The sequence below is a fragment of the Paraburkholderia sp. J69-1 genome (assembly GCF_905220255.1).
GTDB lineage: Bacteria > Pseudomonadota > Gammaproteobacteria > Burkholderiales > Burkholderiaceae > Paraburkholderia.
The window spans coordinates 1-56692 of record NZ_CAJMZG010000019.1; the positions used below are offsets into that span (position 1 = coordinate 1).

Here is a 56692-nt window from a genome sequence, read left to right on the forward strand (position 1 = left end):
ACCCTGAAGAGACATTCGTAACTCTCGAAAGCAGCCGTTCGAAACGCTAGGATTCCGTTGACAATTAGAACGTGGGGCGGTGATGAAAATCTATAACGGGATAGTTTGGTCGCGAGAATATGATGCTGTCGGTATCCGAGTGACAATAGTTGCGGAGTCTTTAGCGGAAGCAAGTGAAAAGCTGAAAGTGGACTACCGACCGGAAGTTACTTTCAATTATTGAACGATGACGATGCCTCGAAATCGCGTTAGTTCACGGGCGCACTTACCATTTGCAACGATTAAGGTAATCGTATAGAAGGACTCAAAGTGGCCGGACCCAGGCCGACGGCGAGCAACACAGTGGAACCCTGTCGGTCACTCGGAGTTTTCTACAATGGAAGTTGTCGAGAGGCTATGGCCGGCCTACGTGACGACGACAGCTTTGGAACCATCCGCAGACTCATAGGCCATGGCGAGTTCGATCTGATCGCGACGGAATTCCTTGCCGATTTGGGTCATGAACATGGGATCGTCAATCACGCCCTCAAGCGTTTTCAGCGCGGCAACGAGCTTCGCCTGTTCCTTCACCGTCCGGCTTTCGAAATTGCTGAATCGCTTCATGCGCAGATTCTTCATCATGACCAGTACGGACTGAATGGACACCGGCGCAGCGCCTCCCAAAAAACCATAGCAATAGATCGTCGAATTCATCGGCAAGCTAGGGGCTATGCTTGTCAACAAGTCGCCGCCGACCCCATCGAATACCGCCGTTGCCCCCAACTCGGTGGACAGCACTCCGAGGGCGTCAGTAAAGCCCTCGGTAGCGACGATGACATGCTCGACACCCCAACGGGACAGCGCGTCCCTCGCGGCCGCGGTCCGCACCAGGAAAATCGCCGGTATGTTTCTGCTGCGCGCAAGCGAAGCAAGCGCGTGGCCGGTCGCCGAATTCCCGGCCGTGACGATGACCCCGTTGTGGCCCGCGTTAGAGATTTCTTCGAGAAAGGCGTACGCCGTCATCACGTTGACGAGCGAGCCGCAATAGTCGCGCGTATGGACATGGTCCGGCAAGATCAGACAGGTCGTGTAAGGTACGTGTGCCCGTTCGCACCAAAGTCCGACACTTTCCGGGCTTCTGTCGAGCGACCGGTATACCGCCACCTGCTTGCCGGTATATCCCACTGGAACGCCCGCGCCCACCGCGACAACGCGCCCTGCACCCGACGCACCCCATACGTCGTATTGACCCAGTGAGAGTGCGTTACCTGCTACCGTGGGCATCCTCAGGAAAGCCTTGTCACCGTGGTTGATCGCGCAGGCATCCATATCGATCAGCACATGACCCGGCGCAGGCGTGTTCGGAGTTGGTATGTCACGAACCGCAAGCTCGCGGTCAGGCGTTACACAAATCGCTTTCATCGTTCATCTCCTCTTGTTTAGGTGTCGGTGATTGCACGACCCGTACGATAAGCAACTTCATTCATTGCCGAAACGCTGTCTCATGGCATACCATCCATTCTAGGTTGGAATTGATGCGGATAGCCCATATGGACCGAGTGAACGCGATTCGCCTGTTTGTACGCCTCGTCGAATGCGGCAGCTTTTCCGCCGTGGGGCGTGAGGAAGGGATTGGGCAGCCCGCGGTCAGCAAGCAGATCGGTGCGCTGGAACGGCATCTTGGTGCCCAACTGGTTTTGCGAACCTCGCGCCAGGTTGTGGTCACGGACGCAGGACAAACTTTCTACGAGTCGGCAAGGCAACTCGTGGATGACTTCGACGCGCTCGAGTCGTCCGTAGGCGATCGCCAGCAGTCGCCACGTGGCTTGGTCAGGGTCAATACTGCACCGGCGCATGGCCGGCTTTGCATCACGCCGCTGCTACCGGAGTTCTTCCGGCAGTATCCGGACGTCTCGATCGAATTGTCGGTATCGGAGCAGTATGTTGACCTCGTCGGCGACGGCGTTGATCTGGCGATTCGCCATGGAAGACTGGTGGACTCGTCCCTCACCGCACGGAAGCTGTCCGAGACAGACTTCGTGCTTGCGGCGAGCCGTGGCTATCTTGCGGCTCACGGCATTCCGACGCGGCTTGCGGACCTCGATCAGCACGCCTGCATCGTCTTTGCGAATGGCCGAGAGCGCTACCCGTGGTCGCTCATGGTTGGGAACGAGCGTGTCTCCTATGTGCCGCAGGGCTCGCTACTGACCGGCGATGCGGAGCACGTTCGCGCGGCCGTGCTGTGCGGCCTTGGCATTGCTCAGGCGCCGTTCTGGCTTGTGGAGAAAGAGATCCAATCCGGTGAGATTCGAGTGTTGCTGCCAGATTTGCAACCCGAGTGCGTGCCAATTCACCTTGTTTATCCAGCGGGTCGCCGTGTACCGATGAGGGTTCGCGTGTTAATCGAATATCTTGTTTCGGCATTTGCGCGCTCAGAAGTTTGAAACGCTGTTCCGACATCGGTGGCTGCAAGCGGGCCGACGCCGACACGCAGAATTGTCCGCAATCTAGGAGTGGGGTTCGAATGTCCCAAAGTGGCCGAACTCGGAAATCGACGTTGGTTGACGGATGCCCTGACGCACGCCAGCCTCGAACTTTGGTAACCGACCCGTTGCCGACTTTCGATCGCTACAGTGAACGACCGCCAGCCGATTATGGCCATTCGCGTTGAGCGTGCAGGATCGGATTCGTTCTTGGTGAACCAGGGGCACTAGCGAACGCGGCTGGACCGCCTCGAATGCCGCCCAAAGTCAGCCAGCTCTTTGTCAGCGAGCACATAGTCGCCGCAGTCATGAAGGCGGGAGAGAGCGAGGTCCAGGAACGCTCGTACACGCTTGGGCTGAGCAGCTCGGCTTCCGTAGTACACGTGCAAACCGATGTGCGAGCTCATATGCTGCAGGAGAACTGGCTCCAGTTGTCCTGCGCGAATGTAGGGTGCCGCCGAGAAGCTCGCGAGTTGGCCAATGACCTGCCCCGCAAGCACGGCTTGCAGTTCCAGTTCCGCGTCGTTCGTCGCAAACGCGGGGGTCATCTGCCGATGTTCGAGCTTGCCATCCACGGTCAAGTACCAGGGTGCCACCTTGCCAGTGGCCGAATGGCGGAACACGCTGCAGCGATGCGCTGCCAACTCATCGAGTGTCGACGGTCTCCCGTACGCCTTTAGGTAAGAGGGCGCCGCACACACAATCATCTGGATCGGGAAGAGTTGTCGACCGATTACGCCTTCGCTGGGCGACGACCCGATCCGAAAGCCGACATCGACGCGATCCAGCACCCAGTTGCCGATACCATCGTCGAGCTGGACGTCTGGCTGGATACCGGGGTGCTTTGTGCAGAATTCGTCAAGTAACGGCATAACGATGGCGGCGAACGACGATTTCGGCCCAACGATCCGCAGTGGCCCCGCAATCTCATCCTTGGACTCACGCGCCAAAGTTAGCGCTCTGTCCAGCATCGCCAACGCGGGCTGTGTGTTCTCGAGGAACCGTTGGCCTTCCTCGGTGAGAGCAAGACTCCGCGTCGTCCGGTGTAACAGGCGTACTCCAAGATGCTGTTCCAACTGCGCAATGGCCTGACTGGCAGCCTGTGGCGTGACGCCTTGGGCCAGCGCAGCCTTTCGGATGCTGCCGAGTTCCACTGCTCTGGCGAACGTCGCGATGGCCTTGAAGTCATTGGTGGGCATGGAGAACTCTTTTGCTTGAGCATGGCCGGAACGGTTGCACAGAGCATCCAGTATCAATCCAAAATTGATACTGATGCAAGATGAATTCGACTATTCACTTGAAACTGAAGTGCATACAGTTACGGACATCGGGCAATTGCCCTTGTCATCGACGCGGCGTATCTTCAGCAGACCTCATGCCGCCGTCGAACCTCACCGCCAAGGATTGACCATGCAAGACGTGACCCTGAACAATGGAATGAAGATGCCGATCGTCGGGTACGGCGTCTTCCAGATCGCCGACGAGGCGGAATGCGAACGTTGCGTCGTGGATGCGGTGCAGGCTGGCTATCGCCTGATTGACACGGCTGCGTCGTACAAGAATGAGGAGGCCGTCGGACGAGGCCTCAAACGTTGCGGAGTGCCGCGTGACCAGCTCTTCGTCACCAGCAAGCTCTGGGTTGAGGATGCTGGTTATGAACGCGCTCGTGTAGCCATCGACAAGTCGCTGAAGCGACTCGATCTGGATTATCTCGACCTGTTCCTGATTCATCAGCCCTTCTCGGACGTTCATGGGGCGTGGCGGGCGATGGAGGAGGCGCATCGCGCTGGCAAGCTGCGTGCAATTGGAGTGAGCAACTTCCAGCCGGATCGCCTCATGGACATCACGGCGTTCAACGAAGTGAAGCCAGCCGTCAACCAGATCGAAGTCAATCCCTTCCATCAGCAGGCTGAGAGCGTCGACTTCATGCGTGAGCTTGGCGTGCAGCCGGAGGCTTGGGCGCCCTTTGCCGAAGGACGGAACAACCTCTTTCAGAACGAGCACCTGCTGGCCATTGCTCAGCGCTATAGCAAAACCGTTGGACAGGTCGTGCTTCGATGGCTCGTTCAACGCGGTATCGTCGCGCTCGCGAAATCCGTGCGCAAGGAACGCATGCTGGAAAACCTGGCTGTCTTCGACTTCGAACTGTCCGAGGCAGACATGCAGGCCGTTGCAATGCTGGAAACTGGTAAAAGCAGTTTCTTCTCGCATCGCGATCCGGCGATCGTGAAGTGGATGAGCGAACGCAAACTCGGCCTTTGAGGCGCGAGCAATCAGGCTCGTTATCAACGCGAAAGATAACCCGGCCGAAACCGCCTGACCATCAAGAGTCCTTTCTGTGAGCGGCTACCAGGGGCCCGGTGGCGGTCCTGCCGATCGTTCATCCGGTCCGCCCACCGCAGCAGAGCCGTCGTTTGTCTGCGCAGCGAATGCTTTCCGAATGCCATTTCTGCTTTAGCGCAACGGTGTGACGGAGGCCACCCATAGGCTGGACATCGAAACGGGTGTCGATCTCGCCGACGGTATCTGGGTTTCAGAGTCGGCGCACAGGCTCGCGAGCAGCATCGCGTAGGCCTCGGTGAATCGGCACCTCGCCATGCAGATGCCCTCCCGCTCCCGTCATCGGCACGGCGAAGACAGCGGCGCCTCACTCAACACCCGAAGCACATCGACGACGATCCGCTCAAGCGACGTATCCGGTCCAAAAATCTGCGCCACGCCGCACGCCAGCAGCGCCTCGCGATGCGCTTCGGGCACGATCCCACCAAGCACGAGCGGCACGCTGCAGTGGTGCGCCCGCAGCGCGTCGGCGAGTTTCGGCACCAGCTTGCCATGCGCGCCCGCCAGCGTCGACACGCCGATGACATCGGGCTCGCACGCGCACGCCCAAGTAGCGGCCTCTTGCGGCGTCGCGAACAGCGGCCCCATGCGGACGTCGAAGCCTGCGTCCGTAAGCCCGGCGGCCACCACACGCACGCCGCGGTCGTGTCCGTCCTGTCCGAGCTTCGCGAGCGCCAATCGCGGCGGCCGCCCCTGCGTCGCGGTCCAGTTCGCCACCGCGTACCGTGCCGCGTTCCATGCGGCGTCACCCCCACGTGAGGTCGAGTAGACCTGTGCGCCGGATTCTAGCGCCATATGCCAGCGCGGCCAGACACGCTCCAGCGCCGCCGTGCATTCGCCCACGGTCGCGCGGGCGCGCATCGCCTCGATCGTCATGGCCAGCAGATTACCCGTGCCCGAGCGCGCACAGTGCGTGAGCGCGTGTAGCGCCGCGCGCGTGCGTGCGGCGTTGCGGTTCGCGCGCAACTGGCGCAGCCGATCGACCTGAACGGCGCGCACCATGCGTGCGTCCACATCGAGCCAATCGCTCTCCGTGGGCGCCGCTGCGTGATTGCGGCTCACGCCCACGATCACCTGCTCGCCCGCATCGATGCGCGCCTGAATTCGCGTCGCCGCTAGATGCAGTTGCGATTGCGCCCAGCCGGACCGGATCGCGCCGATCACCCCGCCCTGCACGTCGATTTCGCCGAGCATGGCCGTCACGGCTTCGACCGTGCGCGCGGTCAGCGCTTCGACCATATACGCGCCACCGAGCGGATCGACCGCATCGCACAGACCCATTTCATGCTGGAGAATCCGTTGCGTGTCCCGCGCCACGGTCGCGGCGGCCTCGCCCGGCAGCGAAAGCGCTTCGTCCCACGCGTTCGTATGCAGCGACTGCGTGCCACCCAGCACTGCGGCGAGCGCTTCCAGCGTCGTGCGCACGATGTTGTTGTGCGCATGCTGCGCGTGCAGGCTCGATCCGGCCGTCTGACAATGCATGCGCAACTGCATCGCCCGCGTCGAACGCGCACCGAGCGAGCGCGCCAGATCGGCCCATAACACCCGCGCCGCGCGCAGCTTCGCGATCTCGCCAAAGAAGTCGCGGCCCACCGCAAAGAAGAAGCTCATTTGCGCGCACACGCGATCAACGTCCGCGCCTGCATCGACGAGTCTGCACACATACTCGCGCGCGTTCGCCAGCGTGATCGCCAGTTCCAGCACACCGTCGGCACCGGCTTCCTGAAGGTGATAGCCCGACACCGAGATCGCATTGAAAAGCGGCAGATGAGCAAGCACGTGCTGCACGACGTCGGTCGCGATGCGCATCGACGGTTCCGGCGCGAAAATCCACGTATTGCGCGCCATGAACTCCTTGAGGATATCGTTCTGGATCGTTCCACGCAGGCGCGCGGCGTCGACGCCCGACTCCTCCGCCGCGACAATGAAGGCCGCGAGCACGGGCAATACCGCGCCGCTCATCGTCATCGATACGGAGACCTCGTCGAGCGCGATGCCTTCGAACAACCGTTTCATGTCTTCGACCGAATCGATCGCGACGCCCGTCACGCCCACGTCGTCGGCGATTAATTCGTCATCGGAATCATATCCGCGATGCGTAGGCAAATCGAATGCGATGGACAAGCCGCGCGCGCCCTGCTCGATCGCACGTCGATAAGCGAGATTCGTCGCGGATGCGTCGGCATGGCCCGCATATTGACGGATGGTCCACGGCCGCTGCGTGTACATGGTTTCGTGGATGCCGCGCACGAACGGGAACTCGCCGGGGCGCGCATCGAGCCACGGCACATCGGGCAAGTCGGCACGCGTGTAGAGCGGCTTGCGCGGCACGGAAAAGGCGTCATTCATGCGGTGTCACTCATGCGACCAGCGTTTATGAGTTACGACGTCGGCGATGCGCATGCCGTCCGCAGCGCGGGAAATCGCACACCAATGCGAAAGCCCCGCGTGATCGGCGTGACGTGCACCGAACGCGAGCACGAGCTTGTCGCCGACGTTCGCGTTACCGTAGAAGGCCATCTCGCGCTCGACGAGCGAAGGCGGTGCCGAATGCTGCGTCGAGCGCCAATGCCACTCGGCGCGATCAACCATCGACTGAAAACTCGCGAAGTACAGCAAATGCGCGCCGTTGAAATCGAGTGTCGGACACGGCAGATAATCGACCACGTGTTCGACGGCGTGCACCGCCCGATCGAGTCGTCCGTGCTGCGTCCATGCACCCGCACGCAAGCGCTTCGTCTGCTCGATCATGGCTTGCGCCGCATCAGGCGTTTGCGCCGTCATGAGAGGCAAGCGGTCGAACGAAGCCTTGCAGACCGAGCGGTTATCGCCGCGCGTCTCGCGCCGCACGAAAGTCGACAGCATCTCAACCTTCGCAATCGCATTCTCGGTCGTGAACACGCGAAACTCGCCGAAGTGACGCGCGCCCGCAATGCGGCGAACGTCGGCCTCTATCGCAAAACGCTGGTTCTCGCTCACGTCTTCCAGCCGCGCTTCGCGCACGTGAATCGCCGTGAACGCCGCGTAGGACTTACGGCCCTCGTCGTCGTAGAAGTCGGGCGACGCGAGGCGCGCCTGATCGGCAATCGCACTCCAGTGCAATTGTCCGCAGGTCCGCAACAGCCATTGCTCGGAAAGCCCCGCAAAAGCCAGCTCGGGCATGCCCGCCAGATAGTGCGAACGGGCGGGCACGGGCGCCCTCGCGGGCGTGGTGTCACGCCGCGCGCGCATCGGGCCTCGCCTGCGCAACGATACGATCGGCCAGATACGCGGCATCGCGCGCAATGCCGGAGAAGCGACCCGAGCCCCACGTATGCAGCCACGGCAGGCCGAGGAAATACAGGCCCTCCTGGGCGGTGACGCCGCGCGCGTGCCCCGGATAGCCGCGCCCGCTGAAGATCGGCAGATCGACCCAACTGAAGTCCGGACGAAAGCCGATACACCAGACGATGCTGCCGATGCCGCTCGACGCGAGATCGAGCGTCGTGCGTTCTTGCGCAGGCTCCCACACCGCGCGATAGTGCTCGCCGGGCGGCGCATCGATGCCCTTCTGCGCGATGAACCTGTCGATCGACGCGTTGATGCGGTTATAGGTTTCGTCGGCGCTATCGAGATTCGCGCGCAGATTCGGTTTGAAACGCAGCGCGCCATCGACGTAATCGTCGAGTACGCCATAAAGCTCCATGCCCTCGCTCGCGAATTTACGCAGGTCGATATCGCGGCCGCCGTCGCGGCCCGTCACATAGTGATTGGTGTTGTCGCGCACACCTTCGCGCAACGGATGGTCCTCCACCGGCATGTCGTAGTACTTCATGTCGGCGAGCCAGTCGACCACATCGCGGCCCCGATAAAAACGCGCGCAACGCGGCGCTTCGCCGACCGCGAGCACGACCTTGCGTCCGCCCAGATGCAGATCCTCGGCGATCTGCGCACCGGACTGCCCCGAGCCGACCACCAGCACCGCGCCTTCGGGCAGCGCGTCGGCGTTGCGATATTCCGACGACTGTATCTGCATGATCGACGACGGAAGGCGCTCGGCCATGCGCGGCACAATGGGCGTGTGATAACCACCCGCAGCCACCACGACCTGATCGGCGCTCAGCGTGCCCGCACTCGTCTGTACGACGAAGCCGCCCTGCGCCCCCCGCGTCACGCGCGTGACAGCCACGCCTTCGCGCACGGGTGCCTCGACATGCTGCACAAAACCGTCGAGCCACCTAATGATCTCGTCCTTCTTCATGAAGCCGTGCGGATCATCGCCGCGATACGGATAGTCGGGCAGTGCGCATTGCCAGTTTGGCGTGACCAGACAGAACGCGTCCCAACGCTGCTCGCGCCAGGTATGCGTGACCGTGTGCTTTTCGAGCACGACATGGTCGATGCCGTACTGCTTGAGGCAATAGCTCATCGACAGACCGGCCTGGCCGCCGCCGACGATAACGACGCTGACGTGTTCGTCGCGAATGGGCGGCGACGTAGGCGCGGTTGTGGCCGCATGCGTCTGGGTGGACATGCGTTTCTCCTTATCAAGTGTCAATCAATACGCACAACAGTGACGACCTGCGCGTCCTGCGCGCGAAAGGGTTCGGCGCGGCGTTCGATCGCCGCCCATTGATCCATCGCCGACGAGCACGCGTAGCCGAACTTCTCGCGCACGCGTTCCGAGGCCGCCGCGAGCCCGTCGCGCGCATACGCCAGAAAGACGTCGAGCGGATAGTCACCGGGGCGCAGGTAATCGCGCACGATGGTCGAGGGCGAATAGCAGCGTTCTTCCTCGCCGTCGGGCCAGCGCACGACGAAATGCGTTACAGGCATGGGGTTCTCCTGTTTTTCAAACACGCGTTTAAACGCGCGGCGTATCCCACCCGCGGGTCGCGCAGCGGTCGGCTGGAATGATGAATTCGCCTTCGTCGAGCCGCCACGCGGTGCGCGTCTTGCCGCGCCATTGCAGGTCGATCGTGGGTTCGGCGTGCACCTCGCCAATGGCTTCACAGGCGATGCCACGCGCGTCGAAACACGCGCGTACCGCATCGACGTTATGCGGCGCGACGCTCAGCAAGTAACCGAAGCTCGGGAACACCTGCATCCAGCGTGAAAGGGCGACGCCTGCTGGACGCGGCACCGCGTCGAGATCGATTCGGACGCCCACTTGCGAGCACTCTGCGAGCATCATCGCCGTGCCTGCGATGCCGGCCATGCTGATGTCCTTGGCCGCCTCACACAGACCAGCCTCAGCGATCTGCGCCAGTACCGCGAGATCGCCGCGAATGCGTTCGGCGGGCGCTTCGGTGGCCGCATTCCAGTACGGATACGGCTCCACGAACGCGCCGCGCAGATCGACCGCCATCATCAGCCGGTCGCCCGCACGCGCCGCGAAGCTGGAAAGCAGACGCTTCGCTTTACCCACGATCGCGACAGCAAGCTGCGTGCGTTCGCTGCGCGCGTTGCTATGGCCGCCGACGATCGGCACGCCGAGTTGCAGTGCCGCCGCCGCCATGCCTTCGAGCACCGGCGTCGCGCTCGCGAGGCCGTCGCTCCAGATCACGTCGACGACCGCGAGCGGACGGCCGCCCATCGCGCACACATCGCTCACGTTGACGAGTACCGAGCAATAGCCGGCGAACCACGGCATCGCGTCGATCAGATCGCTCACCATGCCTTCTGCCGCGAACAGCAGATAGCCTTCGCCATCGGGCAGCGCGGCGCAGTCGTCGCCCGCGCCCATCAAGGCGGACTCGTCTGCGCCAGCGAACGCCGCTAGCACGGGCGCGATATCGGTCTTGTGCGCGACACCCCGGCTCGCGCGCACGCTCGCGATCAGGTCGTCGAGCGTCGTTATGTCGAGCGTCATGTTATCGGCCATCACGCCGCCCTCCGCTGATCGACCACGAAGCCGAGATACGGCGTCGCGCACGGCGGATACTCCGCGAGGTCGGCCTGCATGCGGTGATGCTCGCGCCCGAACAGCATCGCCACGTCGAGCGTGCGCCAATGCAGGCGGCGAAACAGCGGCGCGTTCTGCGCCTGCACATGCGCGAGAAACGCCTCGCAGCCGAGCGCATGCGCGCTACTGACCGCAAGCCGGATCAACGTCGCGCCGATGCGGCCGTGGCGGCGAAACGCTTCGCTTACGGCGAGCCGCGAGCCAAACCATGTCGTGCCGCAATCGGCCTCGTCGCGCCGATGAATACGCACGGTGCCGACCACGCGCGCGTCGCAAACGGCCACCAGCAATTGCGCATGGTCGTCGACGGCATCCAGATCGTCATGCTCGAAAAGGCCTTGCTCGGTGCAAAATACCTCGCGCCGCAGCGCGTAAGCGCCTTCGATCTCCCAGCGTTCTCGCGCCCAGCGCACCACGATTTCCGAATACGAATCGATGTCGCTCATGCCGCCACCTTTTCGAACGACGACAACGACGAGCACGCGCCGCACTTGCCGCAGCCCGCCTTGATCTCGTCGGCGCGCAAACCGGCCTCACGCACCATCGCGCCGAGCGGCGCAAGAATCGCGCGCATGAATTCGGGCGTGGGCGGCGCGAAGTCTTCGAGCGGCGTGCCCGAGATCGGCACGAACGGCACCACGAACGGATAGACGCCAAGCGCGACGAGACGATGCGCCGTGTCGAGAATCAACTCCGGCGTGTCGCCGAGGCCCGCGAGAATATAGGTGCTCACCTGGCCGCGCCCGAATACCTTTACCGCCGCCTCGAATGCCCTCATGTAGCGGCTCACGGGCACCGTCGCTTTACCCGGCATGATGCGTTCGCGCAGCGCGTCGCCCAGCACTTCGAGATGCATGCCGAGCGTGTCGATACCCGCCTCGCGCATGCGCGCGAACCACGCGTCGTCGTCGGGCGGCTCGCACTGCGCCTGGATCGGCAGATCGACCGCGCGCCGGATCGCGCGCGCGCTGTCGCACAGCACGACAGCGCCGCGATCGGGCGTGGGCGGCGTGCCGGTCGTCAGCACCATATGCTTGACCTTGTCGAGCAGCACGGCCGCGCGCGCGACTTCGGCCAACTGCTCGGGCGTCTTGTGCGCGACCGTGCGGCCCGCCGCCAGCGACTGCCCGATCGCGCAAAACTTGCACGCCTTCTTGCGGCTCTCGTAGCGAATGCAGGTTTGCAGCACCGTGGTCGCGAGCACGTCGGTGCCGTGCAGCGTCGCGATGTGCGAGTACGGCACGCCATCGAGCGTTTGCAGCTTGTAGAAGCGCGGCGTCTTAGCGAACGCGATCTGCGCGACCGGAATGGTGCCGCGCGCGAGCACGCTGACGCCATTCGCATCGGGCGCTTCGGCCACGAACGCCGACTGATGCGCGCCATGCGTATGCACCGGCACCATCAGCGTGACGCCATCGATAACCACGGCTTTGTGATCGGACGGCCCCGCGCCACCGCGACGCGACAGCCCGGCGGCGTCCGGCGTAGCGAGCCGCAGGCCGCTCGACTGCAACTCAGTCAACAGTTGCAGTTTCGATTCCGGCAGATTGACGCTGGCATTCATGCTGAACACTCCATGAAGGGGCGGCGCCCGCTTCGTCGAAAGAAACCACGGGCGCGGCGGGCCGCTCGTTGATCGCGAGGCTGAGGAGTTCGGGGCGCGCGTAGTGGCCCACCGAATCCATCATGCGTTTGCGTTTGGTGATGAGCGCCATGTCGAGATCGGCGATCACCATGCCTTCGCCTTCACGCAGCGGCGCGGCGAGATGCTGCCCTTCGGGCGAAACAATCGCCGCATTGCAGCCGCCGCGCAGCGCTTTTTGCAGCTTGGGATCGGGTGTGATCGATGCGATCTGCGCGTCGGTCAGCCAACCCGTTGCGTTCACAACGAAGCAGCCCGATTCGAGCGCGTGATGGCGAATCGTCACTTCGATCTGCTCGGCGAAAATCGGGCCGACCAGTGAGCCGGGAAACTGGCTGCAATGAATCTCTTCATGCTGCGTCATAAGCGCGTAACGCGCGAGCGGGTTGTAGTGCTCCCAGCACGCGAGCGCGCCCACGCGGCCCACCGCCGTGTGGGCGACCTTGAGACCGGCTGCGTCGCCCTGCCCCCAGATCATGCGTTCATGAAACGTCGGCGTGATCTTGCGGCGCTTCACTTTCAATTGGCCGTCGGCGTCGAAGATCAGCTGCGTGTTGTAGAGACTGCCGTGATCGCGCTCGTTCACGCCAAGCACAATCACCATGCCGTGCTCGCGCGCCAGCGCTGACACGGCATCGGTCACGGGACCGGGTATCGTCACCGCTTCTTCGTAGAGACGCAGATGTTCCGCGCCCGATTGCACCGGCGGCAGCACGAACGAGAAGTACGGGTAGTACGGCAGAAAGGTTTCGGGAAACACCGAGAGCTGCACGCCCTGACGCGCGGCCTCGACAATGGCGTCGCACACGCGCGCGAGCGTGCCGGCGCCCGAGGTGAGATCCGGCGCGATCTGCACCGCGGCGGCGCGCACGATGCGCTTCGAAGATGGACTCGACATGGCGATACCCGTACGTGCTCAAACAGTCCAGGTATCGATCACGAGCGCGTTCGACTTGCGATGCAGCAGCTTCAGATCGAGCACGTCGAGCGGATTGATCGGGCGCACGCCTTCGATCAGCGCCTTCTCGGTCTGACCGTAGAGCGCCTGCAACGCGAAACGGCAAGCGTAGACCTTGCCGCCTTCGGCCATGAATTTCATCAACTGGTTATTGAAGTTCAGATGGCCCGGAAATGCTTCGGCGCCAAGCGTCGGAAAGCCGCGCTGGACGCCGAGCATCACGCCGGGGCCGTACAGCAGGATCGACGTTTCGAAGCCCTTACGTTGCAAACGCGTGGCCTGCAGCATATTCACGAAGCCGATCGAACCTTCGAAGGCAACGGTATGGAACGTGACGAGCGCCTTCTCGCCAGGTTCGGCTTTGACGTCCTCGAACACTTTCTCTTCGTAATCGACGAGAAAGTCGCCGGTCTTGTGGGCGGGCGTGTTGATGGCGGGCATTGCGTGACTCCGTTCAATGATTGAGGACTGGTCCGACCGGTGGCCGGCGTCTCTCATTTCGCAACGGCTATGCCATCAAACATCACGTGTCATGCGATCAATTTCCAATCATTGCCGCCTGTCGCGAATGATCCAGGCGAATTTTTTTGCGCGCCCGGCGCGCGAAGGCGAGCATGGAATCGGCAGGACGATCACGTCATGCGATGCCCGCCCGCGCATGGGGCAGAGAATCATCGAATCGGTGCCTGCATGCATCAAATCGGATCATTTCATGCGATCACGCACGATCAATTGATTTATTTTTCGGCGTGCATCGTCACTAGAATGAAGAGACTCATTCTTCATGCATCTCTTTACGCGATTGCTCGCGCACGTCCATGTCGAACGTTACCGCACACTGGCTCAAACGGCTCGCCGAAAGCGACAAGCCGGTTTATCAGACGATTCCCGATCTCATCGAGGAGGATGTCGCGAGCGGACGCCTGCGCCCGCGTGATCGTCTACCCGCGTTACGCGATCTCTCCGACGCACTGAAGATCAACTACACAACGCTTGCGCGCGGCTATGCAGAAGCGCGCAAGCGCGGCCTGATCGATTCGCGCGCGGGCAGCGGATCGTATGTGCGCGGACGCCCGCCTGCCGTGCCACTGCGTGCGGGCACAGCGCTGGAAATGACGATGAATATGCCGCCCGAGCCGCCCGACATGACAGCCCTGCTCGCGGAATCGGCGGCACAGATTATCGGTGCCGCCGACACGTGGTCCATGCTGCGCTATCAGGATTTTGGCGGCACGCAATTCGAGCGCGGCGTGGCGAGCCAATGGCTGCGCCATACTGTGCCTTCGCATCGCGCTGATGCTGTGCTCGTTTGCCCCGGCATTCATAACGCGCTGGTGGCGTTGCTGTTGCGGCTCGTGAAGGCCGGCGAAACGATCTGCGTCGATTGTGTGGCGTATCCGGGCCTGAAGGTCATCGCCACTCAGTTGGGCATGACGCTCGCGCCGCTGCCACGCGACGACGAAGGGCTCGACGCCAACGCATTCGAAACGCTCTGCAAGATCCGCAAGCCGGGCGTGCTCTATTGCAATCCCACGCTGCAGAACCCCACGACGCGCACGCTCTCGCAGAACCGCCGCGAGCATATCGCCGATATCGCCTTGCGCTACAACGTGCCGATCATCGAGGACGACGCCTACGGCATGCTCTGCGAGACGCCGCCCGTAGCGCTTGCGACGCTCGCGCCCGAACTCACTTACTACGTGACCGGGATGTCGAAGTGTTTCGGCGCGGGTTTGCGCATCGCATACGTGGTCGCGCCCAGTTCACGCCATGCCGAACGGCTCTCGGGCGCGCTGCGTGCGACCACCGTGATGGCGAGCCCTTATATGTCGCATCTCGCGGCGCGATGGATCGAGAACGGCATCGCCGGGCAAATGCTCACGGCCATTCGCGACGAGTGTGCGGTCCGCCAGCACATTGCCGCGCAGGTGTTCGCTTCGCGCGAGATCGAGACCTCGAAGCATTGTTTTCATCTCTGGCTCACCGTGCCGCGCGAAACGGGATGGAGCGCCTCGGAGCTCGCCTCGCATCTACGCACGAAGCAGATTGGCGTGGTGTCGGGCGCGGCCTTCAGCACCGACGGCAATCCGCCCAATGCCGTGCGTATCTGTCTGGGCGGTCCCGGCGATGCGCTCGCGATGGAAGAGTCGCTGCATCTCGTGGCCGATATGCTCGATCATCCCGATCATCTGCATTCGCCGATGCTGTGAGCGAAGGATCCGCGCGCGACAATGTCAAACGTCGCGTTGTTCGCGCACGACCGATTGAAACGGCGCATCGCGCGTGACGTCGCCTTGATAAAAGCCGGCGAATCGCATCAGTTGTGAGCGCGACTCGTCGAGCGAAGTGCCGTCTTGCAGCACGGCGCTCGAAAATCCCGTGCGCGCACTTTTATGGATTTTTTGATTTTAAAGAATGATTTGAAAAACACCGAGCGCTTAAGCTTTCATTTCGCCAGTTCGTAACCAGGGGCATTCTTGGCCTTGCAACAGACGCCACATCGGTGGCGCCTGAGGCAACCTCAGAGTCTGTAAAGTCAGCGGCCGCGTCGGCATGCAACCGCGCATCTGACGAGCGCGGCGAAAGACACCCTCCACCAGCATGATGTCCTTCTCAGCTCTCGTCCTGAGCCACATACTCACAGCACGCACCAAGCATGACTGGCCGACGAAACTGGCGTCTTTTCAACTATGCTCGACGCAACAGCGGGGGGACAGTCGGCATCACACCGGAATGGTCAAGCTGTTCCCGGGTAAGCTTGAATTCCGAGTTGTACTTCGCAGGGTCAGTGATAAAGTCCGGCTCGCTGCTGCGCCACGCGAAGAAGCACTCTTCGCAGTGGTAGACCTCCCACACACCGGGCACCGGCGAGCGCGTCAGTACGTCCGTCTTTTCAGATTCGCAGCGCGGGCAAATATGTTTCGTCGTCATTTTCAGGAACTCCGTTAGGCAGAAGGAAGCATCGCGCGCAGCTTTGCGACCCACTCTTCCGTGTTGATAGGGTCATTCAGCTCTTGCGAGTAATGGCCGTGAGTTTCCGGAGCGACGGGCGTCGTGGCATCAATCACCAGCTTATGTGTCATGCCCGCCGGGTCCGAGCCCGGGTCAAGCGGCAGGACCGAAAGTCCCGGCACAGTCACGAGGTCGAATTGTGGGTTGAACTTCGTCGAGATTGCCCACATCACCTGCGGGAGGTTGAACGGGTCGATGGTTTCGTCGACGACAATGACAACCTTTGCATAACCCAGACCGTGCGGCGTCGTCAAAACACGCATGCCGACGCCCTTCGCGAAGCCACCGAAGCGGCATTTCGTCGAGATAATCACGACGAGACCGTGGGTGTACAGCGCATTGACTGCCTGAACTTCCGGGTACGCTTCCTTCAGTTGAACGTGCAGTGGCGCGCAGGTGTTCACCCCCATCAGGTAGTCGATTTCCGTCCAAGGCATGCCAAGGTAGAGATGCTCGAACAGCGGATTACGACGATGCGACACCTTCGTGATTTCGACCACGGGCATCTGGCGTGCGCCCGAGTAGTGCCCGGTGAACTCGCCGAACGGACCTTCACCTTCACGCACACGCGAGAGAATCTTTCCTTCCAGGACGATTTCCGAACCCCACGGCACCTGGAGCCCGGTGTGCTGAGCCTTCACGACTGGATACGGCTCCTGCGCGAGCGCGCCGGCCATTTCATATTCGGACTGGTTGTAAAGGATCGGCATGGCCGCGACCGTGCTGATTAGCGGGTCGTTACCGATACAGATGGCAATGGGCAGGTCTTCACCCAATTCTTCTGCCTTGCGCAGGTGAATGGCGATATCGTGTGCCGGAACCGGTTGAATGCCAATGCGATTCTTGCCCTTTACCTGCAACCGGTACATACCGACGTTTTGCGCGTCGGTGTTATCCCAGTCCGTCACGTCGCGGGTGACGATTGCGGCCTTGTCGATGTAGAAGCCACCGTCTCCATGGTTCAAGCGGAACAGCGGCAGGATGTCGAAAAGGTTGATGTCCTTGTCGATTTGCACTTCCTGCCACGGCGCTTCAGCACGCTCTTCGACCTTCCCCGGATACGTCTCGTAACGGCGGACGAACTCGTGGAACTGCTCCTTGAGCGGGGTGTCCTTCGGCATGCCGAGCATGACCGCATGATTGGACCACGAACCGTGCACGTTCATTGCGATACGCGCGTCCGTGTAGCCCTGAATGTTTTCGAAGAGCAACGCCGGCGCCTTCTCGCCGAGCTTGTTGACGGCGCACGCTGCAGCGCTGATATCAGGTTCGGGCAGAACCGGGTCCGTGACACGGATAAGTTGCCCGTCCTCTTCAAGCGCAGCAAGGTATGTGCGCAGGTCTTGGTATGCCATGCTTTACTCCTGGTGAGAAACCTGTTTCATACCGGCCCAACGTTTGGCTGCCGGATGGTCGAGGTGAAACTGATCGAGGATGCGGACCGCGAGGTGGTCGAGCATCTCGTCGAGATTGGCGGGGTTGTTGTAGAACGCCGGCGTAGGAGGGAATATCACTGCGCCAAGGTTCGAAAGATGAAGCATGTTCTCGAGGTGAATCGAGCTCAGAGGGGTTTCGCGTGCGACCACGATAAGTTTGCGGCGCTCTTTGAGCGTTACGTCGGCAGCGCGCGCGATGAGATTGTCTGCGTAGCCCACTCGAATCGCGGCAAGCGTTTTCATGCTGCACGGAACGATAATCATGCCGTCAGTGTGAAACGAGCCACTCGAAATCGAGGCTCCCTGGTCGCGTGCGTCGTGCAGAACATCCGCGTACTTGTGAAGGTCTCGCACGCTCAGGTTGCATTCCTGGAGCAGCGTCGCTCGCGCCCACTGCGAAACAACCAGATGGACCTCCACCTCCATATCCCGCAGAAACTGCAGAATGCGAACTGCTAAAGGGGCACCGGTCGCTCCGGTGACGCCCACAACGATGCGTTTCATAGTTCTCTCCATCAACGCGTTCAATTCTAGGAACGTATGTTTCTGGGGACTATTACTGTTCACCTAACGATTCATACTGGAATCGAATGAGCTGACCACCGACGCCTGAAAACACAGCGAAAGCTGGCTTTGAAGCGTTGCCCAATGCGCCTGCGCGTCCAACGGATGTCGATATGTGTAAGCGACTCCCGATACAACCTGTGCGTACGGCGCCGATTTATCTCGCACGTCGACGGGCGTCAGCAAGAACGCGTCGAGATTCGTTGGGCCTTCGAGCTTTTGAACCGCAACGCAGCGGCAACTGACTTCATAGATAGAGCCATCGCACACGAAAATTAAGGAAGCCTTCCGCGTGGCCTGAAGCGCAGCGTTTGAGCGAGTTCCGGACCAAAGCGCGATGCGCAGAGCGCCATTCAGGTCGATGTAAATTTCGCCCGTGCTCAGATGAGCGACAAGCGGCCAGCGATTGGAACCCACCGTAAGCAGTTCAACCGCGATCGCAGGCTCATCGTCAATCATCTGACGACTGCAAAATTCAATGACTGGCAACGGTAGCGGCACCGCTGCGCGGGATAGCGTGAGGTTCTTGGACATCTCCCAACGGTAACCACTGAGGAAACTCCTCGTCCATTATGCAAACGCTAACGACTCTTATGAAAATCGTAATTCGCGAATATACACGCCTGCCAGGCGTATGATTAGCGTTCTTTTGCCAGCACAGCGTTGCCATGAACCTGCGACAGCTTCAATACTTCAGGACGGTTGTTGAGCAGGGGTCTCTGGCTTCAGCCGCAGAGATACTCCATATCGCCCAACCACCGCTTAGTGTCGCTATCAAGCAGCTCGAAGGTGAATGGGGCGTGTCGCTCTTCGAGCGCGCAGGCAGAGGCCTCGTCATAACTGACACGGGCCGAGCCCTGTATGACCGTGTTTGCGAGCTTCTCAATCATGCCGAGCAGATTGACGAAGAGATGATGGCCCTCGGGCGAGGCACAAAGGGTCGGGTGCGCGTTGGATTTGTTGCGGCGGGGCTCGAAGCAGTTGCTCAAACTGTTGCAGAGCTGCACGCTGAGCTTCCGCTTGTCACGTTCTCCCTTCACCAAGGGGAGCCGAGGCTCCTCGAAGACATGGTCGAACATCGTGCGCTCGATTTTGCAGTCACACAAATGCCAGTTTCGAATCCGGCTCTCGCCGTAAAGGAGCTGTCGGCGCTGGAGTTTTTCGCGTTAGTCCGCAGCGGCAGCGAACATTTCCCCGCTGACGAAGACCTGACATTCGACAAACTGAGCGGTCTTCCACTCATCGTTCTTCGTCGAAGCTCAGGTCACGGAATTTACGAACGCGTACTCGAAGAGTTGCGGAAGGCGTCAGCGGCGGCGAACGTCGTCGCCGACTGCTCCGACGTGCACGCACTTTCCGCCCTGGTGCGGCAAGGAGTTGGCATAGGGGTGCTGCCCTTCTCCAAACCGACGGCAATTGCAGACGAAATCAAGGCGTTGCCCATCAAGACCAATGCGCCCGCGGAGCGCCTCGCATTGATTCATGCGCTGGGGAGGCGCTTTCTGCCTGTTGTCCAGCGTGCCATATCTGCATGTACGGCACACGCTGCGCGTATGCATGACGCGCACCGCGAACACTGAAGACAGGTTTGACTGCTTAAAGCACCAGTTTCAACCGCGGCCCCACGTCGACGAAGCCGTTCGATTTATAGAACGATACAGTCCGCTCCCATTGAGGCTGGGGAGGCGCACCAACATCGATTCGGCGCCATCCTCTTACGCTCGGCGCCAACGATTATGAGAGCCGCCCTTGTCGGCGCGGCCTTTCGCAGGCATGACGTTGCTTTACGCCGTCTTAATCAGAAAACGCGAGCGGTCTTTTGCGTTGGCAATCCAGGCCGGCGCGCGACCACGACCGCTCCAGGTGGCGCCGGACTTCGGGTCTTGGTACAAGGCAGGCTGCGGGCCGCGCACGTAGTTACCCACTTTCGCCTTCACTGCACCGCTGCTTGAAGCTGCTACGCCATCGACCAGGAACTTGCTGCGGTCTTTCGCATTAGCAATCCATTGCGGCGCGCGCCCATGACCTGTCCACGTTGCGCCCGTCTTCGGATCAAGATATTTCGGCGCAGAGACACCCGACTTTGCATCCGCAGCTTTTCCAGGCTTACGACCACGACGCTTGCCAACGAACGCTTCAATATCGGCCACGCTAACGCTGTACTTCGCCATCAGGTCGCGGATTTTTTCGAGAGCGACAGTCGATTTTGCGGAAGCGACGACTTCTGCTTGCGCCTGGAGTTTTGCGATTTTTTCCTGAATTGCTTCGAGCGTAGCCATGGAGACTTTTTCCTTTGTGGACATATCTTTGCTCACTATGCCACATCGCGAAGCACAAGTGAGAAAGCCAGCATAAGGGATTATCCGATATCTCTATTTGAGCGTTACCAATTGTCCGCCGCATAGCAATCGGCTGACAAACACTGAGTCACTTCGTTTGCCCGAATCGTGAAGATGAGTGGATTCGGAAATCGAGATGTACTCGCCTACAACGAATGCACTCGCTCCAATGGACGCCATCCATGTCACGTTTCATAACATATAACTAGTCAACTTTCATCTGCTAGTTCAGGAGTGGCTGCTCCAGTTCATCCCTCAACCTGTCGAACCCGCCCTCGCCGGAGAGATGGCAGCGCTCGTTCGGACAGGTTTTCGATATTAATAATTGGAAGGTCCGAGGCAGTCATGCTGCCGATTTGATAGCAGGCAGCGTCGCACCGTATGCCTAATCCGGCGTCTGATCCGCCAGGCTCGAATGGAGCCGTTTCCGGTTGTACAACCCGATGTAGTCGCCGATGCAGCGCCGGGCATGGCTGACGGACTGGTAGGCTCGCAGTAAATCCCTTCGTACTTGATGCTGCGCCACACGCGTTCGACGAACACGTTGTCGCGCCAGGCCCCTTTACCGTCCATCGACAGCCGCACGCACCGGCTCAGCACGGCCTCGCTGAACGTACCCATCGTGAACTGGCTACCCTATCGGTATTCACGATGTCTGGCAGTCCGTAGTGGGCTAACTTTCCAGCGCCTCGACTGCGTGCGTGGCTTCCAGCGTGATGGCGACCCGGTGCGCGAGAATCTTGCGGCTCGCCCAGTCCACCACCGCCGTCAGGAACACGAAGCCGCGCGCATTCGGAACGTACGTCATCTCGAACGCGAACACCTGATTGGCACGGTCGATCTTCATGCCGCGCAGCAGGTACGGCCAGATCTTGTGATGTGCATTGAGCCAGCGCCTGTTCGGCTTGCAGTAATGCTCCTCGATCCATGCGCTTCATCTGCGTGCGTACGCGACAACGACCGTAAGCGAGTCCACTGTACCGTCTCGACGGCCTGACCAGAAATTGCCAGAGTAGTCCCCACCACATCGAGTAGTGGGAACTACTTTGACAACCGAAGAAATCGGGCCGCAAAGGCATACCGAATCATCCGCTCGAGTGCCGGCGCGAGATCGCCAGGCTGGCGAGCGAGCCTGGGATTTCGGGACGGCCACGGATTTTACTGATAGTGCATCGATTCGCGACTTTCTCATGCTCCCGGAGAAATTCCCCAATCAACGCCAACCTCCAGACTCAGGAGGCGAAAGACGCATGCATCGCCTTATTGAAGCACTCCGAAAACCTTGCGCCCACTCACCCAAGTTTCGAGAACCACGATATCACGCATGCCCGCCGCGTCAGATGCATGCCAGTGCAGCGGGTTCTGCTCAAGAATCACGAAATCGGCCTGTTTTCCCGGTAGCAGCGAGCCGATCTGATGGTCAAGGTGACATTGCCAGGCCGCGTCGATCGTGACCGCGCGCAGCGCCTGCTGAACGCTCAGGCGCTCGCGCACGTTCAACACTTCCTCGTCCGAGTCGCACGACGACGCACGCGTCGCTTCCATCACGCGACCGATCGACTGCTCCATGCAACGCAGCGGTCCGAACGGCGTCACGAAGTGATCGCTGTGCAGGCTGATGCGCATGCCGGCCGCAAGCGCCGACGCGCATCGATCGAGTAGGTCCGCACGTTTTTCGCCGAGAATAACGTCGCGGAATGCCTTGCCCCAATAGCCAACATGGCCGATCAGGAAACTTGGCGAGACGCCCATCTGCTTCATGGTCAGCAACGCGCCGTCGTGCAGAAGCGAAGCATGTTCGACCCGGTGGCGCGCAGTGGATTTTGCCGGGCCCTCATCCTCCCCAGCAGCGTTCACTGTGTTGAGCGCCAACTGATAGGCCGACAGCACGTTTGCAATACCTTCGTCGCCGTTGGCATGGGTCAGGATGGGCCAGCCGGCGTCGGCCACCTTTTGCATGATCTTCGCCAACCGCCGCGCCGGTTCGAAATTGAACAGACCATAAGGGCCTACGCCCGGCACCTTATGAATGTCGCAGCACTTGTACTTCACGCCCTGAAACCCCGTCAGGCCCTGGTTGGAACCATCCGCGATCAGCTTGATGGCGCGAACGCTGAACAGTTCGTCGGCCTTGCTGTCGAGTTCCGGATGGTTCATCGCAAGCCAGCACGCCAGATAGGCCGGTTTGTTACCATACAACGCCGCACCTACGCGGACTGTGAGCACCTCGGTTTTCGCGAGCGAGCGCATCAATTCGACTTCGGCAGGCCCATTCAGCATGCCGAGGCCGGCGTCGAAAATGGTTGTGATGCCGCGCTGATTGGCTTCCGCGAATACGGCCTTCAGGCCAGAGAAGATCTCGTCGTCCGACACGGGCAGCAAGCGCGATACTGCGGTGGACTTCTCCTCGGTCAAAACCCCCTGCGGATAGGTTTTCTCGATTCCGGCGCGCGTCAGCGCGACTGTGTTGACGTAGCTGATGTGACCGGACGCGTTGAGCAGAAAAATGCCGATATCAAGATCCTTGCTGATCGTGTCGAGCCACTCCGCATCGATTTCAAACCAGGCTTTCATCAGGGAAGGATCGACGCCAAAACCGCTAACCCATTTCTTATTCGCGATTCTCGCCTTTTCGAGTGCCGCCTTGAGTTGTACTTCGATGTAATCGATGCCGTAGTCTGAGCGCAATTCCTGCCCGTCGAAAGGACTGAGGTCCACCCAGGATTTGACCAACGCACTCGTCATCAGATGGGCGTGCGGATCGATCAAGCCTGGCAGTAGTGTCTGCTCGCATCGAAGCTTTCGCTCGTGAAACTGGCGCGAGCCCAACAGATGGCGCACCTCGTGAAGCGAGCCAATCGCGATGACCTCGTGGCCAGCAATGCCTATCGCCTCGACGCGCAGATCCGGTTTCGTCGGGTCGGGATAAATCGCACCGCCGTGAAAAAGCACTGCGGTGTTGTCGTCGCTGGGTCTCCGTTTCGGGAGGGCGGCAATGCGCTCCTTCCATTGCGGCGTGTCGAGATCGAACGGCGGGATGAAATGCGGCGCGCAGCAGGCGCAGCCAAAATGAACGTCTTTCGACATGTTCTTTTCCTTATCGATTCTGCTTCGTGTTTTGCAAGCGGCAATCGCCCGGGCACGCCATCGATCATGCGTTCATTGCACGGAACGATTAGACCTTCGACTCATTGTTGAAACGCAAAAAATGGCGCGGCCGTCTTTTGTTGCAAAGAGGCCACGAGGTTTTCCCGAAGCGCGTTTGCGCGCGTTAAGTCGAGCTTGTTTCGGTCTGGGGTTGCGCCGAGGGAGCGGCTTGCGGCACCGGCAGACCGATCAGTTTCAGCATCGCCTCAATGGCGCCCGGATGACCGTCCATGTCGGAGCCGCCCATCTGTCCGTGTGTATAGGGGAACGTCTGGCATTGCGGATCGGTGAGCTGAAAAATGAAGCGGGCGCTATCTTGCGGAACGACGCGATCGCCTTCCAGCACTTTCGGCGAAGCCTTGAACGGATCATCAGAACCGGCTTGATAGGTGAAAGCCAGTTGATGCGTGCCGTCATTATTGGCGAAAGTCTCGTGTCCCGTTCCGACAAAACAGTAATACGGCACCGGCGTATTCTCCGGCGACGTGACGGTAAGGGTCGAAAAGAAGTCTTTCGCCTTACCCAGACTTTCCGCGCAAAAACCGAGCTGGTCGAGCGCCTGCACGAACGGTGCGCTGGTGTCATCGGTATAGATATCCAGAGAATTACCGCTGCTATCCTGAATGAAAGTCTTTCCAGGCGGTGGCAATAGTTCGTACGTCGACGGGAATTCAGGTTTGTCCACCACCGCCTTGATGAAATCTACATATGCCCCAGCTTCTAGGAAGCCAGCGATCTTTTGCCCAAGGATCGCTCTCAACGCAAGCGGCGCGCCATAGTGCGGCGTTGCCAGCGTGATGAGCGCCTGGGTGTTTTGAAACCAGTTCCCTCTTTGCAATGCAGGATCTTCGAGCAGGCATCGGCTGACCAGCCCTCCCATGCTATGCCCAACGATATAGAGTTTATAGGTCTGACCCTTGCTTGCGTATACGCTGTCGAGTTCGTTAAGTGCCGTGTTAAGCATGCCTGCCGATACCTGATTAGTTTGCCGCCAATCGTAAGGGCAGTGATAAAAGACTTTCGCCAGCGGTTCATCAAGATATTTTGTTTTGCTATACAACGGCGAGCAGGTTTTCGAGATGGCGCTCGTGAAACCCATTTTCGTCTGCATATAGTGGATGAGCGAGTGGTAGCATTTGAAATCAAGCCCGATCGTGAATTGATCGACGAGATCGCCAACGGTCAATGGCGTTTCGTTGACGATAGCCGAACAGTAATTATCTTCATGGTGGTGAGAATAGGGTCCTACGTGGCGTATTTCCAGCGCTTCGGGCCAAACCCTCGTATTGGGCATTTCGGCAGCGTCGACGGGGGTATTTAATTCCGATGCCGACGTACCGGGTACGAAAGCGATGACAATATTGTCGGTGGTTTGCATAAGGTCTCCTGCGTAGATGAAGAACAGCAGCGCTCAGCGATCCCGTATCCTGCCTGACATCGGAAGAATCCACGGAATCCCAGCCTCGCACGGGCGAGTATGGATGGTGATGCGGGGATTGAACCTGGCAAGCGGGCCGGTTGTATCGTCGCTTTCCAGAGATAGCAAAATGTTATTTGCGGCATGATATAAGACGCAAATAACATTAATTCCGATTGTTTTGCAGAATTGACTTAATTTACAATAAATATAATTCAGGAAAAAAAATCTTTCGAATTTCCTGTAAAATTTGGCAAAAGGAATAATCCGCCAGCGTCGGGCCCCGTGGCTTCATTTTATTCGTATGAATAAAATTCGCACCGACAGAGGATATTGCATTGCGAGGATTTTTCTACCTATTCAACAAGATAGGCTAAAGTCGCCATTGAGCTCGGTTTCCGGTTTGCGACAGGGCTGGTCGCCGCGTACAGTTGCCATTGCAAAGGCAATCGGAATCCAATTCTCCGCGGCAAGCACCGCCATCGCCGGCTACGAACTGCCGGTGTCGACCCGGAGCAGACTGTCGACCTACCAGAAAGCTGATGACTTTTCGCAACGGCACAGCGGCCGGTCGTCTATAGGTCGGCAAAAAGGCAATGTAATGGAACTTCTGATTGAAAGTAGCGCATACGCACTTTCCCTCCGACCGGAAGATGATGGCAACAACAAAGATCGCTTACGGTAGGCCGTGACGTGCATGAATTGTCCGAAATCCTCCCTTATGTATCGAACGTCCGTTGTTGGACGAAAGCTGCGAGAGATCGCCTAAACGTGGTGCCAGTGACAGGTCCACTTCTTCTCGACTGCAGGCGCATAACCCTTCTTCAACATGCACTGATTTTTACTTGTCTGGGTGCCCATATAGGAGAAGTAATCGGCCCACCCCTCAAGTTCTTTGTTGGTCGCTTCAGGCGGAATCGGATATATAGCGCTGCAGTCCTGTTGCAACGCATCCGTTTGAGTGCAGGCACACGATATCTCGTCCTTGAGTACCTGCTCCCTGCTACGCCGCCCACTCAAATTCGGCCACCTCCAGCGCGTCGTTTCTTCCTGTAAAGGCGTACCAAAGATGCAGAACTTGTGTCTGTATGCAGATTGACTGACTCGCCACCCGGTAATTATGGCTAGACCTAAGCATATGAATGCAAGGTTGAGTTTCCACCTCTTGGTCAAGCGCCCCATGTTTACCCATCTGAAATTGATACGATAACGAAAAAGCCGCCCCGTGCTGTGGCGTCGCTCGCGCCGAAGCGTCCGACCGACTTCTTGCGGTAGACCTGTGCCCAACAAAGGAACAGCCCTTTCGCAAATTTATGGACGTCAATCAAGCGCGAGAGTTTGACAAGCTCGACCGTGCCTCACTGCCAAACACCGCCACCGCACCTGTCCGATGTTCAGGATTGACTGATGCGGCTCCGCGTTATCGCCAACCTGGTAGCTCATGCCTGTGGTCAAAGCGAACTTCCGCCCATCCTTGAGCGTTGTTTCAAGTTCGCCCTCCAGACAGAACAGGATATGTCCTTTTTGGCACCAATGATCCGCAAGGTAGCCCGGGGTGTATTCCACCATCCGCACACGGATCTGGTTCGGCTTTTCACCAAAGAACTGCGTGCGCCAATAGGCCATGCCAGTTTCCCCAGGGTGCTCTATTTTTTCGATTTCCGCCCAGTTGGTCGTGCCGAAGGCAAACGCATCCATTTTCATTCTGTCGCTTCCTTTAAAGGTCGGGCCCGTACTCGGGTCAATCCGCCGTCGCGATCCGCCACTGACGTTCGCATCTGACGGACTTGAGAAGCTGAAGATTTTTACACACTCGCCAAGTGGATTGTTGACGATCCACATCGTGGTGACGAGTGGCGAGTGTCGCGTCATGGCCGGCTCTCGCCCGACGCGGCTGCCCGGGGTCGACCCGAAGGGGTATCTATCTTTCCCCACACCGGACATTCGTGGGTTGTATTGAAGGTCCGAATGGTTGACATGTGTCTCAACTGCCAGTCACTCGACGCAAACTGCCTTCTTCGTGACGCAAACCTGCGTGGCAGTCCTTCGGGACCTGCCTCCCGAGGGATATACGCGTTAGCCTTTTTCCGGACGTGGCCGGCGAGCGACGTCCGAATTACTCCAATCATCCGGCATCCACCACGATGCACGTTTTGTCCGGGTGAACGTCGTCTCCGTCCGTTGAGTGCGACGCGGCTCAGGCTCTAAATTGGTGGCATTAAATCCACCAGGCGCTTGCGAGAAGCAAGGTTACCTCGCGCGCCGCCCCGTCCGAGCAAACCGCCAGCGCTGCGGAATGGTCGGGCGCATCTAGAGGAGACACCGCCATGGCCCATCAGATAACGTTCCGTTTTGAGGACGGAGTGACCCGCTTCATCGAGTGCAAGGAGGGCGAGCGCGTCACCGATGCGGCCATTCGCGCCAAGCTCAATATTCCACTCGACTGCCGTGATGGTGTGTGTGGCACCTGCAAGGCGGTCTGCGAGTCCGGCGACTACGTACTGGGCGACTGCGTGGACGATGCGCTCAGCCCCGAAGAGGCGAGCGCCCGCAAGGTTCTCACCTGCCAGATGAGCCCACGTTCCGACTGCGTGATCCAGCTCGCCACGGATTCCGATGTCTCAGGTTCCGGCCCGTCCTCCCACCAAGGACGGATCGTCGCCCGCGAACGAGCGTCGGACACCACGATCACCTTCTCGGTCGAGTTGGAGAAACGCGCGGATCTCAGCTTCCTTCCCGGGCAGTATGTCAACATCCGGGTGCCCGGCACCGATCAGACCCGCTCCTACTCCTTCAGCTCGGGGCCGTCCGAGCAGCGTTTGTCCTTCCTCGTGCGCAATGTGCGTCAAGGGGTGATGTCGAATTGGCTGTGCGAATCCGCCAAAGTAGGAGACCAAATCGAATTTCGCGGCCCGCTGGGAAGCTTCTACCTGCGTCCCATCGAGCGGCCGTTGCTGTTTCTGGCGGGCGGCACGGGCCTCGCGCCGTTCCTCTCGATGCTGGACAAGATCGTCGCAGACGGCGGCAGTCCGTACCCGATCCACATGATCCTGGGTGTGAACACCGACGAGGATCTGGTCGGCATTGACCGGCTCGAAGCCTATGCGCAGCGCCTGCCGAACTTCGCCTATGCCTGCACCGTCGCCAGTCCCGAGAGTGCCTATCCCAACAAGGGCTATGTGACCCACCACATCAGCGCCTCCCAGCTGAACAGTGGGGATGCGGATGTCTACCTCTGCGGTCCGCCGCCGATGGTCGATGCGGTGCGCGATTTTCTGTCGTCCGAAGGGCTGACGCCGCGCAACTTCTATTACGAGAAGTTCGCGGGCACCGGCCTCGTGGTTCAGACCGGCGAGGAGCGCATCGCTCCTGTCGATGTCGATGAAGCCTTCGACCTGCGCATGGCGCTCGAACTGGGAGCGGCTCAACTGACTATAGGCCGGCTGTCGAGCGAGCAATTGATCGTGTTCCGCCAGCTCGCCGAGGCAACGGCGCCGTTCGTGTCCGGGCGGCGCTTTACCAACGTTGCCCGCTACATCGAGGCCAACCACGCGTTCCACCTGTTCACGATCGAAGCTTCCGGCAACGCCCAGTTGATCGCGCTCTACCGGCAACTGGCCGTACAGAACTACATCGCTCGCGCGCTGACCGACCAGATCGAGATCGTCGGCGATATCGTCCAGCAGCACCGGGACATCGTTGCCGCCTTCGAACTGGGCGACCTGAACGCGGCACGGGACGTGATTGCGCTGCATGCGCTTCATTCCAAGGCCACGATGAGCCGCGCGCTGGAGCGTATGACGTCGGGCAAGACGGCACCCATCGTCGCAGCGCCACCCTCTGCCCCATCTGCCCCGGCTGCCCCGGCTGCCGTGCCGCAGAGTGCGCCGCAGATCTGCCCATTCACGGCCAAGACCCTTCCGCCCTATTCACACGAACTGGACTGGCCCGAAGGGCTGGAGCCATTCAAGGTTGTCGATGACGGCTCGCAAGGCGACCCGTACGAGCACTATCGCTGGATGCGGGAGCATGCGCCGGTGCTGCGTTGCCAGTCGGCGACATCCGATGTGTGGTTTCTCTCGCGCTATGACGATGTTTATCAGGCGATCCGCAATCCGAAGCTGTTCTCCTCCGAGGTCGTCAGCCCGCCGCCACTGACTTTCCTCACGCTATTCGATGCGCCCGATCATACGCGGTTGCGCAAAGTCGTCCAGCCGTCCTTTCTGCCGCTGGCCCTCGATCCCTTTACCGAACAGATCGCGCAAAAAGCGGAAAACCTGCTCGACGCGATGATTGCCAAAGGCGGCGGTGATGTCGTCAACGATTTCGCCATCCCGCTGAGCATCTCAACTATCTCCGCGATGATCGACGTGCCGAACGAAGATGAGGAGAAGATGAAGTTCTGGTCGGACGAGACCTTCAGCTACTTCGGGCGCCTCGCCCGCAACGCGCCGGGGACCGGCACCGACGAGCAGAGCGCGAAGGGTTTCTTCGCCTACCTGAAGGAGGCGATGGAGCGGCTCGTTCTCACCGGCAGCCAGTCGATCGGCGGGCATATTGCGCGCATGTGGAAGGACGGGCTGCTCTCGGAAAAGGAAGCGAAGGAGCTGTGTGCCTTTGTGTTCATAGCCGGGCATGACACGACGACCATCCTTGTCGCCAACGCTTTTCGCATGCTCGCTGAACAGCCGGAACTGCTGGGACGTATTCGAGAGAACCCCACCGACGCCGACCGTTTTGTCGAGGAAGTGGCGCGCTATCGCGGAACCGTCCAGCGTGTGAGCCGCATCACCACCGAGGCGACCACTGTCGCGGGCGTCGATCTGCCTAAGGGCGCGGTCGTGCGATTGCTGCTGTCGGCCGCCAACCGCGACAGCCGCAAGTTTGCCGACGGCGAGACATTCGACATCGACCGCGATACCAGCGGCCATCTGGGTTTCGGCAACGGCATGCACAAGTGCCTCGGCGCGCCGCTCGCGAAGCTGGAGACGCTGATCGCGACGAAGGCTTTGGCCCGCAAGGTCGGCGATATTGCGCTCGATCCAGCAAGGCCAATCCAGTATGTGCGGGGCAATAATCTGACCAACTCCGGCCCGGAGCAGCTGTTCGTGAAACTCGGTGGCTTACCGCGGCCTGAAGCGGATGAGGGGACGCTCGAGTCAACCGGCGCTTGCCCTCTCATTCGGTAAGGATCGGTCGTGGGCCGCGGCGCGATATTCGGTTGGCCGCAGCCCCGTCTGTTTGCGGAAGAACCGGCCGAAATAGGCCTCGTCCTGAAAGCCAAGTTCACTGGCGATCTGTTTCACGCTGAGCGTCGAATAGCCGAGCAACCGTTTCGCCTCATGGATGGAGCGCGCATCGATCGCCTCGATTGCCGAGCTTCCGAATGCGGCGCGGCAGATGCGGGAAAGCTGGCCGGTTGTCACGCCCATCTCGTCGGCATAGCTGGCGACCGGCCGCCGCTCACGGCAATGGCGGTCAAGCAGGGCGCGGAACCGCTCGATCCGTCCGGCCATGGTCCGTTGCTCGGAACTGGCTGCAAGCCGGACGCTCTCGCTGAGGCGCCCAATCTTGACGAACAGGGCAATCGTCAGCGCCGCGCCCGCGGTGTACTGCCAGCGCTCGTGGCTCTCCGCCTCGTGCCCGATCGACTCGAACAGGGTGTCTAGAGACGTGCCGCGCTCGACCTCGGGATTGATCGACAGCACAGTCGGCGTGCGGATGAATTCCAGCAGTTCGGGCGCGGCCGTCATCGCCAGCGATTCCAGCGCGGACTGCGCGGCGGTGATGACGTGACCGTCGACGTCACTGCGAAAGTGAAAGCCGTGAACCGAGCGCGCTGGCACGACGATCAGGCATGGTGCTTCGACTGCCCAGCTCTTGCCGTCGATGAAGGTTTCGCCGCCCCCGGCGGTGACGTAGAGCACCTGGATCAGCGCGTCATGGACGTGCGGCTTGATGTCGAAGTCGAAACGGCCGGCACGCAGCGGAATGCGTTCGTAATGGACCATGTCGACCCAGGATTGGTCGGCTTCCGCGCCGTAGAGCGCGAAATGCAGAACGGTCCGGCGGCGCTGTGTGTCATTGGCCATGATGCACGTTATGTCCTGCTCTATGTGATCTCTGTCCATTGTTCCATAGGCGCTGGGGGCGTTCAATGGCGATACGGACTTCCGCAAGCGAAATCGCATCGAAAATTTCAGAAAGGACAACTACATGAGACAGAAATTCGAAAATCATGCCGCCGCGTCGGCCCCCTACTCGCTAAACCTGGACGGAAAGGTCTGCGTGGTCACGGGTGCGGGCAGTGGCATCGGTGCCGGTATCGCGCGCGCGTTCGCCGGTGTCGGAGCACATGTGGCGTTGGTGGACCGGAATCTTGGTGGCGCTGAAGCTGTCGCCGCCGAACTCCAGAACGCCGGTGCGGTGGCGCAGGCGATCGGCTGCGACGTGTCGGACGAAGCCTCGGTGTCCGAGGCTGCCGGCGCGGTTCGCGCAGCGCTCGGCCCGGCCAGCGTGCTCGTCAACAATGCGGGGCTGCTGCGGGCCGGACCTCTCGACACGGTGTCGATCGCGGATTGGAACCAGGCCATCGCAGTGAACCTGACCGGCTATCTGCTGTGCGCTCGAGCTTTCGGGGCCGACATGCTGGCCACGGGCAAAGGCAGCATCGTTCACGTTGCCTCGATTGCGGCACTCAATCCGCAGACCAATAGCGGTTCGTATAGCCCGAGCAAGGCGGCCGTGCTGCTGCTGTCGCGTCAGTTGGCGGCGGAATGGGGCCCACGCGGTGTGCGCAGCAACTGCGTGCTGCCCGGCATGATCCGAACCGCGCTGTCCGCGAGGTTCTACGAGGAGCCCGGCTTCGAGGCTCGCCGCGCCGCCGCCACAGCGAGCCGCCGCATCGGCGAGCCGGAGGACCTCGCCGGCCCCGCCCTGTTCCTCGCCTCCGACCTGGCTGCCTACGTCAACGGCGCGGAGGTACTGGTCGACGGCGGGCTCGATTGCATGCTGATGGACATGGTCCCGCGCCCCGGCTTCAACGCCACCCCGGCGGCCGCGTGAGCACCAACACACCATAACGACAAGGAGAGTAGATATGACCAAGGAGATCACTTGCGACCTGGTCGTGGTCGGATCGGGTGCCGCGGGCCTCGCTACCGCGATCACTGCAAAAAAGCGTGGCCTCGATGTCATCGTGCTCGAAAAGGAGCCTGTGTTCGGTGGTACCACCGCGCTGTCGGGCGGAGTCCTGTGGATTCCGCTGAGCAAGTATGGCCGGCAGCAGAACCCGGCTGACACCGTCGAGCGCGTGCGCGAATACATGATGAGCGAGACCGGCAGCAACTACGATGCCGCCGCGGTCGAATGCTTTATCGAGAACGGGCCGAAAATGGTCGAGTTCTTCGAGCGGGAGACCGAGATGAAGTTCGTGCCTACGCTCTATCCGGACTATCACCCCGATGCGCGCGGCGGCGTCGACATCGGCCGCTCGATTCTCGCCGCGCCCTATGACATTCGCGGGCTTGGCAAAGACATGCGCCGTCTCAAGCCACCGCTCGAGACGATCACCTTCATGGGGATGATGTTCAATTCCTCGAACGCGGACCTCAAACACTTCTTCCGCGTGACGAGGTCGATTGTTTCGTTTTTCTACGTAGCGCGGCGCCTGGCCACGCACCTCCGGGAACTGGCGCTCTACCGGCGGGGGATCAACGTCACGAGCGGCAACGCGCTCGCCGCGAGGCTCGCGAAGTCGGCGCTGGCGCTCGACATTCCGATTCTCACTTCGACCCCCGTGAAGGAACTGCTGAGCAAGGACGGCAAGGTAGTCGGCGTGCGCGCGAGCGCAGCGGACGGCGACCTGCGGATCACCGCGCGGCACGGCGTCGTGCTGGCTTGCGGTGGCTTCCCGCACGATCTCAAGCGCATCGCGCAGGTCTATTCGCATGTGAAACGCGGCGGGGAGCATCTCTCGCCTACTCCTGTCGGCAATACGGGCGACGGGCTGAACATGGCGGAGAAGATTGGGGGTGCCGTGGCGCTCGGCTTCGCCGATGCGTCGGCCTGGATGCCGGTCTCGAAGGTGCCCTTCGGCAAGGGCCGCACCGGCGTATTCCCGCATCTGCTCGACCGCTACAAGCCCGGCGTAATCGGCGTGCTGCGCAACGGCCGGCGCTTCACCAACGAATCGAACTCCTACCACGATGTCGGCGCGGCGCTAATGCGCGCCTGCGAGCGTGAACGGGAGACGGCAATGTGGCTGATCTGCGACAAGGTGGCGCTTGGCAAGTATGGACTCGGCTATGCGAAACCCGCGCCGATGCCAGTGTGGCCGTTGATAGGCAAAGGCTACCTCGTCAAGGGCGAGACGATCGGCGAGCTGGCGCGCAATTGCGGGATCGTTCCTGAGGCGCTCGAGAAGACGGTCTCTGCCTACAATCGCGACGCCGAGCGCGGAGAAGACCCGGCGTTTCAACGCGGACGCACTTCGTTCAACCGTTATCTCGCCGATCCGGACAATCAGCCCAATCCTTGCGTTGCGCCGATCGCGACCGGCCCCTTCTATGCGTTGAAGGTCGTGATGGGCGATCTGGGCACGTTCGACGGCCTCAGAACCAGCGTCACTGGCGAGGTGCTGCGCGCCGACGGCAGCCAGATCGACGGCCTTTACGCGGTCGGCAATGACCGGCGCAGCGTGATGGGCGGCAACTATCCGGGCGCCGGCATCACCCATGGGCCCAACATGACTTTCGGCTATGTCACCGGTAACGCCATTGCCGCCAAAGCGATGGCCCGCAAAGAGAAGGTGTACGCATGAATACCCAACCCATATTTCTGGCAAAGCCCCTCGTGGATTTCCGGGTCTACACCATCGCACTGCGCAAGATGCCCGAGTTTCTCGACGTATTCGACAGGCTCGCGATGCCGATCCTGCGCGAGACGCTTGGACATCCGCTCGGCTTCTGGACAAGTCTGGTCGGGCCGCAGAATCAGTTCACCCACCTGTGGGGGTATGATGATTTGCCAGACTACGAACGACGGTGCCTTGCACGCGATACGCATCCGGATTTCCCGGCCTATCTCAAGGCATCGGGCCATCTGATCGTGGCACAGGAGACGCGGCTCATTCGTGCCGCCGCGCTGGCTAGTGTCGCAGAGTGAAAACGAGCCCCCTTCCCCCTGTCTATGCATTGCGTGCGTTTGAGAGCGCTGCCCGCCACAACTCATTTACGCTTGCTGCGGAAGAACTGAGCCTCACACAAAGTGCCGTGAGCAAACCGTGAATAGGCGCAGCCGTTATGAGGGCACCTTCCGCTGCTCGATGCTTGAAATCGACCTCGCCCATATTGCAACGGCCGCGGTACGGAGCTTGTTGTTCGAATTCCGCACCCTTGCGCGAAAGCCGAGTCCGCGCTGCGGTGATAGATCGAGCGTGTGCTGGACGCCGTCGCCTCCACGTGACATCGTGTGGGCGAACTGGCGTTGCGCGCGCTCAACGAATCCCGTCCTGACCCGGCGCGACGACGGACCGAGGTAAAGTCTTCCCGCGCTGCTCTTCGAATCGCGCGTCACCAGTTAAAGCGCAAGTCGTCCCGGCTGATACGCGATTCGAGGAACTAGATCGGGCGAGCATTTTTCCGGTTGCAGATTGCTCTTGCGCCCGCCGAGCGTCAGCCCACTTGAAACTCGCGCGGGTGCCCCAACAACGACCGGATCTATCTAAACTCACGCTGTCATGGCCACGCGAAAACCTTCACATCGGGGCAGAAAAGCCCTCCTTCTGCCGCTGGCGCGACACCGGGCCTTGGACTTGATTCTGCGCACGCGCCTTTTCCTCGAGCGCGCCCGCAGCGGCAACGCCGATCGCGGGATCGGTCAATCATCTGGCGCAGGTCTGCGTCATAAGCGGATACATCGCTCGAGCAGGCCACAGCGCGCTTCCGCCGGAAAAGTTCGATTCGGTCGAGCGATGATTGATGAGCTTCATGCACCGGGGAGATGCAACGGGCGAGTGGGACGAACTACCCGCAACGCTGGTGGAGGGCCTGACTGAAGCCGTTAACGAATACGACGCGATGCTGAGCACCGTCCGGCTCGAATTGTTTGCACGAGCGAGTGACTATCTGGATCGCCTGATTGACCCGTTTGATCGCAACGGGAAGACTATGGCGTTGGTTACCGGTCATTAGTTGCGCGCTCGAGCGTATTCCGACGCGCCCCGCAGGACCGACTGACAACAATTGTGCAGGGTCAAAAGGCGTACGCCTATTGCCGCCGCTCGTTGAGCGGCGGTCTAACGCGCGTTGATAAAAACACGCGTTTCTCATCAGATTCACTTTTCGAGCATAACGCACAGAAATGCCCCCCATGTGCAGCATTGCTTACACATAAATTGCCGTGTGGGCCTTTGGAAGGGGCGCTCTCAGCTCTGCTGCTCAATCAATGATCCGCACATTCGGCCTTCATGATATCCAGCCGCAGGCGTCTGCCATTGACACTGCATCAATGCCGAGTTGAGTAAGGAAAGCAGTCATCACAATCAACTCAGCAATAAATGAAGCGCCATCGCTCGCGAATAATGCCACCGCTTGCGCGGTAACGACGACACCGACGATGAACCAGTGGTACCACGACATATTGTCTTCGAGCGCATCGAGGATTTTGCCAATGCCGGTCAAATCGTAGATGCCAGAGATCAGGTTAAAGACCGCAGTCGCTGTATCCACTGCACCATCGGCGTCACTGATGGCCTGAAACGACTTTGAGAGGCTGTCTAGTTGGGCCTTTGTAAGCTCGCCGATGAGTGCCGTTGCGGCTTTGGTGCAAACGTCTGGTGTTACACCCAGAAATTCGAAGAAAACGGAAAAGCAGTCAATTGCGACCGTGATTTCTTTGGCGGTACATGCGCTAATGCCGACGGATTTTGCAGCGTTTGCATTGGCATTCGAATTCGTCCAAGGGATTTCGTATCCGCCCTGAATCATGTCGAACATGTCGCGAATCGCTTTATCTTTTTCGACGATTTGACCGTGAGGGGGAGGATTATCGGCAAGGAAATTATCAAGAACCGGCTTGATTGTATTTTGAAAGGTTTCGAAATCTTGTTTCTCAAGTCCTACGAACGGTGCTGACGTATTCATTGAAGGTTACTCTCGAATATAGAAAACTCAATAAAAAGAAGTCGTCATTTTTATATAAAAATACATCATCAAAAATGATATAAATATAATTCAAGACGTACTTCCCCCGTAGCCACACCGTCTTGTGTATCAGCTTGGTCGGTGCGAGCAAAGGGTATAATATTTTTTAGTTTTTTCTACCTATTCATTCAGATAGGTAAATTATTTCAATTTATTTCGGCGTTTCGACTGGATTGCAACCTGAATTTCAGTTTGCCATTCGTTGCCTTATCACATTCGCGCTTTGCACTGGTGCGCGGCGGTAGGATTGGAATCCAATTAATTCATATACCGAACTAATAAGAATATGCAATCTGGCCGATTCATGCGGAGTCGATGTGTGATGTATTCGACAGCCTTGTGCGCCAAATCATCGAACACCTCTTGTGTGGGAGGCGTCTCTCCCACGTGCGGCAGAAGGGCCTCATCGACCATTTGAGAAATGTTTCTTGTATCGACGAGTCGCAAGCGGCGCCCAAAGATACGAGGAAATCCAAATAAGAAGTGCTCAGATCGGGAAGAGTTTGGATGGGTGATTAGAACGCACACGAATGTTAATCGTGCCGGATTACCGGAATCAGCACAGGCACCCAAAAGCCCGGTGCGAGTTGCTGGCGAGCAACCGGGACGCGTTGCGCCAGGGCGTGTTGGCGCGGACGGCACAGCCTGCCGACAGGCAAGCATACCGGCGTCTCCTTATGATTCGTGACTCCCGCCGCAGGCTTGGGACTGGAGTCCATTTCATTCTCTAGGCGCGAAGTCAGCCCATCTAGGCGCGAAGTCGGCCCAATGCGCTCGTTTGAGAACTAATCTCAAACGAGCGCATGATCTCTTTGCTTAGGGAAATACACCGCTCCCCGAAGGGAGACGGTGTACGTAGAACGCCTTAGTTCACGCAGAAACAGCGTGTTGGCGATTTTCAAGCGTGACAATGTGAGGAAGCAGGCGTGCATAAGCAGCCCGATCATCAGCATCACCACGATAGTCACGAAGCATTGAGGCAAAGTAACGAATCCGCGTGCCACGAATCTCGAATCTCGGGTGAGATACGATTGCGAGGAATTCGTCCACATTACCTGCCTGTGCCGCTACATCAACCGGTCGCATTCCGAACGAGTTGACGCCATTCACGTCATTTTCGCTCGGATTCCAGCCACTCGTCTTGAGATGATCGACAAGTTGATAGACATTGCTATTGATGATCGTGTTCATGATTAACTCCTTTTGCCACTTGAGGCAACGATAAAGGAGTCCGTGCAGTGCACTCGGCAGAGTCAGAAGCATCTGCGAAGCACGCGGCACGTCATAACACGCTGGTCTGAATTGAACTTTGCTAAAGATGCCGATCGAACGGCTGAATTAACTTTAACAGATGCACATTCCAACGATCAAGCTGAAATTTAGATCACGAAAGGAAAATGACGATGGATCCATTTCATTCAATAACCACAATCTCATTCAGTGCCTGCCGCACAGATGCGAATTCGCCTCCTTAGACAATTTAGAAAACAAGAGAAGCCACTGCCCGATCTGTTGATCCGTTGTGTCATTTCGAGTTGAAGTGCAAGCTTCGTCGCGGCGTCTGCCGTGCTGATGCGGATCACCCCGTACTGGCGCAGGCGCCTGCCATACATTGAGCTTCCAGCATAGACAATCGCTGGCGGTGTGCGCTATCAGCGATACGTGGTTGGCCGTCGATCCGGTCGCGGTCGCCGCGCGACCGTTCAAGTGATGTAATCCCGCTTGAAATTAGCGCGCGGACTGGCGCGACCTGGCTCAGGGATGTGGCGGACCCTTCTTTTGCGCGAGGTCGAAGTGCGGGGCCTTGTTCGAGCGTTCGATATCCTCTTCGAGGCTAGTGTGCAGCGTCGCGATCGCCGCCAGCGGATCGGCTGGCTTCAGTTGCTCGCGCGCAAGGGCGTCATAGGCGAATCGACGAACAACGGGGTCGCGGGACTTCTCAAGGACCTCGTGATAGACGTGCAGCATGTCCTCGGGGCGGTTGGTCATACTGTAAAGGCGACGCAACTGTTCGAGATCATTGATCACGTCGAAGCCAGGGCCCCCAAAAGGATGATGTTGACCGGGCTCTCCCGCGAACTCGGGTGCGTGGTGCTCAGGGGGCGGGGGCGGCGGCGCCGACTCGTCGGCGTGAGCTTGCAGAGTCGCAAAGCCTGCGATAGCGATGGCGAGCAGAGTTTTATTCATGGTCGGTAGCTTCCAAGGAAATGGTGAACGCACACTCACAATAAGCGCACCGACAGCTTCCGCACCAGGTTGAAAGACTTCGTAACGTTACCCGAGGTTTCTACGTTAAGAATTGGCAGACCTGCCTATTTCAGTTTGCACATGGGCGAGAAAGACGCGTCGATCGGCCGGATATTCGCGCGGCTCACCAACGACGTGTGAAGCGGATGCCCGTTACGGGCGAGAGCTAAATCGTTCCCTCGCCATTTATGGTGTTGCCGATTGGCCGTCGACTTGCGTTCATTGCGACTCAGGCGAGTATCTATGTGATCCCGCGACCGCGGGTTCCAGGCAATCTCGAAGAGGAGTTCAGCATGCTTCCTCTATTGATGCGGCGTGCCACCGTGGCGATAGTGGCTATTCTCAGTTGCTTTTCCATCGCGGCGCAGGCATCTCCGAACTAGGATGCACAGGCTGCGTTCGACCAGGGGTATCGGGAAGCGATGGCGCAGGTTAAGCGACAACAGGCCTAGTTAGCAGTCGCCGCCGGGCAAACAAGCACGGCGGTGGTCTCGCCCCGTCAACCCATTGGCGCACTGTCTCGACGCAGAACGGTGCGAGCACCGCGCGATAGCCCCCAATCTCTTCATCAGGATCCGGTATGCAGTCGAACGACGGCACGACGTCATCGAACACGAACTGGCTGATGCGAGCCCGACCGGCTTGCCCACCCGTAATCCCGCGGCCGATGAGCAGCAGCAGATTAGTACCTAGGGAAAACTGAAGCCTCCTTTTGGAAGCGGGTTTTTGGCCCGAAGGGCCGAGGTGGGTGCTTAATGAGGCAATCGCTGTATATTAAGGATAGTCATGGAATTTGACGCGTGAAGGATCAGTGACATTACGTGCGCAAATGCTTTACCAATGTCTTCGCGTCCTGGCTAGCAATGCGGCATGGCGGGCGGGTCACGCGCACCGAGATGAGCGCGTGGCTCTGCTTGCGGGGTCTGTCGGCAGGCCCACTGCGCACGTCCTTGCGGCTCGTCGCGGACAGGCAATAAAAAAGCGGCCACCCCGTGAGGGGTGACCGTCATGCTTCGTCATGCGGCACGACGAAATGACTTTGTCTGCTCACGCAGACGCTCCTTCTGTTCGAGTCGGACCGCGCGATCGGCAAGCCGCTTCGTGCGACGCTCGTATTGCAGCTTCCAGATATCGCAGAAGTCCACACCTTCCTGGACCGATGCGATGATCACGACGCGCTTGCCCATCGCCCGCAGCTTTGCCGCCAACAGGTCAGCGTGATGCTCACCCGGGCGAATCCTGATAACGCGTTCTTCACCACCCGTGCCTTTCGTTGCCCGCTTTTCCTGCTCGCGGTCTCGATCGGCGTAGATCAGAATCGTGTCGTACCTGCCCCAGTCGATGTCAGCGTTGCTCAGATTGTTGCAATCGAGCAGGCTGCGCACTTCGATCTTGTTTTCATGTTTCGCGACGACGGCCAATCCGTTCTCCGCCCCCTCGGTCAGCGCCAGCGTCCGGGAAACGGCGTTATTCAACCGCGTCGATCCGCCAGCTGGTCCATCGGGGGACGACATCTGTTTCTTCGCGGCCGACTTCCCCTTCGAGTCGACGAAGGGCACCTTCTCACCTTCCGCAGTGAGATAGCATCGCTGCAACGTCCTCGCTAACTTGTCGCCAGCAGCGACGAGTCGTTGAAGGAAGACCGGATACTTCCCCTTGAACTTGCCGTCAAGATAGTAAGGCAAGCCCTGATGGTAACGGATATCAGGCCCGAGCCATTCGGCGCGCAGCCCGGGTATCCGGTTCGAGAAGTAGCTCCAGACAGGCGAGGCAGCTGTTATGGCCAGACTTGATTCCCATGTGGCGCGGAGTTCCGAGCGAAGCTCCTCAGGATTTCTCACCGGACGCGAGGTGACCTTTGGAACAACGATCGCCGGCGCCATCCCCTGGTTATAACGCTTAGTACGTAGTTCATAGTAGATCTCTCCAATCGGCTTGCCGGTCACTTCGTGAATCACACTGATGAGATTCCCGCCGGTTTCGCACTTGGCGCAATACCAACCTGAACCACCCTTTCCGCGACGCTCCCAGATAATGCGGAACGTCGAACTACCGGTACAGAACGGACAAGCCCCCCAGCGACCACTGAGAGTATTCTCATCCTGTACGTAGTACGGCAGCACATTTCTCCAGTCGACGGATTCAAGGTCGACTTTCTCTTGCGAATCATTCATGGTGTATGCCTCTTGCCTGCGATTGGCAAATAGAAAGGCTGAAGACTCACCATGAGCCTTCCTGATGGGTACCGAAGCACGCATCAGGAAAGCCCCCGAAGGGGCGATCCGGGACCACGAAGGATCCTCTCGTACATCTTTACAAACGACTATCTGCGGCCGCGATTGACGACCTGGAAGTCGTAGATGTTGCGCAACTTTTCTTTGCGAACGCCGTTACGGATTTGCCAGAAGTGTTGGCGCCCCCGCTTCAGACTAATCGTGTCGCCGACTGCAACTCGATTGGATTTCACATGCTTCTCGAGCTCATAACCTCTGAACTGCTCTTCCTCGCCGGTTCCGGTCCGCAACGTGATCGAGTAGATCTCAAACGGGTCCTTCATCGGCTTCTTGACCTCGATGATGCCGAAGCCGACGACCATTCCGGTCACGCGACGCGCGCCGTGAAAGTCCGGGGCGCCCTCCTCGACGCCGTTCAGCCTTGACTGGTGCTGGTGCTGAGTGGCAGGAGGTGCCGGCGGCTTGACACGAACCCGGGTGCGCGGTACAGCTGCGGCCACAGGCTCGGGTGCCGGGGCACGATGTGGAGCTTGCACGTCCAGTTCCTCGAAGCAAGGCATCTCGGCCCAGGGCGGAACACCATCATCCATCGTAGGTTCAACGACCGATGGCTGGGACGGGTGCTTCTGCACCATCGCCTGCTGAGGTTCCGGATGCGACGACGGTGTTTCGGCTGGAGCGTCAGTTTTGCGACTGTTGCCTCGTCGGCGTACCGCCGCGATCTCCCGGCGCGTGTACTCGATCGCTTCTTCGAGCGTAAACGCGACCTTTTCACTTGCCGCAGTGCTTCGCGTGAACGGCGCAAGCGGCTTGCGAGCACCGGCCTTGTCTTTGCGAGCACTACCCATCTCCATGCGCTGGATCTCGTTCTCTGCCCGGTAGACCGAGAACCTGAACCGCTTGCCGGAGATCTCGACTTCTGCGTGGCTGTCGGCGAATTTCATCGCCGGTTTGCGTGACCAGATCAACGGCGGTTCGCCGTCCTGGCTAATTGACGAGCTGCAAGTCGATCGACGGACAACACGCGCTTGTGGCTCGTCAACAGACTCACTCAACTTCGAGCGAGCTGCCTCCTGGCGTGCCGTTACGCCTGCGGGGGCGTCCTTGCCAATACCGATCCAGCGTGCCATGCCCCGGAGGCCACGATACGCGGTCTTCAACAGCTTGATGAGAACAAGCACTCCTACCGTGACCAGATTGAAAACCCCCAACCGCGGGTGTGTAAAATTCCTTTTGGTGCGTTTATCCATCAATTTCTCCAGTCTGTTACGTCGATATAGTCTTCAAGCTTGTGCACGCATTTGAGCAGCAAACCCTCGTCGCCGAATGCCTCAATGGTGAGAAGAAGGCCTGCGAAGTGCTCACGCAAACAGCGCGTAGCGACCCGCCGGATCCACTCTCCATCCCAACCGAGACGCTCACAGACAAAGTCGAAAGACACCATCACGTCGACTACCGCGACACCGTCGATCGTCTCGGCTGGCCGAGGATCCTGAAAGCCGTAGATCCACTGCATCGCGTCGTAGACACGCAACTCGTCCTGATCACGTTCCTCGAAACCGAAAAGGTCGGGGCCGGTATCCTGGTGGAGCGCGTTACGTCGCTTGACGATGGCTCGAAGGTCGTTCCACATGAGGTTGCCCATCAGCTTGCACATCACCACCTCAGGGCCGTCACTATCCTCGATGCAGCTAAGGAGATTCTCGAAGGACCCTACCGGCATCTGAGGCTCAACATCGTTGCCGCCAACAGAGTCCTCTTCGACCGTGGTCGGTTCAGAATCCGCAAATGCTTGTTTGTCGCGGGCGCGGCGGCGAGCGTCTTCCATCAAGGCGTTCCATACCGAAATTCCAGTCTTGACAGGTTTTGGCTTGTGTTTCGGCCCAGGGGCGTGCTCGATTACGGCGTCGTTTGCCTGTTCCTCCAGATCGGCCTCCCGCGTTAGCTGAAGTACGCAAGGGGGTATGGCAATTGACCGAGAAGTCGCGACTTCTCCAAACAGTTCCAGATTCATGATGCTTCCCCTATGCCTCATGGAGGCGATTGATATTCGGGAAGCGAGGCCAGCGTATTTCCCCTGGCGAAGGACACGGGAAATGCGCTGCGGCGTCTGGCAGGACCACAGGTTGGGTTGCTGGTCGCGGGTTTTGCCGGCATCGCGAAAGGCCGAATCGTCGCGATAGATGGACTGATCGAGCGAGCGGTGAGGACCCTCAAACGGACCTTTGAGCGTCGCATTACCGACCTCTAGTCCGCCGACCCGTGGGAGATCAGAACACGACTCATGCGCGCGGTCCTTGTGGAACGCTCAGGGACAAGTGCCGACGCAGAGGGATAGACAACGCGTGCTTCGGCACGTCTGGCTTGCAGTTAAGCGCGGGACTGGTGAGACGAAAGCCCCTAAGGGACTTTCGTGCACGATTTCGTGGAGGAATAGTTACTCGGCTTTAATGCACAGCCATGTGCCGTTGACCCACTCTTCGGTCAATTTGCAGCCGTTGAGAACAATTACAGCGCGCAGCGGATGGGTGCTGATCACGACGCGCGCGGGGGATTTCTGGTTCATGATGACCTCTTTGTGCCTCGAAGGCATGGAAAAGAGGTAATCGCGGCTCAATCCAGCGATTTTCCGGAGTCCTACTGACTCAGGAAAATCTCTTCAATGGCCTTTTTTTCGTGAGGCTCCGGGATATCACGACGATATGCGTGCGCGCGTGACCCGGCGCTTCCCGCGGGAATATCGGGAAGCCCCAACGGGGCCTTCAGAATCGTTGCGAAGCTCAGCGGATTGCCGCTGGCGCAGTGTGTTGAGAAAGAAGGTTTTGAAGTAGCGCGGCCCACATCGCAGCGAAAGGTGCGATGACAACCATTACGACACGCCCTAAAAGGATGTTTGCTTTGCTTTCGTTGATGCCGCCGCCCCAGATCAGAATCACGCAACCGATGGCATAGACGATCGAGAAGGCAGCCACAATCGCTGCGGAATTCCGGGTACGCGTGCTGAGCGTGTTCATGATGAGCTCCTTTTGCCGACTGCGGCGATGAAAAGGAGTCAGCGCAAAGCGCCTGGCTAACGATTGCAGTTAGCGAGGCGAGCAGCTATCACAACACGATTGAGTAGATGAGGTTCAGATATTGCCGATCGAACGGCTGGTCAAACTGTAACCGAAGCGAAGCTCGTTTTGCAAGTCATTTGAGCTGAGCGTTGCGATCAAAAGCCGCGACAATTGAGCTTGGCCGGCAACCCCAAAGGGGTGCCGAGCCAGGTTTAGGTTGATCGCTTACGAAGCCGGCTCCGACTCACGCCACAGCCGCTGCCATGCACCCGTAAAGGCCGCAGCCATCTTGGGGACATGACGGAATACGCATGCATTTTCCGCATGCTCATCTGACGCGGCAGCCTTCGTGAAGTTGAAGCTACCAGTTTCGACAGCCGTTCCGTCTAGAACCAAATATTTGTCGTGAAGCATCTGGAGACGATTGTCGAATTTAACGGGGATGCCGTTTTGAACCAGCATCCGAACTCTGGACGCAGGCTTTCGGTTCTCCGTCGCATCCGCAACGACTGCGACCTTAACGCCGCGCTGGTGAGCGGTGATGAGAGCGCGAGCAATATCGAGCGAAGTGAGCTCGTATGCGGCCACCAGGATGGTCGCATCGTCACCGGCGTGCGGACGAACCTCGTTAATCGCATGGATCACGCGGGGATTCGCGCCGCCCTCCGGAGAGAAGCCGCAATCCCACGTTGCGCCTTGCTCGAACGCGTGTTGCTCCGATCGTCCTTCGCCACGGTCCTGCGCATACGGCGTGCGGTGGGTATGCGACCCATAGTCCTCCCGCGTGAGCAGATGCTCCATCGGGCGGATGAACGAGTCGATGCTCTGCGCCTGGGATGAGGCGCACGGCATGATGAGCGCCATCGCGAGGGCGAGGAGACAGGCCTTGCGTTTCATTGAAAATTTCCTTGATGAAGTAAGTTCCGATTGATCTGACGCCGCCCGTTGGGAGCAGACGTGCCTTTCAAAAACGAGCGACGGATAGTTGTCCATCGACTCGCACCACTTGTCGAAGGCAGGGTGGATTTGCGAACCTCATGCCACTTCTGGCGGTGATGGAATGTGTGTGCTAGACGCACGGCAATGCCGGTCGCATTGCGGTACGGCGTAGAGGGCGAGAGTGATTACGAGCGCAGATCGCGAATCAAGGACCGCGTTCTGGGAAAGACATGATGCTCATGATTGATCTCCAGTTCCTGCCAAATCGGCATTGAAAACCAGAGTGCCGCTGGCACTGCGATGCGCTCGTGGCATGGCAGTGGCTAGCGAGATGGTGTCGTGTGAGGGGGCGAGCCGTGCGTGGCGAAGAGGACCCGCCAGAAGGCGGGTCCATATAGAGTCACGTGGTAAAACCTGTGCCGGATGACTGCACGGGCTTAGTCCGCAGACTGCGGACGTTGCCCCAGCCCGAGAATACCCAAAATGCAATGGGTAACGGACTTCAGTGGCTCGGTCAACTCCTATGCAAAGTCGACAAGTTCAGCGACAAAGGCTTTCGTGTACGTGCTCATATAGTTCCTCATTGAATTTTATTGACCTGTTATCTAAACCGCTTCACGAACCTCTTCAGCCCGCGAACGCCGATCCAACCAGCTGCGCAAAGATGCAGGATAAGCATCAAGCCATGAAATGCGACCAGGACAGTGCCCAGAAACACATCATGGGTCACATGTTCCACGCTGTCGAAAAGACCACTGAGGAACATTGCAGATGCACCGATTACGAGGGACAACGCTGAGATGAGGACCACATCGGCCAGAAAACGGACGAATACGATCAGAACCTCGTTGACAGATTCCCGGAACTCTTCCTTCAGTTCAGATTCTTTGCGCAGAGATCTCTCGCGATTTTGATTGCTTTTCATATAAATTCACCTGACGTTGTGCCGTGAAACGGCGTTAAAAATCAGGAGTCGCAAAGGACAATGACAGGTCGTCCTGTCGTTGCCCTTTAGTGGGATGAGTTTGCGCATGCGCGCGTCAGCGCACGAAGAAAGAGCACAGCAGATAACCCCAAAAGGAATTAGCTGCTGCACAGATTGCGGGTAAAGATCAGCTGCGAGCCCACGGCTCGATGCGACGGGCAAGCTTGAAAGCGGCGATGCCGATTTTGCGAGTCAACCGGGATGTGAGACGCAGCACCCGAAAGGTGAAGCGCAACAGCACAACGGTGCAGATGACCGCGAGGGTCACGAGGTTGAGAACCCCAAGTCTCGGTACGATCCAGCGGGAGTACGAGGGGGAGTAGATCTTTCCATTCATGGGAATCTCCTGATGCCACATTGGCAAGTGAAAGCCGGAGATGTTGTTTGGGCACGTATAGGCCTGTTGAGGGGGGGACGCCCGCAGCAGGATTGACGTGATGCGGAAATCCTCCTCCGCACGGAAGGCCGGACATCCGCATTTATTTTGATTAGTGACGATGGTTGCCTCGGCCGTACTCGATGGAAGCCGAGATGGTCGCGCCCGCGAAACTCAAGATGAGCGCCAGCGGAACTATCGCGAAGGCGATGACCATCCCCCATCCTTGCAGAACACCACCGATCAAGATCGAATGGCCCAGCAAGGCGTCGGACATCAGGTGCAGAACGTTCATGTGCGCGGCGTGTACCGTCGCAAAGTAACCATCCAGTGCAGCCTGACCACCGATCTGGAAGAGCTCCGCCCAACCTTGAGTCTCTTTGGCGATTCCAACAAACAGAATGACAATCCCAATGAGCCAAGAGGCGGCGAAGGGAATCCACATGCCGTTGCTAAAAGCACGCATTGCCGAGCTGAATGCTGCGACGGCCCGATCGAAAGTCGACGGGCTGGCGTAAATCGATTTCACGTTCATGATTAACTCTCCTTTGCCGTAGTGGCACAAAACAACGGGAGAGCGGAACCGGTCGCATTGCGCACCCTATCCTTTCTGGACGCGTGGTCGAGAAAGGACTTGATGGTTCGCGTTGAAAGATGGGAAGACCCGAAGGCGTCTTCCCTGATCGTGATTGACGTTGTAGCCGGCGTGTTGTTAGACACGCAGGTCCAATCTCTGGCATGCCGGGCAGATATCCGGACCGAAGTCGCGAGCAGCGGCAACGGGGCGAGAGACGCAGATTCAGATTACGTTTGATGATGTTCCAGTCATGCCAAAAAGGCGCGTAAAAACTGGAATGGCGCGGACTCAGCCACTTTTGCAATCCAGAGAATTGCAGAAATGCTGATACGCCTGAGTGTGTTCATGCTGCCGCCAACGCGACGCGAACAATTCTACGCATTGGAAATGATGGTTGCAAACAAAAATTTCGGCACCGAAGAATGCGACGTGCCCTCCGGGGTCCATCCTCGGCGCCCACGATCGAAGTGCACCGCCTGAGCAGCGATGAAAGTCGAAAAGGAGGCTCGATACATCCCGCTTTCAGCGTGGACCGGGCGGTTGCGGGCTAGAAAATCGGGAAGGGAAATGGGTATGGCTGCCATACCCTTCGAAAGGGACATTTAGTTTGAATACCACAGAGCACTCGCAGCTAGATCCTTGGGCTAGCGTACCCATCATGCGCCCGAAGAACCATGAGCGTATCGAGGAGATCCGGACGAACGTTATGTCGACGACCGAGATGCGCGTCTATTCTCCGCTGGTACGCCGGTGGGTCTTACGCGACTTCTACTACGTATCGGAGCGCCTTTTCATCCTGAGTCGCGGCGTGAACACACGTCACGAAACAGCCAAGACGTTGCCAGGCCTTTTAAAAGCGCTCAAATTCGCGACGCTTGGCCTTCAGCTGGACGCTGCAGCGTATGAGGGCGAGGTGAACGAGCACGTCTTCGAGAAGACCCGTTTCGAACTGTATCTGGTCTCTCCGCTCGCAGCGGCGCTCTTTCGCGAGCTTCAGCGCGCCGATCTGGCCGTCGCGCAGCTCTACATGTCCGAGTACAAAAGATTGATCACGTACGAGCAACGGGAGGGAATACTAACTCCTCTGCATCTTGCGCTACTCGCGATCAAGCAGCACGCCCTTGGCCATGTGCCGAAGACCATGGCTGAGCTCGCTGAGGAGCTTCAGATCACCTAGCTACATATGCGCTACGCTTCGTCGTGTTGGACCGGCGTGGGACGGCATACGTACCTCTGTACGCCCGCGGGAGCGGATCTCGGCATCCCAAGGCAACGCAATTAAATACACGCCCCTCAGTTGGAGTGCTGCAGGCCTGATCTGACAAAGCAGGATTGGATTGGCTTGAACGAGGACTCGTTGAGACGTCCAGGCATGGGGGATCCGGCAGGGACTCTAAGCGGTAGAGGACTTTGTCGAGACCTCGCACAAGGTTCGGGGACAGTGGCGCATTGATCCGGAGCGCGCCCGACGTCGCTGTCGAGCGCCCGCTGCCAACCGTCTGTAGGTTTAGGATCACGGGCCCAAGCGGGCCCAGGCCGGCTCAGAAGTCGCCCGTTTCTTCTGTGTCATTCTCATCGATGATGCGTTCCACGCCACTCTCTTTCAAGAACGGGCTCGGCGGTTTTCCCCCGCCGGTGGACATCATCAGATCCTTTCGTGCTCGGGTCATCGCTACGAACATCAGGCGACGCTCTTCCTCCAGTACGCCGTCCTTCGATGGGAACACTTCGTCCTCAGCGCCGACCACCCACACGTAGTCGAATTCGAGGCCTTTTGAGCCGTGCGCCGTCATCAACTCGACGACTGCCGCGGGGGCACCACCGTCCGTCTTTTTCTCATCCCGCTTGCTTTGTGCGGTCTTGATAGACTTGAGCCTGTCCTGCACGCTCTGGGCCATGATGCCGCGCTCTGGATCGGCTCGACGTGGCATGAACATGTCTCGTGCAATCTGCAGGATGTTCCCGCTACGCTTCTCTTTCGCATGGCTCGTAAGCCACTCAGCGATGCCGTAGACGAGTAGCGTGTCCGCACCAGCGGCAAGTGACGACTGCCAACCCGTGAAGAGCCTCACGAACTCGCGCCACTTCTCCTTCACTGAGTTCTCGATGTTGGCCCGCGCGAAGTCTTCAGCCTGCCCAAGCAAAAACGTTCCACGGAACAACTTTTCGAGCTTCACAATACTTTGCTCGTCGACATGACACCAGGACAGCAACTGGTCGATGGCCTTCTTCTCCGGTTTAATGACGGCCTGAACAGCCGCACAGAAGATCATGACCTCCACGCTATCGAGGATGGACTCGCCTGGCGGGCGGCGATAGGAAATTCCCATCGCCTGCAGTCGGGCTTCAACCTCGTCGAGGCGGCGGTTGTTGCGCGCGAACACCGCCACATCGCTACCGATGTGAAGCGCTTCCTGCGCGTACACCGCCGCGGCCTGCGCCTCTTCCTCCCGCGTCTGGAAGGTCTTCCACGCCGTCTTGCCACCCGGCCCTTTCATGGCGACAAGAGACTTGTCTACGCGGTCGACGTTATGGCCGATGACCTTCGTCGCTGCGCTAACAATCTCGTGATGGCTACGATAGTTGTTGCCCAGCATCAGGCGCTGCGCATTGAAGCTACGCTCGAACAGCAACATGCCCTCATAGCCAAGCGCGTTGCGGAAGCCATAGATAGACTGGTCGTCATCCCCAACGCCAGTCAAAACCACGTTCGCGCGATAATGCGCCGCCGCCATATCGAACTGCGGCTTGTCCGTGTCCTGATATTCGTCGATGAACAACCGCGTGACGTTCAATGCAGGCACCGCGCCCGAGCCCAGGCCAGCGTTCGTCTTCAGAAGGATGTCCTGAAAGTCGATCACCTTCTGACGGTTCATGATGTCCGTGTAGATCGCGGTCAATTGTTCATGCCGAACTTCGGTCGCAGGCCTGCCCGACTTCACGTGCTCGATGATCCGTGTTGCATCCTCGATCGAGAGATCCGCGATTGCAAGCTCAGACATGGCACGAAGGACGAAGCTGCGGCGTAACCCCTCCTTTACTATTTTCCACTTGGTTTTGCCAAATGGCCACGGCCGCCCCGCAATGATGTCGCGCCCGAAGACAATTTCCCGGCCGACGTCGGTCTTGAGCTCCGGGTAGGACATCAGGCTCATGACGGAGTGGAAGGTGCCGACCAGCAGCCGTGAAGCGGCCTCGTTACCAGCGAGCGCGATCGTGCGCGCACGCAGCTCGAGGGCCGCTTCACGGGTGAATGTCACGGCCGCAATCCGCTCAGAGCTATCTTGAAGCGCGGCCGCGATCTTGCGCGAAATGGTGTTGGTTTTGCCAGACCCAGGCCCCGCTATAACGAGACAGTTTTCGCGACAATTCGCCACCGCCATCTGCTCGTCATTCAACGGTGCGAGGATTCGCGCGACTCGGTCATTCATGCCGCGAGCGGGCTTTCCGAACGGTCATTGGACGCCTGCTTCTGGGCGTCGGGCTGGGACGCCGACGTGCCCGCGCGATTGCGCAGCGAGCGGTTGACGTGCGACGCGAATCCGTAGATCTTGCCCAGCGCCTGCTTGGCGAGCAATTGGCGTTTTGCGGTTTCACCGTCTTCGATCAGCTCGTTCCACTCAAGGCCCGCCATCTTCTCAAGTGCCTGGTCGAACTTCATCACGCCGCGAAAGAGCTTGATGCCCACGCGCGAGCGGAACAACGCGTCCATGGAGACCGCAGGCGCGATCACCACAGGCGTGATCCACGGCATGCCTTCGGACTCGACCTGCGCCATGCCCTCGGTCACGAGCATTGCTACGCGCCCCAGTTCCTTCGAGGCGTCGTCATTGAGCTCGTCAACAAGGCTGCGAAGCTGTGCCTCGATTTCCTGATACCTCTCACCGAGCACCATCTCGCCATAGCGCTGCAGATTGTGAGCGCAATAGTCGATTGCGCCCAGGTAGCGTTCAAGCGCGGAGCCCACCACCCGGTCCTTCACAACCACCTGCTGAGGTGCCATCACAATACCGGCAGTCGGCGTGGTGAGCGCTTTGCGGCCACGTTCGCGCTGGTTCGAAGCCTTTTTCATCAGACGGGCGCGCGTGGCAGCAGGGTCCTCCTCCACGTCTGCCGCCTCATCGCGAGCCGGCGTCACACCCTCGCCGTCAGCCTTCGACATTTCGACTGCCGCGTCAAGGTCTCGCAGCGCGGATTCGGCGGCGAGTTCTTCGGGGGTTTTCGCCTGCAGCGCCGGCTCGCCCGAGTTGCCCTGCTCACCAATGCCGGCGGCCACGATCTTGCTGATATCAAGGGGCGTAATGTCTTCCGTGCTCATTTTGAACCTCTTAACAAGATTGAAGTTCTCATAGCATCAACCTTGGAGCCGCCCGGTTGAGCACAAATACCGGGCCGCGTGACACTTCATTCGCAAGTTGTTAGGTGGTGAAGCTCAATATCGATGCAATCGACGTCGGTTGCATAGGCCTGTGTCGTTGGCGGTAACGGGCTAGTGCCCGCGCTCATGCCTTCGATAAGCGCCTGCGATGGAACTTTCGCCCAACGAACCGCAAATCGGAACGTAGCGCGGCGTCGAATCGTATCAACCGAGTTACCGAGAGATCGCACTTCAACGGGCCTGTTTCTGTGCCGCCACCCCAGACTGACTATCAGCTTCTTTACCTCAAGATCAAAGTCCATGTGTATTCCGCAGTTCGGATAGGTGTTGCCAATACTTTAGGCGAACGATCCGGGCCGCCAGACGGTAAAAATCAGTAAAGTTCGGCCCACATCTGCACGTGCTTCGGTGATATCAGACCGAAGCGAGCAGCGATAGACATCTAAGTCATTGTTTATAAGCGTCTTGTAGATTCACAATTGTCCGAAACGCGGAATTTTCGGACAATTGTGAATCGGCGGCTCATCGAGTGTCGATCTTTGGGGCGCGATTCTGCGCGTTGGTCACAGGGGGAAACTCATGTAGGTCGCTCAACGGCGTCGCCAGAAAGACACGCTTTTTGGCGTGACATTCGCGCTGCCCAAATTGGCTCTAGTGACGTATCTTTTGCGCATCATGAGCGAAGCCACTTTCCCGCGTGTCGTAGCAAAGCCGAGCGCCACGGTAACCGTGCTCAAGACGGGGCCGTTTGTCATTCGTCATCTGGCAGCCGGCAAACCATTCCTGACTAACAGGGCTGGGAGATACGAGCTCGTCTACCCGCAAGATGCACACGACGTCCCGTCGCTGCGCTTTGCTGAGAACCTTCGTTACCGGGTCAACGCGTGGCTTGTCGCCCGTGGTGTCCAGTGGCACGTTCCGCCGCTTGAATTTTTCCCAGCATTTAACAGTACGCGCAAGCACAAAAAGGATGCTTCCTTTCGCGCTCGCACACAGGCTCGCACGAGCGGTAGGAAGCGCGCTGTGTGGCAGATTGAGGCCAAGCGCCTGTCGAAATTGATCGGGCGTGGGGTCGCTATCGTAGCGTTGTGCTTCATGGCGCTCATGGGCCTCACGCGTTTCGTTCACGTAGACGTGCAAGCCGTCACTCAGTCGATTCATTTCAGCATTCCTCACTTTCTTACGCCGTGGCGCAAGCAGGTAGATCCGATCAATGCAGCGCTTAGCGGAGATGCCACTTCGTTCCCGGGGTTGTCATACTCTCCAGCCGCGACGTCGGCAAGCTTTGCCATGCCGGATGCGGCTGTGACAGGCACGCCTGCAAATGTTGATACGACTGACGCCCGCAAAGGCTCTGATAGCGGTGACAGAGGCTGGATCCCACTGCCCGGCAGCGGACCGCTGCCAGCGAACATGCCAACATACGGCGGCGGTGGCGCGGTTCATTTGAACATTCATCGGCCAGTATTCAGCTCTCCCGATGCCCCCCCTGACGACGAAGGTGGCGAGAACACGGTCAGATTGCTCACCGAGACAGCGAACGTAGCGGTGGCGCACACGGACACGGACACGAACGCGGTGCAGCAACCCGCACCTGTAAAGAGTGCCGCGAGCGAGACCCCTCGCCCAACGTCGGCCAAGGAAAGCCGCAAAGCGCCCCGCACGCTCGCGGTCCATACGGCTCGCGACACCGTGCCGCAGGCGCCTGAGAGGGTGCCTGAGAAGGCTGTGCTGCAACAGCCGGACCAGGGCAACGCGAGCACGGTCGATGTGCAGCTTATGCCTACGGAGACTCCGAACTCCTCTCTGGCGAGCGATGAGAACGCGCCGGCGCCTACCGTGCGCAAGTCAAACACCAATTCGGCTGGGTCTCCCACGTTCAACGTCGTCACGAAAAACGGGGCCTCGCTGATCGTCGAAGTCCACGGTCAGATGGAGCAAGTTTCGGTTGGGCAGGCACTTCCCGATGGCTCGACCCTCCTTTCCGTCCCAGAGCATGGTGGCGGATTTTCTACCTCCCGCGGCGACTATGTCGCCTACTGAAGACCAGGAGCACTTGATGCAAACCAACAGCGTAGAAACCTCGAACCAGGTTGAAGAAGGTGCCGAGGGCACGCTCGCATTCCTCGACAAGTATCGCCATCCGGAAGGCCAGCCGTCCGAGAAGGGCACGGCCGCACGCGGGATCCGCCAACGTTCGCGCACACGCACGGCGCTTCCGACGCTGGTCACGGTGATGGATCGCCTGATGGCGAAGTTCGGTCGCGGTGCTGAGGACGAATTCTTCCTGGACCACGACAAGCACGAGATTCGCACTGCGCTTACGGGCAACCTCGATCTCGAAGGCACGATCAAGGCACGCAATGGCATGGTGCTCACTGGCGTTATCCGCAGCCCGGGGGCAACGTTCAAGTCGGCTGGCACGATCATCATCGAAGCGGAAGCTGACGTCGAAGCCGACATCGAGTGCGAGATGCTCTTCGTCCTGGGCAGCCACACGGGCAACGCGACGGTCAAGGGTACGCTGATCAACCTGGGCGCGCTCAAGGGCGATTACGCCTATGGCGCGCTGGAATCCTTCGGCACCGTGGAAGGATCGCTCGAGCAGATCGGCAGCTAAGCCCTCGGCATCGACATGCTTTCTGTCTTCTCCCCGTGGTCGCGGCGTCTAGCGACCATAGGTGTCCTGACCTGGTGGGGCGTACTGGTGTGGCAGCATCGCGTCGCGATGCACGCTGCCGCGGCCGAAGCCGGTACGACCCGCGCCGTCTCCAATCTGGTTTGCCTGAGCGAGCACATCGGTGGCTCTGCCGCCGCCTGCGCTCAAGAAAAAACTGAAGCCACCGCCCGGGTGCAAAAATGAGTCGTTCGTGGGAAAACGTCTATGCCAACCTTGGCGATGTGGCGGACTGCCTTCGTGATGCCGTACGCACGTTGCGCAGGGAACTGCCGCACAGCGCGCCGGGGAGCGCCCGCGGCGTGCCGCAGGTTGATGTTCAGGCGAGCCTGAAGCAACGGGAGGAGGAAATCTTGCTGTTGATCGCCAGAATCGAGAAGGACCGCAGCGACTTCTATCTCTCTCACACGCCCGAGTTAAGCGGTGCCTCGCCCAGGTCACACCGGCTGTTCGGCGCCTTTCACGCCAAAGCCTGAGGGTCATCGTGGAACTGGCGAACGCCTTTACGGCACCCCGCATCTTTCTCCTCGGTCCCCACGGCAGCGGGAAGAGCTCAATTGGCCGCCAGCTGGTCGAACAAGGGTATGTCCACCTGAGCATCGGGCTTATCGGCCGTCTCGCACGCCGGCGCTTGCCTGTGGCCGATCTCCCTGTGAGCCTGCTTCATGTCATGGCGCGGCACACGCCGGGCGAGGCCCTCGAGTCGCGCGCAGCCGCCGAAATCCTTCAGTACGCTCGCACACTCCCCAAGGTCGTAATCGATGGCTTCCCTGGCCACGTGGAACACTTGGGACTGGTCGGGGATATGCCGCAGTGGCAGTTCGTCTACGTGCTGACGCCCCGATCTGTACGCGAGGGACGCCTTGAGCTTCGCGCCGCCACATCGCGGCGTGGATGGACGCCGGGTGGAAAATCTCCCCGGGACGCGCTACTGCCTGTTCTCTGCCGGCACCTGCGCAACCAGGATCGCCTGCTTTGCGTGTCGAACCGAATCGACACCGTCAATTGAGACTCAGAGGTCCAGCCCTCTTCCCACAATAGGTGGTGGCACCCAAAGCGAGCTCATCCAGATCTATTCCCGCTCGCTGAAGCTGGGCGCGATTGCGTCCGATCGTTTGCCAACAGCTTCCGTCATGCAGCGCGCGATGAGAAACGGCGTATAGCGTGGCATACCCGATCAGGCCTTCGATCTGCCTGCTGGAATCCTTTTGCTCCTGTTCTTCGATGAATCTTGGCGTCACGGCAGTGCGCCCCAATCCAGTTGTCCTAGACGAGACGATCTGGAGTAGAGCGCATAGCGCGGGGCAGATAAAGCGCGAAAGGTTCCCTCCTCGCCTTGCGGCGGGAGGGATGGTTGCTTCAGGGATTAGACAAGCTCGAGCAGTTCGGAAACGATTTCGTCCTTGAGGCGCGCCCCCGGACCAAACCACGCGCTGTTGAGGCGCGTCTCGTTATTGCGAGCCTGCCGCTCGAAATCCACATATTGCGTAACGGCGTTGACCAGCCCCCACGCAGTGTTCCGAACACCGCTCATTTCCGACCCTCGGCCCGAGCCACTAAAGAGCTCCATGATTTTCTTGTAGCCCTTCGACTCCGTTGGCGACGTCACGACATCTTTTGCTTGTTGTCTCGCGAGCACGCCCGCCAGCACGATGCCAGCCTCGGTGCTCCCCATCGACGTTGCTGAGAACGACTTCATGCGGGAAACGAAGGTCTCCCACGATTCGTCGGCCAGGATCCCCAGTTGCCCCTTCACCACGTCTGGGTCGAATTCCGCGTCGTGGCGAATGCGCACCTGACTCTGCGCGTCTCGGTTCAATGCGAGACGCAGAGTGTTGTTGCAGACCACACGTGTGCTGGTGTACATCGCCGTGGTCGCCAGCGCGCCGTCATACGAGGTAGCGAGGAGCAAATAGCCCTTCACATTGTCGCCCGGCACGATGTCTGTCATGAGCCCAGTGTTTGCAAGCACCCAGATAATCCGCCCTTCTCTCATCGAGCCGGCGGTTTCTATCTGAAAACCCGCGCTCTGCGTCAGGTTTCGGAAGAACCCCAGCACGGAGTCCGGTTGGACAACGCGGTACTTCCTGGACACGACTGAGAGTCCCTTCATGTTGTCGCTTCTAACGAGCACGTCGTGCCCTTCGAGTCGCAGCGTATCGGCGCCCTCCTCTTCTGAGGACGCGTAGCGAACCGGGCGTCGTAGCACAGACCACTCGAGCCCTGCGGCTTGTCGCCATTCATCGATTGAGGCGCCGTGCCTGACTTGCTGGCCAAGACCGTGCCACGGCTTTTCTCCTGCCCACGCCATTTCAGCGCGACCGAATTCATTAATGGTGAGTTGATGCATAAATGTTTTCCAGTTGTTACGCGGGCAAAGCCCAGAGTAAAAAAAAGGCGGTGCACCGTTTCTGGTGCCCGCCTGGTTCATTGATTGCTAGGGTGTAGGTAGTTCGTAAAGACTCAGTGCAGCCGGACCTGTACAGATCCGGGAGTGCACAATGCACGTAGCAGCGGATGAAGCACCGTGCGACGTTGTTCGAGTCGGGAACCGCCAACGCAGTAATCGATCAGATCGAGTCGACTATTTGTCACGACCGTCCCATAGACGAAATGCGCGTTGGAAGTCTTCCGGTGAAACTGGAAAACACGCGCTTCGTCATGATCGAACTGGGGGGATTGCAGGATGGTGCGCGCGATGAAATCCGGATATTCGAACTCGTACCGCGTTCGAAGCTCGCGAAGGTCACGCTGTTGT

Annotated in this window: 53 protein-coding genes and 1 pseudogene (1 of these 54 cut by a window edge); 16 read left to right on the forward strand and 38 right to left on the reverse strand. The window is 59.3% G+C overall.

What is annotated here, in order from left to right; all coding sequences use genetic code 11:
- Positions 1-405: 405 nt before the first annotated feature.
- Positions 406-1401: an alcohol dehydrogenase catalytic domain-containing protein gene (locus U5A67_RS28830; RefSeq protein ID WP_321816956.1), complete on the reverse strand. Its 996-nt coding sequence runs from the start codon at positions 1399-1401 to the stop codon at positions 406-408.
- 128 nt (positions 1402-1529) lie between these two features.
- On the opposite strand from U5A67_RS28830, the gene U5A67_RS28835 reads away from it, so the two are divergent.
- Positions 1530-2423: a LysR family transcriptional regulator gene (locus U5A67_RS28835; protein ID WP_321816957.1), complete on the forward strand. Its 894-nt coding sequence runs from the start codon at positions 1530-1532 to the stop codon at positions 2421-2423.
- A 266-nt stretch (positions 2424-2689) separates the two neighbouring features.
- Here the strand turns inward: U5A67_RS28835 and U5A67_RS28840 are convergent, their stop codons facing one another.
- Positions 2690-3661 (reverse strand): LysR family transcriptional regulator, encoded by a 972-nt coding sequence (locus tag U5A67_RS28840; RefSeq protein WP_321816958.1) that lies wholly within the window; start codon positions 3659-3661, stop codon positions 2690-2692.
- A gap of 211 nt (positions 3662-3872) precedes the next feature.
- Here U5A67_RS28840 and U5A67_RS28845 point away from each other — a divergent pair, with 211 nt between their 5' ends.
- Positions 3873-4724, forward strand: coding sequence for an aldo/keto reductase (locus tag U5A67_RS28845; protein WP_321816959.1), 852 nt, complete (start codon positions 3873-3875; stop codon positions 4722-4724).
- Positions 4725-5081: 357 nt separating this feature from the next.
- On the opposite strand, the gene scpA is transcribed toward U5A67_RS28845, so the two are convergent.
- The 9 genes from scpA to U5A67_RS28890 are packed head-to-tail and all read right to left on the reverse strand — an operon-like array spanning position 5082 to position 13787.
- Positions 5082-7151 (reverse strand): methylmalonyl-CoA mutase, encoded by a 2070-nt coding sequence (gene scpA, locus U5A67_RS28850; RefSeq protein ID WP_321816960.1) that lies wholly within the window; start codon positions 7149-7151, stop codon positions 5082-5084.
- Between the two features lie 6 nt (positions 7152-7157).
- The gene (locus tag U5A67_RS28855) at positions 7158-7994 is read right to left on the reverse strand and encodes a Pnap_2097 family protein (protein WP_321816961.1); all 837 of its coding nucleotides are present in this window, start codon (positions 7992-7994) and stop codon (positions 7158-7160) included.
- Positions 7995-8016: 22 nt separating this feature from the next.
- A complete protein-coding gene (locus tag U5A67_RS28860) occupies positions 8017-9315 on the reverse strand; it encodes an MSMEG_0569 family flavin-dependent oxidoreductase (RefSeq protein WP_321816962.1) in 1299 nt (432 codons plus the stop codon).
- A gap of 20 nt (positions 9316-9335) precedes the next feature.
- The gene (locus tag U5A67_RS28865; protein ID WP_321816963.1) at positions 9336-9617 is read right to left on the reverse strand and encodes an MSMEG_0570 family nitrogen starvation response protein; all 282 of its coding nucleotides are present in this window, start codon (positions 9615-9617) and stop codon (positions 9336-9338) included.
- A gap of 28 nt (positions 9618-9645) precedes the next feature.
- A complete protein-coding gene (locus U5A67_RS28870; protein WP_321816964.1) occupies positions 9646-10665 on the reverse strand; it encodes a sll0787 family AIR synthase-like protein in 1020 nt (339 codons plus the stop codon).
- Entirely contained in the window at positions 10665-11192 is a 528-nt protein-coding gene (locus U5A67_RS28875; protein ID WP_321816965.1) for an MSMEG_0567/Sll0786 family nitrogen starvation N-acetyltransferase, read from the reverse strand. Before U5A67_RS28875 ends, U5A67_RS28870 begins: the two co-directional genes overlap by 1 nt.
- Positions 11189-12310, reverse strand: a complete 1122-nt coding sequence (locus tag U5A67_RS28880; RefSeq protein ID WP_321816966.1) for an MSMEG_0568 family radical SAM protein — start codon at positions 12308-12310, stop codon at positions 11189-11191. The genes U5A67_RS28875 and U5A67_RS28880 overlap by 4 nt, the downstream gene beginning before the upstream one ends.
- The gene (locus U5A67_RS28885; protein ID WP_321816967.1) at positions 12261-13286 is read right to left on the reverse strand and encodes a Nit6803 family nitrilase; all 1026 of its coding nucleotides are present in this window, start codon (positions 13284-13286) and stop codon (positions 12261-12263) included. Before U5A67_RS28885 ends, U5A67_RS28880 begins: the two co-directional genes overlap by 50 nt.
- An 18-nt stretch (positions 13287-13304) precedes the next feature.
- Positions 13305-13787, reverse strand: coding sequence for an MSMEG_0572/Sll0783 family nitrogen starvation response protein (locus U5A67_RS28890; protein WP_224017375.1), 483 nt, complete (start codon positions 13785-13787; stop codon positions 13305-13307).
- A gap of 377 nt (positions 13788-14164) precedes the next feature.
- Between U5A67_RS28890 and U5A67_RS28895 the strand changes: the two genes are divergently transcribed.
- Positions 14165-15556, forward strand: coding sequence for a PLP-dependent aminotransferase family protein (locus tag U5A67_RS28895; RefSeq protein ID WP_321816968.1), 1392 nt, complete (start codon positions 14165-14167; stop codon positions 15554-15556).
- A gap of 478 nt (positions 15557-16034) precedes the next feature.
- Here the strand turns inward: U5A67_RS28895 and U5A67_RS28900 are convergent, their stop codons facing one another.
- The 4 genes from U5A67_RS28900 to U5A67_RS28915 all read right to left on the reverse strand — a co-directional run bounded on the left by U5A67_RS28900 (position 16035) and on the right by U5A67_RS28915 (position 18892).
- Positions 16035-16277: a non-oxidative hydroxyarylic acid decarboxylases subunit D gene (locus tag U5A67_RS28900; protein WP_321816969.1), complete on the reverse strand. Its 243-nt coding sequence runs from the start codon at positions 16275-16277 to the stop codon at positions 16035-16037.
- Between the two features lie 14 nt (positions 16278-16291).
- Entirely contained in the window at positions 16292-17713 is a 1422-nt protein-coding gene (locus U5A67_RS28905) for a non-oxidative hydroxyarylic acid decarboxylases subunit C (RefSeq protein ID WP_321816970.1), read from the reverse strand.
- A gap of 3 nt (positions 17714-17716) precedes the next feature.
- Positions 17717-18298 carry a UbiX family flavin prenyltransferase gene (locus U5A67_RS28910; protein WP_321816971.1) on the reverse strand — a complete coding sequence of 194 codons (582 nt, stop codon included), beginning with the start codon at positions 18296-18298 and terminating at the stop codon, positions 17717-17719.
- Positions 18299-18361: 63 nt separating this feature from the next.
- A complete protein-coding gene (locus U5A67_RS28915; RefSeq protein WP_321816972.1) occupies positions 18362-18892 on the reverse strand; it encodes a hypothetical protein in 531 nt (176 codons plus the stop codon).
- Positions 18893-19026: 134 nt separating this feature from the next.
- Here U5A67_RS28915 and U5A67_RS28920 point away from each other — a divergent pair, with 134 nt between their 5' ends.
- Entirely contained in the window at positions 19027-19938 is a 912-nt protein-coding gene (locus U5A67_RS28920; RefSeq protein WP_415767958.1) for a LysR family transcriptional regulator, read from the forward strand.
- Between the two features lie 204 nt (positions 19939-20142).
- Here the strand turns inward: U5A67_RS28920 and U5A67_RS28925 are convergent, their stop codons facing one another.
- From U5A67_RS28925 to U5A67_RS28945, 6 genes are all read right to left on the reverse strand, one after another.
- A complete protein-coding gene (locus tag U5A67_RS28925; RefSeq protein ID WP_321816973.1) occupies positions 20143-20637 on the reverse strand; it encodes an H-NS family nucleoid-associated regulatory protein in 495 nt (164 codons plus the stop codon).
- 445 nt (positions 20638-21082) lie between these two features.
- Complete coding sequence (locus tag U5A67_RS40780; protein WP_415767959.1) at positions 21083-21223, reverse strand: integrase core domain-containing protein; 141 nt, start codon at positions 21221-21223, stop codon at positions 21083-21085.
- A gap of 147 nt (positions 21224-21370) precedes the next feature.
- Complete coding sequence (locus tag U5A67_RS28930) at positions 21371-21544, reverse strand: hypothetical protein (protein WP_321816974.1); 174 nt, start codon at positions 21542-21544, stop codon at positions 21371-21373.
- Positions 21545-21957: 413 nt separating this feature from the next.
- Positions 21958-23784, reverse strand: a complete 1827-nt coding sequence (locus U5A67_RS28935; protein ID WP_321816975.1) for an amidohydrolase — start codon at positions 23782-23784, stop codon at positions 21958-21960.
- 184 nt (positions 23785-23968) lie between these two features.
- On the reverse strand, positions 23969-25222 hold the full coding sequence (locus U5A67_RS28940) for a lipase/acyltransferase domain-containing protein (RefSeq protein ID WP_321816976.1): 1254 nt from the start codon (positions 25220-25222) through the stop codon (positions 23969-23971).
- Between the two features lie 1359 nt (positions 25223-26581).
- Positions 26582-26965, reverse strand: coding sequence for a DHCW motif cupin fold protein (locus U5A67_RS28945; RefSeq protein ID WP_321817114.1), 384 nt, complete (start codon positions 26963-26965; stop codon positions 26582-26584).
- A gap of 623 nt (positions 26966-27588) precedes the next feature.
- Here U5A67_RS28945 and benC point away from each other — a divergent pair.
- Positions 27589-30450 carry a benzoate 1,2-dioxygenase electron transfer component BenC gene (gene benC, locus U5A67_RS28950; protein ID WP_321816977.1) on the forward strand — a complete coding sequence of 954 codons (2862 nt, stop codon included), beginning with the start codon at positions 27589-27591 and terminating at the stop codon, positions 30448-30450.
- On the opposite strand, the gene U5A67_RS28955 is transcribed toward benC, so the two are convergent.
- Positions 30421-31353 (reverse strand): helix-turn-helix domain-containing protein, encoded by a 933-nt coding sequence (locus tag U5A67_RS28955; RefSeq protein ID WP_321816978.1) that lies wholly within the window; start codon positions 31351-31353, stop codon positions 30421-30423. The genes benC and U5A67_RS28955 overlap by 30 nt on opposite strands.
- Before the next feature lie 124 nt (positions 31354-31477).
- Between U5A67_RS28955 and U5A67_RS28960 the strand changes: the two genes are divergently transcribed.
- The 5 genes and pseudogenes from U5A67_RS28960 to U5A67_RS28980 all read left to right on the forward strand — a co-directional run bounded on the left by U5A67_RS28960 (position 31478) and on the right by U5A67_RS28980 (position 35454).
- Positions 31478-32326 (forward strand): SDR family oxidoreductase, encoded by an 849-nt coding sequence (locus U5A67_RS28960; protein WP_321816979.1) that lies wholly within the window; start codon positions 31478-31480, stop codon positions 32324-32326.
- A gap of 34 nt (positions 32327-32360) precedes the next feature.
- The gene (locus tag U5A67_RS28965; protein WP_321816980.1) at positions 32361-34082 is read left to right on the forward strand and encodes an FAD-dependent oxidoreductase; all 1722 of its coding nucleotides are present in this window, start codon (positions 32361-32363) and stop codon (positions 34080-34082) included.
- The gene (locus U5A67_RS28970; RefSeq protein WP_321816981.1) at positions 34079-34426 is read left to right on the forward strand and encodes an NIPSNAP family protein; all 348 of its coding nucleotides are present in this window, start codon (positions 34079-34081) and stop codon (positions 34424-34426) included. The genes U5A67_RS28965 and U5A67_RS28970 overlap by 4 nt, the downstream gene beginning before the upstream one ends.
- Positions 34423-34542 (forward strand): annotated as a pseudogene (locus U5A67_RS28975) (LysR family transcriptional regulator); the annotation flags it as partial. The gene U5A67_RS28970 and the pseudogene U5A67_RS28975, both read left to right, overlap by 4 nt.
- Before the next feature lie 699 nt (positions 34543-35241).
- A complete protein-coding gene (locus tag U5A67_RS28980; RefSeq protein WP_321816982.1) occupies positions 35242-35454 on the forward strand; it encodes a hypothetical protein in 213 nt (70 codons plus the stop codon).
- Positions 35455-35727: 273 nt separating this feature from the next.
- Here the strand turns inward: U5A67_RS28980 and U5A67_RS28985 are convergent, their stop codons facing one another.
- The 12 genes from U5A67_RS28985 to U5A67_RS29040 all read right to left on the reverse strand — a co-directional run bounded on the left by U5A67_RS28985 (position 35728) and on the right by U5A67_RS29040 (position 46837).
- Positions 35728-36405 carry a hypothetical protein gene (locus U5A67_RS28985; RefSeq protein WP_321816983.1) on the reverse strand — a complete coding sequence of 226 codons (678 nt, stop codon included), beginning with the start codon at positions 36403-36405 and terminating at the stop codon, positions 35728-35730.
- A gap of 930 nt (positions 36406-37335) precedes the next feature.
- On the reverse strand, positions 37336-37656 hold the full coding sequence (locus U5A67_RS28990; protein ID WP_321816984.1) for a hypothetical protein: 321 nt from the start codon (positions 37654-37656) through the stop codon (positions 37336-37338).
- Between the two features lie 564 nt (positions 37657-38220).
- Complete coding sequence (locus U5A67_RS28995) at positions 38221-38652, reverse strand: hypothetical protein (protein ID WP_321816985.1); 432 nt, start codon at positions 38650-38652, stop codon at positions 38221-38223.
- 1076 nt (positions 38653-39728) lie between these two features.
- Positions 39729-40886 carry a toprim domain-containing protein gene (locus U5A67_RS29000; RefSeq protein ID WP_321816986.1) on the reverse strand — a complete coding sequence of 386 codons (1158 nt, stop codon included), beginning with the start codon at positions 40884-40886 and terminating at the stop codon, positions 39729-39731.
- A 149-nt stretch (positions 40887-41035) separates the two neighbouring features.
- The gene (locus U5A67_RS29005) at positions 41036-42196 is read right to left on the reverse strand and encodes a hypothetical protein (RefSeq protein ID WP_321816987.1); all 1161 of its coding nucleotides are present in this window, start codon (positions 42194-42196) and stop codon (positions 41036-41038) included.
- Positions 42196-42960 (reverse strand): hypothetical protein, encoded by a 765-nt coding sequence (locus tag U5A67_RS29010; RefSeq protein ID WP_321816988.1) that lies wholly within the window; start codon positions 42958-42960, stop codon positions 42196-42198. The genes U5A67_RS29005 and U5A67_RS29010 overlap by 1 nt, the downstream gene beginning before the upstream one ends.
- Positions 42961-43383: 423 nt before the next feature.
- On the reverse strand, positions 43384-43512 hold the full coding sequence (locus U5A67_RS29015; protein WP_321816989.1) for a hypothetical protein: 129 nt from the start codon (positions 43510-43512) through the stop codon (positions 43384-43386).
- A gap of 214 nt (positions 43513-43726) precedes the next feature.
- Positions 43727-43960 (reverse strand): hypothetical protein, encoded by a 234-nt coding sequence (locus U5A67_RS29020; protein WP_321816990.1) that lies wholly within the window; start codon positions 43958-43960, stop codon positions 43727-43729.
- 267 nt (positions 43961-44227) lie between these two features.
- Complete coding sequence (locus U5A67_RS29025; protein WP_321816991.1) at positions 44228-44899, reverse strand: phospholipase D-like domain-containing protein; 672 nt, start codon at positions 44897-44899, stop codon at positions 44228-44230.
- 643 nt (positions 44900-45542) lie between these two features.
- Complete coding sequence (locus tag U5A67_RS29030; protein ID WP_321816992.1) at positions 45543-45866, reverse strand: hypothetical protein; 324 nt, start codon at positions 45864-45866, stop codon at positions 45543-45545.
- Positions 45867-46053: 187 nt separating this feature from the next.
- Positions 46054-46263 (reverse strand): hypothetical protein, encoded by a 210-nt coding sequence (locus U5A67_RS29035; RefSeq protein WP_321816993.1) that lies wholly within the window; start codon positions 46261-46263, stop codon positions 46054-46056.
- Between the two features lie 151 nt (positions 46264-46414).
- Positions 46415-46837, reverse strand: a complete 423-nt coding sequence (locus U5A67_RS29040; RefSeq protein ID WP_321816994.1) for a hypothetical protein — start codon at positions 46835-46837, stop codon at positions 46415-46417.
- Between the two features lie 748 nt (positions 46838-47585).
- Here U5A67_RS29040 and U5A67_RS29045 point away from each other — a divergent pair.
- Entirely contained in the window at positions 47586-48056 is a 471-nt protein-coding gene (locus U5A67_RS29045; protein WP_321816995.1) for a hypothetical protein, read from the forward strand.
- Positions 48057-48420: 364 nt separating this feature from the next.
- On the opposite strand, the gene U5A67_RS29050 is transcribed toward U5A67_RS29045, so the two are convergent.
- Both U5A67_RS29050 and U5A67_RS29055 read right to left on the reverse strand, forming a co-directional pair.
- Positions 48421-50310: an ATP-dependent helicase gene (locus tag U5A67_RS29050; RefSeq protein WP_321816996.1), complete on the reverse strand. Its 1890-nt coding sequence runs from the start codon at positions 50308-50310 to the stop codon at positions 48421-48423.
- Complete coding sequence (locus tag U5A67_RS29055) at positions 50307-51197, reverse strand: hypothetical protein (protein WP_321816997.1); 891 nt, start codon at positions 51195-51197, stop codon at positions 50307-50309. The genes U5A67_RS29050 and U5A67_RS29055 overlap by 4 nt, the downstream gene beginning before the upstream one ends.
- A 684-nt stretch (positions 51198-51881) precedes the next feature.
- On the opposite strand from U5A67_RS29055, the gene U5A67_RS29060 reads away from it, so the two are divergent.
- Genes U5A67_RS29060 through U5A67_RS29080 form a run of 5 tightly spaced genes read left to right on the forward strand, consistent with a single transcriptional unit; the run spans position 51882 to position 54943 of the window.
- On the forward strand, positions 51882-53300 hold the full coding sequence (locus tag U5A67_RS29060; protein ID WP_321816998.1) for a hypothetical protein: 1419 nt from the start codon (positions 51882-51884) through the stop codon (positions 53298-53300).
- Positions 53301-53316: 16 nt separating this feature from the next.
- A complete protein-coding gene (locus U5A67_RS29065) occupies positions 53317-53877 on the forward strand; it encodes a polymer-forming cytoskeletal protein (RefSeq protein WP_321816999.1) in 561 nt (186 codons plus the stop codon).
- 15 nt (positions 53878-53892) lie between these two features.
- On the forward strand, positions 53893-54120 hold the full coding sequence (locus U5A67_RS29070) for a hypothetical protein (RefSeq protein ID WP_321817000.1): 228 nt from the start codon (positions 53893-53895) through the stop codon (positions 54118-54120).
- Positions 54117-54410, forward strand: a complete 294-nt coding sequence (locus tag U5A67_RS29075) for a hypothetical protein (RefSeq protein WP_321817001.1) — start codon at positions 54117-54119, stop codon at positions 54408-54410. The genes U5A67_RS29070 and U5A67_RS29075 overlap by 4 nt, the downstream gene beginning before the upstream one ends.
- 8 nt (positions 54411-54418) lie before the next feature.
- Positions 54419-54943, forward strand: a complete 525-nt coding sequence (locus U5A67_RS29080; protein ID WP_321817002.1) for an AAA family ATPase — start codon at positions 54419-54421, stop codon at positions 54941-54943.
- Positions 54944-55300: 357 nt separating this feature from the next.
- Here U5A67_RS29080 and U5A67_RS29085 read toward each other — a convergent pair whose 3' ends face one another.
- Both U5A67_RS29085 and U5A67_RS29090 read right to left on the reverse strand, forming a co-directional pair.
- Complete coding sequence (locus U5A67_RS29085; RefSeq protein WP_321817003.1) at positions 55301-56284, reverse strand: DUF932 domain-containing protein; 984 nt, start codon at positions 56282-56284, stop codon at positions 55301-55303.
- A gap of 113 nt (positions 56285-56397) precedes the next feature.
- Positions 56398-56692, reverse strand: partial view of a hypothetical protein gene (locus U5A67_RS29090; protein WP_321817004.1) — the 3' portion only. It continues 170 nt past the right edge of the window; only the last 295 of its 465 coding nucleotides appear in the window; the start codon falls outside the window, past its right edge; its stop codon occupies positions 56398-56400.

What these genes read in the sequence shown, in the direction of transcription:
- U5A67_RS28830 (WP_321816956.1), bottom strand. Translation starts at nt 1,401, where the DNA reads ATGAAAGCGATTTGTGTAACGCCTGACCGCGAGCTTGCGGTTCGTGAC.
- U5A67_RS28835 (WP_321816957.1), top strand. Translation starts at nt 1,530, where the DNA reads ATGGACCGAGTGAACGCGATTCGCCTGTTTGTACGCCTCGTCGAATGC.
- U5A67_RS28840 (WP_321816958.1), bottom strand. Translation starts at nt 3,661, where the DNA reads ATGCCCACCAATGACTTCAAGGCCATCGCGACGTTCGCCAGAGCAGTG.
- U5A67_RS28845 (WP_321816959.1), top strand. Translation starts at nt 3,873, where the DNA reads ATGCAAGACGTGACCCTGAACAATGGAATGAAGATGCCGATCGTCGGG.
- scpA (WP_321816960.1), bottom strand. Translation starts at nt 7,151, where the DNA reads ATGAATGACGCCTTTTCCGTGCCGCGCAAGCCGCTCTACACGCGTGCC.
- U5A67_RS28860 (WP_321816962.1), bottom strand. Translation starts at nt 9,315, where the DNA reads ATGTCCACCCAGACGCATGCGGCCACAACCGCGCCTACGTCGCCGCCC.
- U5A67_RS28865 (WP_321816963.1), bottom strand. Translation starts at nt 9,617, where the DNA reads ATGCCTGTAACGCATTTCGTCGTGCGCTGGCCCGACGGCGAGGAAGAA.
- U5A67_RS28870 (WP_321816964.1), bottom strand. Translation starts at nt 10,665, where the DNA reads ATGGCCGATAACATGACGCTCGACATAACGACGCTCGACGACCTGATC.
- U5A67_RS28875 (WP_321816965.1), bottom strand. Translation starts at nt 11,192, where the DNA reads ATGAGCGACATCGATTCGTATTCGGAAATCGTGGTGCGCTGGGCGCGA.
- U5A67_RS28880 (WP_321816966.1), bottom strand. Translation starts at nt 12,310, where the DNA reads ATGAATGCCAGCGTCAATCTGCCGGAATCGAAACTGCAACTGTTGACT.
- U5A67_RS28885 (WP_321816967.1), bottom strand. Translation starts at nt 13,286, where the DNA reads ATGTCGAGTCCATCTTCGAAGCGCATCGTGCGCGCCGCCGCGGTGCAG.
- U5A67_RS28890 (WP_224017375.1), bottom strand. Translation starts at nt 13,787, where the DNA reads ATGCCCGCCATCAACACGCCCGCCCACAAGACCGGCGACTTTCTCGTC.
- U5A67_RS28895 (WP_321816968.1), top strand. Translation starts at nt 14,165, where the DNA reads ATGTCGAACGTTACCGCACACTGGCTCAAACGGCTCGCCGAAAGCGAC.
- U5A67_RS28900 (WP_321816969.1), bottom strand. Translation starts at nt 16,277, where the DNA reads ATGACGACGAAACATATTTGCCCGCGCTGCGAATCTGAAAAGACGGAC.
- U5A67_RS28905 (WP_321816970.1), bottom strand. Translation starts at nt 17,713, where the DNA reads ATGGCATACCAAGACCTGCGCACATACCTTGCTGCGCTTGAAGAGGAC.
- U5A67_RS28910 (WP_321816971.1), bottom strand. Translation starts at nt 18,298, where the DNA reads ATGAAACGCATCGTTGTGGGCGTCACCGGAGCGACCGGTGCCCCTTTA.
- U5A67_RS28915 (WP_321816972.1), bottom strand. Translation starts at nt 18,892, where the DNA reads ATGTCCAAGAACCTCACGCTATCCCGCGCAGCGGTGCCGCTACCGTTG.
- U5A67_RS28920 (WP_415767958.1), top strand. Translation starts at nt 19,027, where the DNA reads ATGAACCTGCGACAGCTTCAATACTTCAGGACGGTTGTTGAGCAGGGG.
- U5A67_RS28925 (WP_321816973.1), bottom strand. Translation starts at nt 20,637, where the DNA reads ATGGCTACGCTCGAAGCAATTCAGGAAAAAATCGCAAAACTCCAGGCG.
- U5A67_RS28930 (WP_321816974.1), bottom strand. Translation starts at nt 21,544, where the DNA reads ATGAAGATCGACCGTGCCAATCAGGTGTTCGCGTTCGAGATGACGTAC.
- U5A67_RS28935 (WP_321816975.1), bottom strand. Translation starts at nt 23,784, where the DNA reads ATGTCGAAAGACGTTCATTTTGGCTGCGCCTGCTGCGCGCCGCATTTC.
- U5A67_RS28940 (WP_321816976.1), bottom strand. Translation starts at nt 25,222, where the DNA reads ATGCAAACCACCGACAATATTGTCATCGCTTTCGTACCCGGTACGTCG.
- U5A67_RS28945 (WP_321817114.1), bottom strand. Translation starts at nt 26,965, where the DNA reads ATGAAAATGGATGCGTTTGCCTTCGGCACGACCAACTGGGCGGAAATC.
- benC (WP_321816977.1), top strand. Translation starts at nt 27,589, where the DNA reads ATGGCCCATCAGATAACGTTCCGTTTTGAGGACGGAGTGACCCGCTTC.
- U5A67_RS28955 (WP_321816978.1), bottom strand. Translation starts at nt 31,353, where the DNA reads ATGGCCAATGACACACAGCGCCGCCGGACCGTTCTGCATTTCGCGCTC.
- U5A67_RS28960 (WP_321816979.1), top strand. Translation starts at nt 31,478, where the DNA reads ATGAGACAGAAATTCGAAAATCATGCCGCCGCGTCGGCCCCCTACTCG.
- U5A67_RS28965 (WP_321816980.1), top strand. Translation starts at nt 32,361, where the DNA reads ATGACCAAGGAGATCACTTGCGACCTGGTCGTGGTCGGATCGGGTGCC.
- U5A67_RS28970 (WP_321816981.1), top strand. Translation starts at nt 34,079, where the DNA reads ATGAATACCCAACCCATATTTCTGGCAAAGCCCCTCGTGGATTTCCGG.
- U5A67_RS28980 (WP_321816982.1), top strand. Translation starts at nt 35,242, where the DNA reads ATGAGCTTCATGCACCGGGGAGATGCAACGGGCGAGTGGGACGAACTA.
- U5A67_RS28985 (WP_321816983.1), bottom strand. Translation starts at nt 36,405, where the DNA reads ATGAATACGTCAGCACCGTTCGTAGGACTTGAGAAACAAGATTTCGAA.
- U5A67_RS28990 (WP_321816984.1), bottom strand. Translation starts at nt 37,656, where the DNA reads ATGAACACGATCATCAATAGCAATGTCTATCAACTTGTCGATCATCTC.
- U5A67_RS28995 (WP_321816985.1), bottom strand. Translation starts at nt 38,652, where the DNA reads ATGAATAAAACTCTGCTCGCCATCGCTATCGCAGGCTTTGCGACTCTG.
- U5A67_RS29000 (WP_321816986.1), bottom strand. Translation starts at nt 40,886, where the DNA reads ATGAATGATTCGCAAGAGAAAGTCGACCTTGAATCCGTCGACTGGAGA.
- U5A67_RS29005 (WP_321816987.1), bottom strand. Translation starts at nt 42,196, where the DNA reads ATGGATAAACGCACCAAAAGGAATTTTACACACCCGCGGTTGGGGGTT.
- U5A67_RS29010 (WP_321816988.1), bottom strand. Translation starts at nt 42,960, where the DNA reads ATGAATCTGGAACTGTTTGGAGAAGTCGCGACTTCTCGGTCAATTGCC.
- U5A67_RS29015 (WP_321816989.1), bottom strand. Translation starts at nt 43,512, where the DNA reads ATGAACCAGAAATCCCCCGCGCGCGTCGTGATCAGCACCCATCCGCTG.
- U5A67_RS29020 (WP_321816990.1), bottom strand. Translation starts at nt 43,960, where the DNA reads ATGAACACGCTCAGCACGCGTACCCGGAATTCCGCAGCGATTGTGGCT.
- U5A67_RS29025 (WP_321816991.1), bottom strand. Translation starts at nt 44,899, where the DNA reads ATGAAACGCAAGGCCTGTCTCCTCGCCCTCGCGATGGCGCTCATCATG.
- U5A67_RS29030 (WP_321816992.1), bottom strand. Translation starts at nt 45,866, where the DNA reads ATGAAAAGCAATCAAAATCGCGAGAGATCTCTGCGCAAAGAATCTGAA.
- U5A67_RS29035 (WP_321816993.1), bottom strand. Translation starts at nt 46,263, where the DNA reads ATGAATGGAAAGATCTACTCCCCCTCGTACTCCCGCTGGATCGTACCG.
- U5A67_RS29040 (WP_321816994.1), bottom strand. Translation starts at nt 46,837, where the DNA reads ATGAACGTGAAATCGATTTACGCCAGCCCGTCGACTTTCGATCGGGCC.
- U5A67_RS29045 (WP_321816995.1), top strand. Translation starts at nt 47,586, where the DNA reads ATGTCGACGACCGAGATGCGCGTCTATTCTCCGCTGGTACGCCGGTGG.
- U5A67_RS29050 (WP_321816996.1), bottom strand. Translation starts at nt 50,310, where the DNA reads ATGAATGACCGAGTCGCGCGAATCCTCGCACCGTTGAATGACGAGCAG.
- U5A67_RS29055 (WP_321816997.1), bottom strand. Translation starts at nt 51,197, where the DNA reads ATGAGCACGGAAGACATTACGCCCCTTGATATCAGCAAGATCGTGGCC.
- U5A67_RS29065 (WP_321816999.1), top strand. Translation starts at nt 53,317, where the DNA reads ATGCAAACCAACAGCGTAGAAACCTCGAACCAGGTTGAAGAAGGTGCC.
- U5A67_RS29070 (WP_321817000.1), top strand. Translation starts at nt 53,893, where the DNA reads ATGCTTTCTGTCTTCTCCCCGTGGTCGCGGCGTCTAGCGACCATAGGT.
- U5A67_RS29075 (WP_321817001.1), top strand. Translation starts at nt 54,117, where the DNA reads ATGAGTCGTTCGTGGGAAAACGTCTATGCCAACCTTGGCGATGTGGCG.
- U5A67_RS29085 (WP_321817003.1), bottom strand. Translation starts at nt 56,284, where the DNA reads ATGCATCAACTCACCATTAATGAATTCGGTCGCGCTGAAATGGCGTGG.